This is a genomic window from Streptomyces humicola (assembly GCF_024436035.1).
Classification (GTDB): Bacteria; Actinomycetota; Actinomycetes; order Streptomycetales; family Streptomycetaceae; genus Streptantibioticus_B; species Streptantibioticus_B humicola.
Window position 1 is genome coordinate 1 of the sequence record NZ_JANFNG010000008.1, and the last position, 57531, is coordinate 57531.

The following is a 57531-nucleotide window of genomic DNA, read 5'->3' on the forward strand; positions in this document are numbered from 1 at the left end:
CGCAGATCCATGCACCCATCCTGCACCGGGGTGGGGGGGGCGGGGGGGGGCCCCCCCACCCCTCATCGCTTCAGATCTCGCCGCGAAGCTTGGCGAGCGCCTCGGCAAGGATCGCTTCGCCGTCCGCGTCGCTGCGCCGCTCCCGCACATACGCCAGGTGCGTCTTGTACGGCTCGGTGCGCGGCGGGTCCGGCGGGTTGTTCTCGTCCTGCCCGGCCGGGAAGCCGCAGCGCGGACAGTCCCAGGTGTCCGGGATCTGCGCGTCACTGGCGAAACTCGGCTGGGTCTCGTGCCCGTTCGAGCACCAGAAGGAGATGCGAAGGCGCGGTGCGGACTCGCCCCGCTCTGCCTCCCCCATCGGCCCCGCTCCGACCCGACTGCCACGGATCGCGTTGCCACTTGCCACGGTCGTAACTCCCTGCGTGATGGTGCTGCGAGGTCGTCCATTTTACGAGGACCTTACGCCTCGTCCGGTGACAGGCCAATGGCCCGCCTCCCAAGGGCGACGTTCCATCATAGTGACACCGGCCGACTGCGTCGGCAGGCCGCGGGGGAGACGGGCCGTCAGTTGCGCCTGGACCAGCGAGTATCAGGCGAGCGGGCTCAGCCCTTGAACTTCAGCAGCAGCCCGAGCACGATAATGCAGGCAAACCACAACAGACCAAGAACAATGGTGATCCGGTCAAGGTTGCGCTCAGCCACCGACGAACCACCGACCGACGACTGCATGCCGCCGCCGAACATGTCGGACAGGCCGCCGCCCTTCCCCTTGTGCATCAGCACCAGCAGCATCAGGAGCAGGCTGAGGATGATGAGGGCGATGGAGAACCCGATGACCACGGCTGGACCAACTCTCTGAGTGACCTGGGACGACGCGAGGGCCGGAGGCTGGCGTCGCCGCTCCGGCCCTCGCAAGGGTACTTCGGATCGACGACCTCAGCCTACTGCCTGGTCGCGGAAGCGGACGATCTTGACGAACTCGTCCGCGTCCAGCGAGGCCCCGCCGACCAGGGCGCCGTCCACATCGGGCTGGGCCATGATCGACGCGACGTTCCCGGACTTCACCGAGCCGCCGTACTGGATGCGGACCGCGTCGGCCAGCTCCTGGCTGTAGAGCTCGGCGAGCCGGCCGCGGATCGCCGCGCAGACCTCCTGGGCGTCCTCGGGCGTCGCCACCTCGCCGGTGCCGATCGCCCAAACGGGCTCGTAGGCGATCACAATTGACTGGGCCTGCTCGGCCGGGATGTCCTTGAGCGCGCCGTCGAGCTGGGACAGGGTGTACGGGACCTGGCGGCCCTCCTTGCGGATCTCCAGAGCCTCGCCGACGCACAGGATCGGGGTGAGGCCGTGCCGGTAGGCGGCCTTGATCTTGTGGTTGACGAGCTCGTCCGTCTCCGCGTGGTACTGGCGCCGCTCGCTGTGCCCGATCACGACGAACGTGCACTTCAGCTTGGCCAGCATCGGCCCGGAGATATCACCGGTGTAGGCACCGGAATCGAAGGGCGAGATGTCCTGGGCACCGTACTTGATCTTCAGCTTGTCGCCGTCGACCAGGGTCTGCACCGAGCGCAGGTCGGTGAAGGGCGGCAGGACGGCGACCTCGACGGCCTCGTAGTCCTTGTCGGCGAGGGCGAAGGAGAGCTTCTGGACGTGGGCGATGGCCTCGAGGTGGTTGAGGTTCATCTTCCAGTTACCCGCCATGAGCGGGGTGCGCGAACTCATGCCGCTGCCTCCTTGTTCTCTTCTCCGCCCTCGCGGCGCAGAGGTGCCGGCATCATCGTCGTCTGCAGCCCGGCGGCCATGGGGTTTCCCAAGCCGCAGGCCAGGGGCGCGTCGCTCACGTCAGTCAGTCCTCCAGTGCGGCGAGGCCGGGCAGCGTCTTGCCTTCGAGGTATTCCAGGCTGGCGCCGCCGCCGGTCGAGATGTGGCCGAAGGCGTTCTCGTCGAAGCCGAGGATGCGCACGGCCGCGGCCGAGTCGCCGCCGCCGACCACGGTGAAGGCGGGGGTGTCGACGAGCGCCTGGGCGACCGCGCGGGTGCCCTCGGCGTAGTCGGGGTGCTCGAAGACGCCCATCGGGCCGTTCCAGAAGACGGTCGCGGCGTCGGCGAGCTTCGACGCGAAGAGCTTGCGGGTCTCCGGGCCGATGTCGAGCCCCTCCAGGTCGGCCGGAATGGCGTCCGCGGCGACGGTGACCGGATGGGCCGGGGCCTTTGTCTTCAGGTCGGGGAACTCGGTGGCCGCGACGACGTCGACGGGCAGCACGAACTCCACGCCCTTGGCCTCGGCGCGGGCCAGGTACTCCGTGACCGCCGGGATCTGGTCCTCCTGCAGCAGGCTCTTGCCGACCTCGTGGCCCATGGCCTTGAGGAAGGTGTAGGCCATGCCGCCGCCGATGAGGATCCGGTCGGCCTTCTCCAGCAGGTGGTCGATCACACCGAGCTTGTCGGAGACCTTGGCGCCGCCGAGCACCACCGCGTACGGACGCTTCACGTTCTCGGTGAGCTTCTTGAGCACCTCGACCTCAGCGGCGATCAGGCCGCCCGCGGCGTGCGGCAGCCGGGCCGGCAGGTCGTAGACGGAGGCGTGCTTGCGGTGCACGGCACCGAAACCGTCGCCCACGTACGCGTCGGCGAGCGAGGCCAGCTCGGCCGCGAACGCACCGCGTTCGGCGTCGTCCTTGGCCGTCTCGCCGGCGTTGAAGCGCAGGTTCTCCAGCAGCGTGACCTCGCCGTCGCCGAGAGCCGCGACGGTGGCCTTCGCGCTGTCGCCCACGGTGTCGGTCGCGAACGCAACCGGCCTGCCGAGCAGTTCACCGAGCCGCTTGGCGACCGGTGCCAGCGAGAACTTCGGGTCCGGCGCACCCTTGGGGCGGCCGAGGTGGGAGGCGACGATCACCTTGGCGCCGCGCTCGGCGAGCGTGGTGATCGTCGGCACGGCGGCGCGGATCCGGCCGTCGTCGGTGATGACGTCCCCGTCGAGCGGGACGTTGAGGTCGGCGCGGACGAACACCCGCTTGCCCGCGACCTCCAGGTCGTCGATGGTCTTCATGGGGAGGGGCTCCTCGTGGACTTCTGTTCAGCTCACGGAACAGGGTCCGTACGACTGCTGTGTCGTGCGGACCCTGTCCCTGCGCATCACGGTGCTGGTGTGAGCGGGGTCGTCAGAGCTGGCCACCGATGAAGGTGGTCAGGTCCACCAGGCGGTTGGAGTAGCCCCACTCGTTGTCGTACCAGCCGACGACCTTGACGCTCTTGCCCTGAACCATCGTCAGCGACGAGTCGAAGGTGCAGGAGGCCGGCCAGTTCACGATGTCGGAGGAGACGATCGGGTCCTCGGTGTAGTCGAGGATGCCCTTCAGCTGACCCTCGGCGGCCTTCTGGAACGCGGCGTTGACCTCGTCCTTGGTGACCTCGCGCTCGAGCTCGATGACCAGGTCGGTAACGGAGCCGGTGGGGACCGGGACGCGCATGGCGATGCCGTCCAGCTTGCCCTTGAGCTCCGGGAGGACCAGGGCGGTGGCCTTCGCCGCACCCGTGGTCGTCGGGATGATGTTCTCGGCGGCGGCGCGGGCGCGGCGCAGGTCCTTGTGCGGGAAGTCAAGGATGCGCTGGTCGTTGGTGTAGGCGTGCACCGTGGTCATCAGGCCCTTGGTGATGCCGAAGTTCTCCAGCAGGACCTTGGCCATCGGCGCCACACAGTTGGTGGTGCAGGAGGCGTTGGAGATGACGTGGTGCTTGGCGGCGTCGTACTTGTCGTTGTTGACGCCCATGACGATCGTGATGTCCTCGTCCTTGGCCGGGGCCGAGATGAGGACCTTCTTCGCGCCCGCCGCGAGGTGCTTGGCCGCGTCCTCGCGCTTGGTGAAGATGCCGGTGGACTCGATGACGATGTCGGCGCCGAGCTCGGCCCAGGGAAGGTTGGCCGGGTCGCGCTCGGCCATGGTCTTGAAGGTCTGGCCACCGACGGTGATGGTGTCGTCGGTGTGGGTGACCTCCTGCTTGAGGCGGCCCAGGATGGTGTCGTACTTGAGCAGGTGCACCAGGGTTGCGTTGTCGGTCAGGTCGTTGACACCGACGATCTCGAAGTCCGCACCCTGCTCAAGCGCGGCGCGGAAGAAGTTACGACCGATGCGGCCAAAGCCGTTGATGCCTACGCGGATCGTCACGAACCGATCTCCTCGTTGATGTGCCGGAATCGCTCCGGCTGCGCCGTATGGGATGTCCCCGACCACCCACGACCCTACCTCGCCCGGATGTCCCCGGTGACATCGAGCGCTCCCCCGCGGCGGGCCGCGCGCCCCTCAGCCGACCATCTCCTCCGTCAGATTCGACTCGGTGCCGGGAATGCCCAGGTCGGCGGCGCGTTTGTCGGCCATGGCCAGCAGGCGCCTGATGCGGCCGGCCACCGCGTCCTTGGTGAGCGGCGGGTCGGCGAGCGAGCCCAGCTCCTCCAGCGAGGCCTGCTTGTGGTCCATGCGCAGCCGGCCGGCGGCGGCCAGGTGCTCGGGCACCTCGTCACCGAGGATCTCCAGGGCGCGCTGGACCCGGGCGCCCGCGGCGACTGCGGCGCGCGCCGAGCGCCGCAGATTGGCGTCGTCGAAGTTGGCGAGGCGGTTGGCGGTGGCCCGCACCTCGCGGCGCATCCGGCGCTCCTCCCAGGCGAGCACGGACTCGTGCGCCCCGAGCCGGGTCAGCAGCGCGCCGATGGCGTCGCCGTCGCGTACCACGACACGGTCCACGCCGCGCACCTCGCGGGCCTTGGACGGGATGCCGAGCCTGCGGGCAGCGCCGACCAGCGCGAGCGCGGCCTCGGGCCCTGGGCAGGTGACCTCCAGGGACGAGGAGCGGCCCGGCTCGGTGAGCGAGCCGTGGGCGAGGAAGGCGCCGCGCCAGGCGGCCTCGGCGTCGCAGGTCGCCCCCGAGACGACCTGCGGCGGCAGGCCGCGGATGGGGCGGCCGCGGCCGTCGACGAGCCCGGTCTGCCGGGCCAGCTGGTCGCCGCCGCCCACCACGCGCACGACGTACCGGCTGCCCCTGCGCAGCCCGCCTGGAGCCATCACCACCAGGTCGGAGGGGTGGCCGAAGATCTCCAGGATGTCCTTGCGCAGCCGCCGGGCCGCGATGCCGGTGTCCAGCTCCGCCTCGATCACGATGCGGCCGCTGACGAGGTGCAGGCCGCCCGCGAACCGCAGGATCGATGACACCTCCGCCTTGCGGCAGCAGGTCCGGGTGACGGGGAGCCGGGAGATCTCGTCCTTCACCGCTGCCGTCATCGCCATGGGCCGATCCTTCCATGCATCCGAAAAATCCGGTCGTACGCGGCGGCCAGCAGCTCCGGGTCGTGCCGCGGCCCGTCGGGGGCGGCGACCTTGGCGAGCTCGACAGACGCCCCCAGCCGCTCGGCGGCCTCGTCGAGGCTCACACGATCGGGCACGGCGGCTTCGTCGGCCAGCACCACGTCGATGGTGAGTTTAGGGGCGTGTCGGGCCAAAACCTCCAAGTGACGCTGCGGAGAAAAACCCTCGGTCTCTCCCGGTTGCGGGGCGAGGTTGAGGGTGAGCACGCGCCGGGCGCGGGTCTCGGTCAGCGCCTCGGCCAGCTCCGGGACGAGCAGGTGCGGGATGACGGAGGAGAACCAGGAGCCCGGACCGAGAACGACCCAGTCGGCGTCGAGGACGGCCTGGACGGCCTCGGGCACCGCGGGCGGGTCGTGCGGCAGCAGCCGGACTTCCTGCACTTCGCCGGGGGTCAGGGCGACGGTGGCCTGGCCACGGACCGTGTCCGTCTCGTCGGGGCGCGCCGGGTCGTGGCCGCGTACCGTCGCCTCCAGCTCCAGCGGCACCGCCGACATCGGCAGCACCCGGCCGTGCGCGCCGAGCAGCCTGCCGACCCACTCCAGCGCGGCGACCGGGTCGCCCAGCTGTTCCCAGAGCGCGACGATCAGCAGATTGCCGACGGCGTGCCCGTGCATCTCACCCTTACTGGTGAACCGGTGCTGGATCACACGTGACCACGTCTGGCCCCACTCGTCGTCCCCGCACAGCGCCGCAAGCGCCTTGCGCAGATCACCGGGCGGCAGCACCCCGAGCTCGCTGCGCAGACGTCCGCTGGAGCCGCCGTCGTCGGCGACGGTCACCACCGCCGTCAGGTCCTGGGTGATCCGGCGCAGCGCCGCGAGCGAGGCGGACAGGCCGTGGCCGCCGCCGAGCGCCACCACCTTGGGCGTCGAGCCGGATCCGCTGGAGCGGCGCAGCCGCCGTACCGTCCTCGTCCTGATCACTCGCGCCCCATGTCGCGGTGGACGACGACGGTCTCCACACCGTCGGAGGAGAGCCGGCGGGCCAGCCGCTCCGACATCGCGACGCTGCGGTGCTTGCCGCCGGTGCAGCCGACCGCGATCGTCACATAGCGCTTGCCCTCGCGCCGGTAGCCGGCGGCGATGATGTGCAGGATCTCGGCGTAGCGGTCGAGGAACTCCTTGGCGCCGGGCTGGTTGAAGACGTAGGTGGCGACCTCGTCGTTGAGCCCGGTGTACGGACGCAGTTCGGGCACCCAGTGGGGGTTGGGCAGGAAGCGGCAGTCGACGACGAGGTCGGCGTCGACGGGCAGCCCGTACTTGTAGCCGAACGACATCACGGTGGCCCGCAGCTCGGGCTCCTCCTCGCCGGCGAACTGGGCGTCCATCTTGGCGCGCAGTTCGTGCACGTTCAGGCCGGAGGTGTCGATCACGAGGTCGGCGTTGCCGCGCAGCTCGCGCAGCAGATCGCGCTCCAGGGCGATGCCGTCGACGATGCGGCCGTCGTCCTGCAGCGGGTGCGGCCGGCGCACGGACTCGAAGCGGCGCACCAGCGCGTCGTCCGAGGCCTCGAGGAAGAGCACGCGCCGCTGGACGCCCTTCGCGTCCAGGTCGGCAAGGGACTCGCGCAGGTTGTCGAAGAAGCGGCGGCCACGCACGTCGACGACGACGGCGATGCGGGCGACATTCCCCTGCGAGCGGGCGCCGAGGTCGACCATGGTGGGAATCAGCGCGGGGGGCAGGTTGTCCACGACGAACCAGCCGAGATCTTCGAGACACTTGGCCGCGGTGCTGCGGCCGGCCCCGGACATGCCCGAGATGATCACCAGTTCGGGGATGGCTTCCGCCGGTTCACCCGTTCCGCCCGTACTCACCTGTGCTCCGTCTCCATCGGTCTCGCTCATGATCATCATCCCCGTTCCTGTGCCGCCGTCTCTTCTTCCTCAATGATCTCCCCAGTCGCGGTGTTCACCGCGGGAACGGCGGGTGAAGCCTGCGCGAGCGCGGCGGCCACCGCTTCGGCCGTCCTGCGACCCACCCCAGGCACCTCGCAGATCTGTTCGACGGTAGCCGAGCGCAGTCGTTTGACGGAGCCGAAGTGCTTGAGCAGCGCCTGCTTGCGCGTCTCGCCGAGCCCGGGCACGACGTCCAGCGCCCCGGCCCTCATCGATTTCGAGCGCTTGCTGCGCTGGTAGGAGATGGCGAAGCGGTGCGCCTCGTCCCGTACCCGCTGCAGCATGTACAGGCCCTCGCTGGTGCGCGGCAGGATCACGGGATCGTCCGCCTTCGGAAGCCATACCTCCTCCAAGCGCTTGGCGAGTCCGCAGACCGCCACGTCCTCGATGCCGAGCTCCTCAAGCGCCCGCTGGGCGGCGGCGACCTGCGGCTGGCCGCCGTCGACCACGACGAGCTGCGGCGGGTAGGCGAACTTGCGGGGGCGTCCGGTCTCGGGGTCGATCGGGCCATTCGTCGGTTCACCGGCATCCGCAGATTCCGCTTCTTCCCACTCACCGGTCTTCTGCTTCTCCTGCAGATAGCGCCGGAACCGCCGGGAGACCACCTCGTGCATGGAACGGACATCGTCCTGCCCCGCGAAGCCTTTGACCTGGAACCGCCGGTATTCACTCTTGCGGGCCAGGCCGTCCTCGAAGACGACCATGGAGGCCACTACGTCCTCGCCATGCAGGTGCGAGATGTCGAAGCACTCGATGCGCAGCGGCGCGGAATCGAGGTCCAGCGCCTCGGCGATCTCTTCCAGGGCGCGGGAGCGGGTGGTCAGGTCGGAGGCGCGCTTGGTCTTGTGCAGCGCGAGCGCCTGCTGCGCGTTGCGCTGCACCGTCGCCATCAGGTCCTTCTTGTCGCCGCGCTGCGGCACCCGCAGGCTGACGTTCGCGCCGCGGCGCTGCCCGAGCCAAGCGGCTATCGGCTCGACCGGATCCGGGAGTGCCGCCACGAGCACTTCCTTCGGCACGGCGTCGCCGCGCTCCTCCCCGTACAGCTGCTGCAGCGCGTGCTCGACGAGGCCCGCGGTGTCGACCGCCTCGACCTTGTCGGTGACCCAGCCGCGCTGGCCGCGCACCCGTCCGCCGCGCACGTGGAAGATCTGGACCGCCGCTTCCAGTTCGTCCTCGGCGACCGCGATCAGGTCGGCGTCGGTGGCGTCGGCGAGGACGACGGCGTTCTTCTCCATCGCCCGCTTGAGCGCCTCGATGTCGTCGCGCAGCCTCGCGGCCCGCTCGTACTCCATCTCCGACGCCGCGTCCTGCATCTGCTTCTCCAGGCGGCGCAGATAGGTGCCCGTGCGCCCGGCCATGAAGTCGCAGAACTCCTCGGCGAGTTCGCGGTGCTCCTCGGCGGTGACGCGGCCGACGCACGGCGCGGAGCACTTGCCGATGTACCCGAGCAGGCAGGGCCGGCCGATCTGGTGGGAGCGCTTGAACACGCCCGCGGAGCAGGTGCGTACGGGGAAGACGCGCAGCAGCAGATCGACGGTCTCGCGGATCGCCCACGCGTGGGCGTAGGGCCCGAAGTAGCGCACGCCCTTGCGCTTCGGGCCGCGCATCACCTGCACCCGTGGGAACTCCTCGTTCATGGTGACGGCGAGCGACGGATAGCTCTTGTCGTCGCGGTACTTGACGTTGAAGCGCGGATCGAACTCCTTGATCCAGGAGTACTCCAGCTGCAGCGCCTCGACCTCGGTGGTCACCACCGTCCATTCGACGGAGGCGGCCGTGGTGACCATCGTGCGGGTGCGCGGGTGCAGATGGGCCAGGTCCTGGAAGTACGAGGACAGCCGCTGCCGCAGGCTCTTGGCCTTGCCGACGTAGATCACGCGGCCGTGCTCGTCCCGGAACCTGTACACCCCGGGGGAGTCGGGGATCTGTCCCGGCTTCGGACGGTAGCTGGACGGGTCGGCCATGGCTTCACCCTACTGGCGGTGACCGACAAACCGGCCCGACGGCGCGTGGGTCGCCGTCGGGCCGGGTGGGGGGAGGCGCCGGCGGTCAGCCGCGGCGGCGGGCGCGCGCCGCGAGGAGGGCCGCCGCGCCCGCAGCCGCGGCTGCCGCGCCGCCCCCGATCTCCACGGCCGTCCGGGCGCTGCCGGCGGTGGTCCCGGGCGCCGAAGCCGCTACCGCGGCCGGTCGCGGCGCGGCCTGGCCGTCGTAGCCGCCGCCCTCGCCCGACGTGTCGTAGGCCGAGCCGGGCAGCTTGTCCCCGTACCGGCGGTGGACGAGCCGCTGGTAGGCGGCGAGTGCGACCCCTCCGGCGCCGACCTCGTGCCGCGCGTCGGCGTTGAGCGGCAGCACGCGCCCGCCGCGCAGCACGTACCAGCCGTCGGTCTGCGGTTCGTGGAAGACGGTGCCGTCGCCGTGCGCCGCGGCCGCCTCGGTCGTCTCGTCGGCACCGGACGCGATGTTCACAACCTTCCAGCCGCCGCCCGTCCACGCCGTCCAGACCGATGCGGCCCGGCCGTCAGCGCAGACCGCGGCGGTGGCGAGGAACTGCGGGTCGGCGACGGGGGCGTCGGCCCGTCCCGCGACGAAGCCGGGGTCGAGGCTGAAGACGGTCACGGTCGGCCCGCTCAGGCGAGGTGCGGCCGTCGTCGCCGCCGTCCCGCCCTCGTGGGCGAAGAAACGGGAGAGGACGGCGAGCGTCGCGGGCGCGCCGGCGGCGTCGCGCGCCCGGGCGGTCTGGGAGGCGGTGAAGGGGACAGGGGTGGGATGCGGCGCGTCGGCGAGGGCGGGGGACGCGGCGCCGGCGGCCAGGGCCGTGGCGGTGAGCAGGGCCGCTGCGGTGAAGCGGAACACGGTCATGGCGGTCACGCTCCGATCCCGTAGAGCGAATGGGTCCATGTGAACGTGTCGTTGCTCACGTACCAGGAGTAATCGCCCCAGTTGTAGCGGTCGTTGGACGGCCACGGATCTCCCCAGTACACCCAGTTGTCGCTGGTGTCGTAGCCGTACAGGACGTGCATGTGGCCGCCGCCGGAGCTCCACTGGATGCGGGTCTCGACGGGCCGGCCGGCGTTGATCTCGTTCTGCACGGTCCCGTAGCGCAGATTGCCGGAGACATATGTGCCGGGATCGATGCCGGCCCAGTCGAACGCGGTCTGCACATCGGCGAGCGAGGCCTGCCAGTTGCCGCATGCGGTGCCCTGGGGCTCGTTGAACGCGGCGTCGCAGAACTGGTTCTGGGTGTACTCGCGGCCGAACCAGGAGGCAATGGTGTTGCCGCTCGCGGCCCAGCACCAGTTGCTGTTCTGCTGCGCCTGCATGGTGATGTTCAGTTGCTTCGAGCTGCCGTCTGCGCGGGCCGCGGTGGCGGTGGCCGTGGAGGCTCCGAGTACGGCGAGTACGGCGAGGAGCGCGGACGCGAGGCGTCTGCTGCCGCGGGGTGGGGGGACGGGGATTCGGTGCATGGGTGCGTTCCTCCCTGGAGTGGGGGTGGGAAGGAGCGCGTCCGGACGCTGCGTGAGCAGCATCGAGCCACCCGCCCGGCCGGGTCAACGCGCCTCGGCGCGCGGCTGGCGGCGGTGTGAACGGCGGCCGTACGGTGTGAACGCCATGGTCCGTACCAACTCGCGGGCGGTGGTGCAGGATCCGGCCACGGCCCGGGCGGAGTGAATGTTCACGTCAGCGGGGAGCAGCGTGGATCGAAGAGAACGCAACCCATCCGGTGACCGGGCCGACGGGCTCGCCGAAGCGTTGCGCACGGGGCCCTTCTCCGCGGCGCTGCGGGCCGCACTGGCCGCCCGCGGCCTGGCCCTGCACCGCGTGCAGCACCGGCTGGCGCAACGCGGCATAAGCGTCGGCGTGACGAGCCTCAGCTACTGGCAGCGCGGGCTGCGCCGCCCCGACCGGCCGGAGTCGCTGCGGGCCGTCACGGCGCTCGAAGAAGTGCTCGACCTGCCGCCGCATGCGCTGACCCGGCTCCTCGGGCCCCGCACCGCCGCCGACCAGCCGGTGGCACGGCCGTACCGCACCGTGCTCGAACCGGCGGCGGCGCTGGAGGCGTTGCTGGCCGGTCTCGAGGCGCCGGCGGACGGCGGGCTGCACACCCTGCTCCACTGCGAGCAGGTGCGCATCGGCGCCCGTCGCCAGCTGGTGGCCAGGAAGTCACGGCATGTGGTGCAGGCACACCGTGACGGCGTGGACCGCTACCTCGCGATTCACCAGGGCGATCCAGGATGCCAGGCAGAGGGGGTGCGGGTGCGCGCGACGGGCAACTGCCGGGTGGGGCGGGTACGCCGCCACCCGGGCACGGGCATGGTCGTCGCCGAGCTGCTCTTCGACGGGCGGATGCGCTCCGGGGAGACGGCGGTGCTCGGCTACCGGTTCGAGGACGGGACGGCCGGGGTGAGCTCGGAGTACGTGCGGGGCTTCACCTATGGCGGCGGCGCGTACGTCCTGGAGATCGCCTTCGACCGGTCGACGCTGCCGGTGCGCTGCCGCCGCTTCTCGCGGCCGTCGGCGAACGCGCCCCGGCAGGACGTGGCCGAGCTGACCCTCAATGGACACGGAACCGTGCACCTGGTGGAGCAGGAGGTGTGCCCGGGGGTGCTCGGCATCACATGGGAGTGGACGTAGTGCCGCTTCGGGCCGGCTCCGGGCCGGGGTCAGGAAACGGCGTTACGGGTTGGCGATCAGCTTGTCGCCCTGCACCTGCAGGCCGACGGGGTTCAGCGGCTCGGTCGCCGGGCCGTGGATGACCGCGCCGGTGGTCGCGTTGAACTGGCTGCCGTGGCAGGGGCAGGAGATGACGCCGTTCTGCACCTGGTCGACGATGCAGCCGGCGTGCGTGCACACCGCGCTGAAGGCCTTGAAGGTGCCCTTCGTCGGCTGTGCCACGACCACCTGGTCGTCGCGGAACAGCTTCGCCCCGCCGAGCGGAACCTGAGCCGTCGAGCCCAGGTCGGAGCGGCCGGTGGGCCCGGATGAGGCGGACGTGCCGCCGCCACCCGCCGAGCACGCGGTGAGCCCGAGTCCGGCAGCGCCCGCGAGCGCGGCTCCCTGCAGCACGGTTCGGCGGGCGGTGGGCTGATCGGTCATAGCTGTGCACTCCGGGCTCGGTAAGACGACGTTCGGTCGGCAGCGTACGCACCTTACGTCCCGTTCCTTTGCACCGGCCGGGCACCCCGGCCGCCTGGCCCTGTCAGCCCTTGCCGGCGGCCCGCTTCCGCGGCGCGGCGCTCTTCTTCGGCGGCGCCTTCCGGGCATTCGCGCCGTTCGCGGAGCTCTTCGAGGAGCCCGGGGCCTTCCTCGGGGACGGCACGGCGGCATCGCTGACCCGGTCCCCCAGGATCTCGCGCAGGAACTTGCCCGTGTGGCTCGCCGGCACGGCGGCCACCTCCTCCGGCGTGCCCTCGGCAACCACCAGGCCGCCGCCGTGACCGCCCTCGGGCCCCATGTCGACGACCCAGTCCGCGGTCTTGATCACATCGAGGTTGTGCTCGATGACGATCACCGTGTTGCCCTTGTCGACCAGCCCGGAGAGCACCGTGATCAGCTTGCTGATGTCCTCGAAGTGCAGACCGGTGGTCGGCTCGTCGAGCACATAGACGGTCCGCCCGCTGGATCGCTTCTGCAGCTCGCTCGCAAGCTTGACGCGCTGCGCCTCGCCTCCGGAGAGCGTCGGCGCGCTCTGCCCGAGCCGCACGTACCCGAGGCCCACGTCGTGGAGGGTGCGCAGGTGGCGGGCGATCGCCGGCACCGCCTCGAAGAACTCCAGCGCCTCCTCGATGGGCATGTCCAGCACCTCGGAGATCGACTTCCCCTTGTAGTGCACCTCCAGCGTCTCGCGGTTGTAACGAGCACCGTGGCAGACCTCGCACGGGACGTAGACGTCCGGCAGGAAGTTCATCTCGATCTTGATGGTGCCGTCGCCCGAGCAGTTCTCGCAGCGCCCGCCCTTGACGTTGAAGGAGAAGCGGCCCGGCAGATAGCCGCGCACCTTTGCCTCCATCGTCTCGGCGAACAGCCTGCGGATGTGGTCGAAGACACCCGTGTACGTCGCCGGGTTGGAACGGGGGGTGCGGCCGATGGGCGACTGGTCGACGTGGACGACCTTGTCGACGAGGTGATCGCCGTCCACGCGGGTGTGCCGCCCGGGCACGGCCCGCGCACCGTTCAGCTCCCGCGCCAGATGGGTGTAGAGGATGTCGTTGACGAGCGTGGACTTGCCCGACCCCGACACCCCCGTCACCGCGGTGAAGACCCCGAGCGGGAACGACACCGAGATGTCCTGCAGATTGTGCTCGCGCGCGCCGTGCACCGTCAGCTGCCGTTCCGGCTCGACCGGACGCCGTACCAGCGGGGTCGGGATCTCCCGCTTGCCGGAGAGATACTGCCCGGTCAGCGACTGCTTGTTGGCGAGCAGCTTGTCGAGCGACCCGGAGTGCACGACCTTGCCGCCGTGCTCGCCCGCACCCGGCCCGATGTCGACCACCCAGTCGGAGGTGCGGATGGTGTCCTCGTCGTGCTCGACGACGATCAGGGTGTTGCCCAGGTCGCGCAGGCGCACGAGGGTCTCGATCAACCGGTGGTTGTCGCGCTGGTGCAGGCCGATGGAGGGCTCGTCCAGCACGTACAGCACGCCGACGAGGCCGGAGCCGATCTGGGTGGCGAGCCGGATGCGCTGTGCCTCGCCGCCGGAGAGAGTGCCGGCCGCTCGGTTGAGCGAGAGATAGTCGAGACCGACGTCGACGAGAAACCGCAGCCGCTCGTTGACCTCCTTCAACACCCGCTCAGCAATGGTCTTCTCACGAGGTGTCAGCTTCAGCGACCGCAGGAACTCCGCGCAGTCGCTGATGGACATCGCCGAGACCTCGGCGATGGACTTCTCCGCGATGGTGACCGCGAGCACGATCGGCTTGAGCCGGGTGCCTTCGCAGGTCGGGCACGGCACCTCGCGCATGTACCCCTCGAAGCGCTCCCGGCTGGAGTCCGTCTCGGCCTCCGAGTGGCGCCGCCGGACGAAGGGGATCGCGCCCTCGAAGGAGGTGGTGTACGAGCGCTCGCGCCCGAACCGGTTCCGGTAGCGGACCTCGACCTGCGTCCGGTGCCCGTGCAGCAGGGCCTTCTTGGCCCGCTGCGGAAGACCGGCCCAGGGGATGTCGGTGCGGAAGCCGAGCTCTCCGGCGAGCGCGTCGACAAGACGTGCGAAGTAGTCGCGGGTGTGGCCGAGCGACCAGGGCGCGATCGCCCCGTCGTCCAGAGACTTCTCCGGATCCGGGATGACCAGCTCGGGGTCGACCTCCATGCGGGTGCCGATGCCGGTGCACTCCGGGCAGGCTCCGAAGGGCGAGTTGAAGGAGAACGAGCGCGGTTCGAGCTCCTCGAAGGACAGATCGTCGTAGGGGCAGTAGAGGTGCTCGGAGAACATCCTCTCGCGCTGCGGGTCGTCCTCGGGGAGGTCGACGAAGTCGAGGATCACCATGCCGCCGGAGAGGCCGAGGGCCGTCTCGATCGAGTCGGTGAGGCGCCGCTTGGCGCTCTCCTTGACGGTGAGGCGGTCGACGACCACCTCGATGGTGTGCTTCTCCTGCTTCTTCAGCTTCGGCGGATCGGAGAGCTGGATCGTCACCCCGTCGACCCGGGCCCTGCTGTACCCCTTGGTCTGCAGGTCCGAGAAGAGGTCGACGTATTCGCCCTTGCGCTCGCGCACCAGCGGCGAGAGCACCTGGAAGCGGCTGCCCTCCTCCAGCTCGAGTACCCGGTCGACGATGGCCTGCGGCGACTGGCGCGAGATCGGGCGGCCGCACTCGGGGCAGTGCGGCTTGCCGATGCGGGCGAAGAGCAGCCGCAGGTAGTCGTAGACCTCGGTGATGGTGCCGACGGTCGAGCGCGGGTTGCGCGAGGTCGACTTCTGGTCGATGGACACCGCAGGGGAGAGCCCCTCGATGAAGTCGACGTCGGGCTTGTCCATCTGGCCCAGGAACTGCCGTGCGTAGGAGGAGAGCGACTCTACGTAGCGGCGCTGCCCTTCGGCGAAGATCGTGTCGAACGCCAGCGACGACTTGCCGGACCCCGAGAGCCCGGTGAAGACGATGAGCGAGTCGCGCGGGAGGTCCAGCGAGACGTTCTTGAGGTTGTGCTCACGAGCGCCGCGGACGGTGAGTCGATCGGCCACGCCGGTTCCGTACCTTTCGTAGAAACGGAGGGGCAGCACCCCCCGTTCAGCGTAGCCGGGGCGCCTTCCGCTCTTCTTGCCGAATTGTCGAGTTCTCGCTTCTGGTCTGCTCCGATGAGCCTATAGCACGTGTATTCGATTTTGCGGCGGATACCGCCATGTTCACTCGACCGAGTGAGCCGCGCTAGCGTCGGAGGTGACCAGTGAGCCCGTCGCAACAGCGTCGGCAGCGGCTGATGTCATGGCGGAGCGACCGCGACCGGTGCGAGGAGAGCAGGGAGGCCCCGTGTCCGTCCAACGACCCGACCCCGTAAGCGATGCGGCTGCCGCACGTGCGGCCACCGAACGGCTGACCGAGGCCGTCTCGGGGCTCGACCCGGCCGCGGTGACCGAGCCCTCGCTGCTGCCAGGCTGGACGCGGGGGCATGTGCTCACCCACCTCGCGCGCAACGCCGACGCCCTCGTCAACCTGCTCACCTGGGCCAGGACCGGCGAAGAGATCCCCATGTACCCGAGCGACGAGGCCCGCGACAAGGACATCGAGGAGGGTGCCGGGCGCCCGCTCGACGAACAGCTCGACGACCTGCGCCTCACGGCGGAACGGTTCGCGCTGGCCGTCGAGGAGATGCCGCCGCAGGCGTGGGCCTCCCAGGTGCGCACCCGGCACGGCGGCGTGTACCCGGCGGCAGTGCTTCCCGCCAAACGGCTCACGGAGGTGCTCCTGCACCACGTGGACCTCGGTATCGACTACACCTGCGACGACCTGCCGCCGGACTTCGTCGAGCGCGAGCTGGCCTGGCTTATCGACGGGCTCAGCGGCCACGAGGGCATCGCCGCGGTACGGCTGCGCGACACCGGAAGCGGCGAGGAGTGGCTGATCGGCGCCTCCGCCGAGCCCGAGCTCACCGTCGCCGGCTCCGCCCGACAGCTGCTCGCCTGGGTCACCGGACGCAGCAAGGGCGAGAAGCTGACCCGCGAACCCGATCTGCCGCTCCCCGTGCTCCCGCCGCTAGGGTGACGCCATGTCGTACACCGGAGCAGTGAAGGTCGGCGGACCGCCGGACGTGCACGAACTCACCGACCTGATGATCACCAAGGTCGCGGTCGGCCCGATGGACAACAACGCGTACCTGCTGCGCTGCCGCGCCACGGGCGAGCAGCTGCTGATCGACGCGGCCAATGACGCCCACACTCTCATCGAACTCATCGGCCCGGACGGCCTGGCCTCCGTGGTCACCACGCACCGGCACGGGGACCACTGGCAGGCGCTGCGCCCCGTGGTCGACGAGACCGGGGCGTGCACCTACGCCGGCCGCTACGACGCCGAGGGCATCCCGGTGCGGACCGACGTCCTCCTCGAAGACGGCGACACCGTACGTGTCGGGCGCGTCGAGCTCACCGCCCGCCACCTCGTGGGCCACACCCCGGGCAGCATCGCGCTCATCTACGACGACCCGCACGGGCACGCGCACGTCTTCACCGGCGACTGCCTCTTCCCGGGCGGGATCGGCAACACCCACAACGACCCCAAGGCATTCGAGTCGCTGCTGGGTGATGTGCAGGCCAAGCTCTTCGACCGGCTCCCGGACGAGACGTGGGTCTACCCGGGCCACGGCAAGGACACCACGCTCGGCGCCGAGCGCCCTCACCTGAAGGAGTGGCGCGAGCGAGGCTGGTGAACGTCGCCGAGGACGGCGCTCAGCCCTGGCGCTGCTGGTTCCTGCGCACCCGGTCGGCGACCTCGCCGCCCTCGGTCTCCCACCACGGCCGCACCATCTCGGGTGCGGCCGCGGCGGTGCGGGACGCCGGGGCGTCAGCCGCGGGACGCGCGGCCACCGGCACCAGCTCGCGGTCGAGGCGGGCGTCGAGCTCGGCGGTCTTCGCCCGCTCGGTGCGCCACCACTCCACGAAGACGGCCATCATGAACGGCAGGCCGACGAGCTCGGCGAGCGTGAACATCAGCCCGCCCGCGATCTGCTGGTCATGCTGGAGCGTCGGCCCCCAGCTGCGCGGGTGCGCCGCATACCAGTGGCCGGCCACCAGCGTGTTGCTCAGCAGGATGACGACACCGGGAATCGAGTCGAACAGACCGTCGATGAAGACCAGGAACGCCCGCACCGGGTGCGTGCACCACCGCGGCAGCATCTCCTGGCCGGTGAGCAAGGGCAGAACGAAGAGCAGACCCGTCACGAGCAGTTGCAGGTGCATCAGCTGCTTGACGGCCTCGTTGCCGAGTGCCGTCTGGAAGTACGGCGTGAAGTAGATCGACATCTCGGAGACGAGGACAGCGACGGAGCTCACCAGCGGAAACGTCAGGAACCTCACGACACGGCTGCCGACGACGGCGTCCAGCCGGGCGGCCGACCGCTCCGGCAGTGTGCGGCGGGCCAGCGCGAGGGGGTCGCCGATCGCGAGACCGAGCGGTGCGAGGAGGTCGAGAATGATGTTCTGCGTCGTGGCGGGCCAGAAAAGGACCTCGCTGTAGACGGACAGTGCGGACATCGTCGAGAACACGACGATGCCGAGGCCCATCAGGGCGAAGGCCACGGTGCGCGGCACCGACCAGTGCTCGCCGCGGCGACGCAGCCGCACCACCCCCGCCGCGTACAGCGCGCCTGCGGCCACGACGAATGCGAGCGCGAAGGGATCGAGCTCCCAGGACCGCAGAAACGTCGCGACCGTCAGCTCCGGCAGGTTCGTCACCGCCAGCATGCTCACCGGTATCCACCCGCCCTCGCCGTCATGTCAGCCACGGGCACCTACGGTAGACGCCCGGAGCGGGCGGCCGTGGCTCAGGGGGTGTCCTGCGAGCCACGCGTCCCGGATGCCGTCAGACTCGTGACCGTCGTCACCGCGAGGACGACGAGGATGACACCGAGGGAGACGGGGACGGAGATCTCGGGGGCGGGGACACCGGATTCATGGAGCGCGTGCAGCACGAGCTTCACGCCGATGAAGCCGAGGATGACCGACAGGCCGTAGGAGAGGTGGACCAGCCGCTTCAGCAGGCCGCCGAGGAGGAAGTACAGCTGGCGCAGGCCCATCAGGGCGAAGGCGTTGGCCGTGAAGACGATGTACGGGCTCTGGGTGAGGCCGTAGATCGCGGGGATCGAGTCGAGCGCGAACAGCACGTCCGTGGTGCCGAGCGCCAGGACGACGACGAACATCGGGGTCATCAGGCGCTTGCCGTTCTCGACGACGGACATCCGTGTCCCGTGGTAGGCGCCGGTCGACGGGATCCTGCGCTCGACGAGCTTGAGGAGCTTGTTCTCCTCGTACGCCTCCTGCTCGCCCTCCCGCTGCTCCGTGCGCGCCTCCTCGACGAGCTTCCATGCGGTCCAGATCAGGAATGCGCCGAAGATGTAGAAGATCCAGGAGAAGGCGGAGATCATGGCGGCGCCGGCCGCGATGAAGGCGGCGCGCAGGACGAGCGCGATGAGCACGCCGAGCAGCAGGACGCGCTGCTGGTACACGCTCGGCACCGCGAACTTCGCCATGATCAGAACGAAGACGAAGAGGTTGTCGACGCTCAGCGACTTCTCCGTGATGAAGCCCGCGAAGAACTCCCCAGCCGGCTGCCCGCCTTGGAAGAGCAGCAGGCCGAGGCCGAAGAGGGCGGCGAGCACGATCCAGACGACCGTCCAGATGCCGGCTTCTTTGATCGACACCTCGTGCGGCCGGCGGCCGCCGACGAAGAAGTCGACGGCAATGAGGGCGCAGAGCGCGACGATCGTCAACACCCAGAGGCTGAGGGATCCATCCACCGCACGAACGGTACAGGAACCTTCATGTATAGGTAAAAGGACAACCAAATGACCCGATCATGCTGGCGGGCACCTCCCTGTCGCCTCCCTGTCAGGCCATACCGGCCTCCCGCATCTGCCGCAGCTCCTTCTTCAGCTCCCCCACCTCGTCGCGGAGCCTGGCCGCCACCTCGAACTGCAGATCGGCCGCTGCGGCATGCATCTGGTCGGTCAACTCGCCGATCAGCTCGACCAGTTCCTCCGCAGGGACGCTCTTGGCGGCGGCCCGCTTCTCGCCCGCCTTGCCAGCCAGCCCGGGCACGGGGGACTTGCCGCGCGACCGCTGGCGCCCGGAGCCCAGCAGCTCCTCGGTGTCGGCGTCCTCACGGGCGAAGGAGTCCAGGATCCCGGCGATCTTCTTGCGCAGCGGCTGCGGATCGATCCCGTGCTCCCGGTTGTAGGCGATCTGCTTCTCACGGCGCCGGTTGGTCTCGTCGATGGCGCGCTGCATGCCAGGCGTCACCTTGTCCGCGTACATGTGCACCTGGCCGGACACGTTGCGCGCGGCACGGCCGATCGTCTGGATCAGCGAGGTGCCCGACCTCAGGAACCCCTCCTTGTCCGCGTCGAGGATCGCGACCAGCGAGACCTCGGGCAGGTCGAGACCCTCGCGGAGCAGGTTGATGCCGACGAGGACGTCGAACTCGCCGGCGCGCAGGTCGCGCAGCAGCTCGACGCGGCGCAGGGTGTCGATGTCGCTGTGCAAGTAGCGCACCTGGAGGCCGAGTTCGAGCATGTAGTCGGTGAGGTCCTCGGCCATCTTCTTGGTGAGGGTGGTGACCAGGACCCGCTCGTCCTTCTCCGCGCGCACCCGGATCTCGTGCACCAGGTCGTCGATCTGCCCCTGCGTCGGCTTCACGATGACCTCGGGGTCGACCAGACCGGTGGGGCGGATGATCTGCTCGACAACGCCGTCGCCGCGGGAGAGCTCGTACGGCCCGGGGGTGGCGGACAGATAGACGGTCTGCCCGATCCGCTCCAGGAACTCCTCCCACTTCAGCGGCCGGTTGTCCAGGGCGGACGGCAGCCGGAAGCCGTGCTCGATGAGGGTGCGCTTGCGCGACGCGTCGCCCTCGTACATCGCGCCGATCTGCGGGACGGTGACATGCGACTCGTCGATGACGAGGAGCAAGTCCTCGGGGAAGTAGTCGAGCAGGGTGTTGGGCGCGGAGCCCGCCTCGCGGCCGTCGATGTGGCGTGAGTAGTTCTCGATGCCGGCGCAGCTACCGACCTGGCGCATCATCTCGATGTCGTAGGTGGTGCGCATGCGCAGCCGCTGGGCCTCGAGGAGCTTGCCCTGCTTCTCCAGCTTCCCGAGCGTCTCCTCCAGCTCCTCCTCGATGCCCTTGATCGCCCGCTCCATGCGCTCGGGACCGGCGACGTAGTGGCTGGCGGGGAAGACGTACAGCTCCTGGTCGTCGGTGACGACCTCGCCGGTGAGCGGGTGGAGGGTGGACAGCGCCTCGATCTCGTCGCCGAACATCTCGATGCGGACGGCGAGCTCCTCGTAGACCGGGAAGATCTCGATGGTGTCGCCTCGCACCCGGAAGGTGCCGCGGGTGAAGGCCATGTCGTTGCGGGCGTACTGGATGTCCACGAAGCGGCGCAGCAGCTGGTCGCGCTCGATCTCGTCCCCGACCCGCAGCCGGACCATGCGGTCGACGTACTCCTGCGGCGTGCCCAGGCCGTAGATGCACGAGACGGAGGCGACCACGACCACGTCGCGCCGGGTGAGCAGCGAGTTGGTCGCGGAGTGGCGCAGCCGCTCGACCTCCTCGTTGATCGAGGAGTCCTTCTCGATGTAGGTGTCCGTCTGCGGGACGTACGCCTCCGGCTGGTAGTAGTCGTAGTACGACACGAAGTACTCGACGGCGTTGTTCGGCAGCAGCTCGCGGAACTCGTTGGCGAGCTGGGCGGCCAGCGTTTTGTTGGGCGCCATGACGAGGGTCGGTCGCTGCAGGCGCTCGATCATCCAGGCGGTGGTCGCCGACTTGCCGGTGCCGGTGGCGCCGAGCAGCACGACGTCCTTCTCCCCCACCGTGATGCGCCGTTCCAGCTCGGCGATGGCCGCCGGCTGGTCGCCGCTGGGCTTGTAGGGGCTGACGACCTCGAAGGGCGCCACCTTGCGTTCGATCTCTGTTACGGGCCGCATGAAAACACCGTACGACCCGGCACTGACAATGGCGGAAGTTCCAGGTCGGAGGGGGTTGTCGGTGCCCGGCCCTACTCTGGCACCGTGACCGACCTCCACTGGACCGTACGGGACACCCCGATCGGCCCGCTGCTCCTCGCCGTGACGGAGCGCGGGCTGGTCAGCGTCGTCTTCCGTGCCGACGAGCGCACGACACGCACCGCCCTGAACCGCCTGTCGGAGCGGCTGGCCGCCGAGCCGATACCCGTCGGTGCGGCCGGGATCCCGCACCTGCCGGCGGCGGTCCGGGAGCTCGATGCGTACTTCGCCGGTGAGCTGCGCGAATTCACCGTCCCCCTGGACTGGACGCTGAGCTCGGGTTTCACCCGCGACGTCCTGCGCGAGCTCGCCACCGGTGTCCCGTACGGCACCGTCGTCGGCTACCAGGACCTGGCCGATCGCGTCGGCGATCCGGGCGCGGCCCGTGCGGTGGGCGTGGCGATGGGCTCCAATCCACTCCCCGTGGTCGTCCCGTGCCATCGTGTGATCGAAAGCGGCGGCGGGATAGGCGGCTTCGGCGGCGGACTCGAGATCAAACGCAAGCTGCTGGCGATCGAGGGCGTGCTGCCCGAGCCGCTCTTCTGAGCCGCTCTCGTACCCGCCGTCGTCAGGCGCCGTCGTCAGGCGCCGTCGTCAGGCGCCGTCGTCAGGCGCCGTCGTCAGGCGCCGTCGTCGAAGCCGGCGGCTGCGACGTACTCCGGCTTGGGGTCGAGCGCGGCGGCGAGGCGGAAGTGACGGCGGGCCTCGTCGTTGCGGCTTGCGCGCTGCAGGGTGCGGGCCAGTGCGAAGTGGGCGAAGGCGTTGTCCGGTTCGCGCTCCAGGACGATCTGGAACTCCAGCTCGGCCGGCCGCAGTTGGGCGGCGGCGAAGAAGGCCCGGGCGCGCAGCAGACGGGCGGCGGTGTTCTCCGGATGGACGGCGATGACGGAGTCGAGCAGCTTGACGGCGCCGCGCGGGTCACGGGCGGCGAGCAGCCGTTCCGCGGCGCGGTAGTCGATGAGGTTGGTCTCCGGGCTGCGCTCGGGCACTTCCGTCTCCTCACGTGGTGCATCGTCGTGCGTCCAGGGCACGGGTGCGCGCTCCCCATCGCGATCAACATCGCATCGCGGCAACCGCATTCCCGTCGGCCGTTGCTCAATAGGCTCCCCGCCTCGCGTCACGCCCACTCCGCGGTCCGTCTTTTCGTCCTGCGGGAGACCGGATGGACGGAGCGTAGCCGGACGGCGGCATACCGTGAGGACATGGCCGAGCCCCCACGAAGCTCACCGCGTCGGCCCGGCCGCAGACCACGGTCAGCGGCGCCAGCGCCGAGGGCAGCGTCCCGTCCCGCGAGCGCCCTCACCTCGCGGTCATGAGGCCGATGGCTGGTTCTGCGGCTCCTCGCCGCCCGGGCCGCGGTCGGCCCCGCCCCTGGCGCGGCGTGTGATGAGCGCCGCCGCGACGACGGCGACGCACGGGTAGGCGAGCGCCGCCACCCAGGGCCGGTCGAGCCGGTGTCCGGTCAAATGGTCGAGCGAGAGACGGCCCGGCCCGGTCAGGCCGAGGCCCACCGCGACGGACCCCGCCAGCACGGGGAGCTCAAAGCCTCCGTTGCTCGCGAAAGGGCCATTGGGGGCGTGGAACGCCGTGGCGCCGGCCATGACTCCGGCGGCGGCCGCTCCCCCGGCCGGGGTCGCAAGGCCGAGGGCGAGGAGCGTTCCGCCGCAGGTCTCGCCCAGACCGGCGGCCACCGCACTCGGCACACCGGGCTTGTAGCCCATCTGCTCCATCGCCGCCCCCGTGCCCTGCGGGCCTGCGCCGCCGAACCAGCCGAAAAGCTTCTGCGTGCCGTGCGCGAACAGCAGACTGCCCGCCGCCAGCCGCAGTGCGAGCAGCCCGACGTCCCTCCCGCACGTGGTGGCGGGGGTCTTCGTACGCCGCGCGCGGCACGGCTTCCTGCACAGGGACGGCATGGCCTGGTCCTCTCCTCGCGATCCCCTCGCGGATCCGGGCAGGGGGCACTCGCCTCCAGTCTCCGACAGCATGCGGCAGGCGACCGCCCCGCGTACGCCGTCCGGTACAGCCCGTGCCGGAACCCGGGCTCAGAGGCCGGGGTCGGGCGCGGGCATGTGGTTCCACGCGGTGATCACGGGCCGGCCGTGCTCGGTGCCCAGGGTGCTCAGCGTGCCGGTGTCGAGGCGGAACAGGGCACCCGCGGAAGGCGGCAGACCCAGGCGGCGCGCGGTGAGCACGCGCAGGAAGTGGGCGTGGGCGACGAGCACGACGTCGCCCCCGTCGGGTGCGCGCAACGAGTCCTCGATCCGCGCGAGCACTCGGTCGGCGCGCGCCCCCACCTCGTCAGGCGCTTCACCCGGATGGCCGGATCCGCCGGGAGCGACGCCGTCCGTCCACAGGTTCCAGTCCGGCCGAGTGCGGTGGATCTCCGCCGTGGTGGTGCCCTCGTAGCCTCCGTAGTCCCATTCGTGCAGAGCGGCCTCGATGGTCACCGGGTCGAGTCCGGCGAGCTTGGCGGTGTGCACGGCCCGGCCCATCGGGCTGGCCAGGGCGAGAGCGATCCTGCGCTCGGCCAGCAGTGGCCGCAGGGCGCGCGCCTGGTCCTCGCCGCGGGCGGTGAGGGGCAGGTCGGTGTAGCTGGTGTGCCGCCCCGAAGCGCTCCACTCGGTTTCGCCGTGCCGGACCAGGATGAGCTCGCCCATACGGTTCATCATCTCTTCTCTGCACGCTGTCCGGCGAACCCGGCCGGTCCTCCGTCCCATGACCGCCCCATGACTGTTCCATGACCGCTCCATGAGCACTGAGGCTGTTCCGGCCGCACTCGCCGCGGGTTCTCGTATGCAGAGCATCTCATCCGCCCCCGCGCGCCAGTTCGGCGCGGCATAGCTACCCTCGACTCACAAGGGACGCAACCACTTCGGCACGGATTCACTCACTCGTGTGTGAGAGCCACGGAACACTCACTCGTGTGTGAGGGCCACGGAACGGAGCGGACCAATGGCCAGGCCTGACTGGAACCGACGGCATTTCCTCGGCACGGCGGCCGGGGTCGGAGCGGGAGCGTTCGTCGCGGGCTGCGGCACGCACCCCGACGGCGCCGCATCGGTCCAGGCGATCGCATCGCCGGCCTCGAGCGCAGCCGTCACCGCCGAGAACCAACTGCCCGGCGACGCCGACTGGCGCCTGCACCACCGAGGCTCGGACCGCGCCGTCGAAGGCTATGCGGACAAGGCCAGCGTCCTGCCCGGCGAATCGTTCCGCCTGCATGTCTCCACCACATCGACGGGATTCCGGGCCGACGCCTACCGGATGGGCTGGTACGGCGGTGCCCAGGCGCGCAGGGTCTGGTCGTCGCAGCGCGTGGCATCGAGAGCGCAGCGCGTCCCCGCGCCGGCGGGCTCGACCCGTACGGTGGCGGCCGGCTGGCAGCCGAGCACCGAGATATCGACGCGGGGCTGGCCCGAGGGGTCCTATCTGATACGCCTGACCGCTGATTCGGGCGAGCAGCGCTATGTGCCGGTCACCGTGCGCTCCCGCTCCACTGAGGGCCGCCTGGTGATCGTCAACTCGGTCGCCACCTGGCAGGCGTACAACACCTGGGGCGGGCACAGCCTCTATCAGGGGCCGGGCGGCTCGTCCGACTATGCCAACCGTTCCCTGGCGGTCAGTTGCGACCGCCCGTTCGACGACAATGGCGCACTGCTGTTCACCACCTACGAGCAGCCGGCGATAGCTCTCGCCGAACAGCTCGGGCTGCCGCTCGCCTATGTGACGAGCATGGACATCGACCATGATCCCAGCCTGCTGCACGGCGCCCGCGCGGTGGTCTCGCTCGGCCACGACGAGTACTGGACGCCCGCGATGCGCCAGCGGGTGACGGCGGCCCGCGACGCCGGCACCAACCTGGCGTTCCTGGGCGCGAACGCGTGCTTCCGCCGCATCCGCCTGGAGCCGACCTCCGCGGGCGACCGCCGCCTCGTCGTCTGCTACAAGACCGACTGGATGAAGGACCCGATGTACGGCAAGGACGACGCCGCCGTCACCACCGACTGGCGTGAGCCGCCCGGCGCGCATCCCGAGAACTCGATGACAGGCACGCTGTACGAGTCCAATCCGACCTCCGCCGACTATGTGGTCGCCGAACCCGGCCACTGGCTGTTCGAAGGCACCGGCGTCAAGGCCGGAACCAGCTTCCCCAACCTCGTCGGCACCGAGTACGACCGGGTCAACTCCGGCGGGAACACGCCGCGTCCGATCGAGATCATCGCCCACTCCAAGCTGGTCTGCCGCGGGGTGCGCACCTTCTCGGACTCGGCGTACTACACCACCCGCGGCGGGGCCGGGGTCTTCAACACCGGAACCATGCGCTGGGTCGAGTCGCTCAAGGGCGACGGCAGCCACCGCATCCCTCCGCACACCGCGGACTTCACCCGCCGGGTGACATCCAATCTCTTCCTTGCCTTCGCCGTCGGCCCGGCGGGACGCGCGCACCCGGCCAAGGACAACCTGGACGCCTATCACCCCTACGACGGCGATCCCACCTGGGCGAAGCAGAACCTGTGGTGACCACCACCAAACATCAGATGTATTAAGCCGATATCCAGTTCTGCGCAGCATCTTGACACCCCACCAAGCCCTCCCGAGTATCAGTCATCGGATGACTGCATCCGTACAGGAGGGCACATGCAGGATTTGCCAAGACGCCAGGTGCTCGGAACGGCCCTGGGCGCGGCTGTCGCCACGACCCTCGCGACCGGCGGGAGCGCACTGGCTGCGCCCGCTGCGACCGACGCGCGCATGACACAGACCACCGATGACCCGGGCGCGGGAACCGCATGGGGCTCCGTGCCTCCGGCCGTACCCGTACCTCTGGACAGCTACTTCAACAACAACGCGATCGACACCGCGACCACCCACGACGGCAACTTCGACGGATCGGGATACGCCTTCCCCGGCGAGCAACTTCCCTCCGGCACCACCGCGATCGGCGGCGTGCCGTTCGCCTTCTCCTCCTCGGCGACGTCGGACAACAACGTCGTGGCGCTGGGCCAGCACATCGCGCTGCCGGCTCCGGGCACCTATCTGTCCGCCCAGTTCCTGCTCGCGGGCAGCTACGGGGACGCCTCCGGCACCGTCACCGTGAGCTACGCCGACGGTTCCACCTCGCAGGCGGATCTTACGGCCCCCGACTGGTACTCCAGCGGCGGCTCCGGGGCCGTCAACGCGACGTTCCGATACACCCCCACCGGCACCGACCAGCACCCGGTCTCCATCTCCACCGCCGAGTTGTGGATCGACCCCAGCCGCAAGGCCGTCGCGGTCACCCTGCCCACCACGGCCCAGCCGGCGGCGAACACCACGTCGATGCACATCTTTGCGCTCACCCTGCAACCAACAGCCCAGGGACGGGCGTTGATGCTGCGCACCGCGGCATCCACCAACTCCCTGCTCGATCCACGCACCCAGAGCGTCGAAGCGACGGTCGTCAACGCGGGCAGCGTATGGATCGACGCCTCCGACCAGGTGCAGGCGGCTGTCACCGTCGACGGCGCGAGGACCGTGACCCCGGCCTCCATCACCACCCTCGCCCCCGGCGAGGAGGCGCGGGTGCGGATCGGCATACGCAGCACCCCGGGCACGGCGCCGGGCACCGCCCGGACCGGCACGGTGGCGGTCACCGGCCGCGGCGCACAGGCCGCGGCCCTGCAGACCGGGCTGACCCTCGGCACCCCCGACTACCAGCCCACCGACGTCTCGTTGGAGACCCATCAGGCGCCGTACTGGTTCGACGACGCCAAGTTCGGGATCTTCATCCACTGGGGCGTCTACTCGGTGCCCGCATGGGGGCCGGTCGGCAAGGAGTACGCCGAGTGGTACTGGGACCACATGCAGGACCCGAACGACCCCACGTACGCCTACCACAAGCAGACCTACGGCGAGGATTTCGCGTACGACCAGTTCATCCCTCGCTTCACCGCACAGCGCTTCGACCCGCGCAGCTGGGTGGAGCTCTTCCGCGACGCGGGCGCCCAGTACTTCGTGCTCACCTCCAAGCACCATGAGGGCTTCGCGCTGTGGGACACCAAGGTCACCGACCGCAACGCGGTCAAGCTCGGTCCCCACCGCGACCTGGTCAGGGAGCTGTTCGACGCGTCGCGCACCTACACCCCGCAGTTGCACAACGGGCTGTACTACTCACTGCCCGAGTGGTTCAACCCGGCCAATCCCTGGATGGGCCATGCGCCGCGCAACCCCTACACCCTGCAGCCGGTCCCGTACACGGGCTACATCCCGGTCAACGACTACGTCGCGGACTACCAGACGCCCCAGGTACTCGAACTGATCAACGGCTACGACCCGGACATCATCTGGTTCGACATCGGCGGCGTCAACGACAGCCTCCACACCATGGCGGACTACCTCAACCACGCCAAGAACCGCCCGATGCCCAAGGACGTGACGTACGACAACCGCGGCGGCATCGCAGCACACGACTTCACCACCCCCGAATACACGACGTACAAGAACACGGTGGTGGCGAAATGGGAGGCGAGCCGCGGCCTCGACCCGTTCTCGTACGGGTACAACAGCGCCACGCCCGACAGCGACTACATGACCGCCGAGCAGGTGGTGCAGACGCTCGTCGACATCGTCAGCAAGAACGGCAACTTCCTCCTCGACATCGGCCCGAAGGCCGATGGGACGATCCCCGACATCATGCGGACACGGCTGCGCCAGACCGGCCAATGGCTCGCGATCAACGGTGAGTCGGTCTACGGGACGACGTACTGGTCGAAGATGGCCCAGCTGGGGAACCTGCGCTTCACCATCAGGCAGGGCCCACGGAACCCGGCGTTCTACATCAGCTCGCTCGGGGACCCCGGCTCCACTCTCGTCGTCCAGGCTCCCGTGCCGGTCCGCAAGGGCGACAAGGTGACCATGCTCGGCTACAACCAGCCGCTCGACTGGGAGTTCGACGGGGAGACGCTGACCGTGCAGGTCCCGGCGGCGGCCCGGATGGCCGGGCAGTACGCGTGGGTGTTCAAGATCGCCTGGAGCGGCGGCTGACATCGGCGCCGCGCTCGCGCAGTTGCTCCCAGACCTTCCTCACCTGCGGTTCGAGCGCATCCAGTGGCCCGTCGTTGTCGATCACGAGGTCGGCGACGGCGAGCCGCTGCTCACGCGTGGCCTGTGCGGCCATCCGGGAGCGGGCCTCGTCGGTGTCCATGCCGCGCAGCCGCACGAGCCGGTCCAGTTGCGTCTGCGGCGCGGCGTCGACCACCACCACGACGTCGTACAGCGGTGCGAGGCCGTTCTCGGCGAGGAGCGGGACGTCGTGGATCACCACGTCGTCCGGACCCGCCTGCGCCTCCAGCTCGGCGGAGCGCCGGCCGACGAGCGGGTGCACGATGGCGTTGAGCGCCTGGAGCCGGGCCCGGTCACCGAAGACGATCGCGCCGAGCTTCGGGCGGTCGAGGGTGCCGTCGGCGCGCAGCACGTCGTCGCCGAACTCGGCGACCACTGCGGCGAGTCCGGGCGTGCCGAACTCGACGACCTCGCGTGCGATCCGGTCGGCGTCGATGACCAACGCTCCGTACGACGCGAACAGTTCGGACACCGTGCTCTTGCCCGACCCGATCCCGCCCGTCAGACCCACCGACAGCATGGTCACGCCTCCGCTCACCCCGGAACGCCACCCACGCTATCCGATCACCGCGGCCGCGGCTCAGCCGCCGTCTCCCTCCCGTTCCGTCCGCTCCGCGAGGAAGCGTTCGAACTCGGCTCCCAGGTCGTCGGCGGTCGGCAGGTCGACAGGCTCGGCCATCAAGCTCTCGCGGCCCGTCGCTCCCGCCAGCGCGTCGTACTGGGTCTCCAGGCCGCGCACCACGGTGACCAGTTCGGCGTCCCCCTCGGTGATCTGCCGGTCGACCTCGGCGCGTATCCGGTGTGCCTCGGCGCGCAGCGCATGGGCCGCCCAGGGCAGCACCAGCCCTGTGGCCGCCGTCACCGCCTCCAGAATGGCCAGCGAGGCGTCCGGGTACGGTGAGCGTGCCAGGTAGTGCGGCACATGCGCGGCGACCCCCAGCACATCGTGTCCGGCCTCGGACAGCCGCAGCTCGATCAGCGACTCCGCACTCCCGGGCACCTCGGCCTCGTCGAACCACCCACGGTGGCCGGGCATCAGGTCCGTCCGGTTGCCGTGCGGGGTCAGACCCACCGGCCGGGTGTGCGGCACGCCCATCGGTATGCCATGGAAGTTGATCGTCATCCGCACGCCGAGCCGCTCGACGAGACCACGCACCGCCCCCGCGAACCGCTCCCACTCCACGTCCGGCTCCGGCCCGCAGAGCACCAGGAAGGGTGTGCCGGTGGCATCGTGCACCAGGTGCAGGGCGAGTTCGGGCCTGTCGTAGGAGATCCAGCGGTCGCGCCGGAAGGTCATCAGCGGACGGCGTGCGCGATAGTCGACAAGCCGGTCCACATCGAAACGGGCGACCGTACGGCGCTCCCCGCCGTCACCGCCTCCATCGCCGAGGAGCTGGGCTATCAGCTGCTCCCCCGCGTCCCCCGCGTCGATGAAGCCCTCAAGATGGTACAGAAGCACCAGCCCTCCGGCGGCCGCGGCCTCCACCGCAGCCAGACCCTCCGGCTCGAACTCGTACAACTCCCGTGGATCCTGCACCGTTATCGCCCCTCCGTGCTGTTCCCTTCACTAACGTACGCCCCGGCACTGACATTCCCTGAGCCGCGCGACACCCCGCGATCTGACATCGATGTCATCACCGAGGGGCGTGAGGCATTGACGCATGGTAAGAGAGTGAGATCATTTCGTCATCGCCTCCGGGCTCCCGTAGTCGCCGCATCTGCGGCTTTCTTTATGTGCGGCACTGTCGTGCTGCCCGGTACGGCGCCGGCGGCGGAGGTGGATCCGACGGCCAGTCACCTGACCGGCCTCGTGGACCCGTTCATCGGAACCCAGGACCAGGGCAACACCTTTCCCGGCGCCACCGTTCCGTTCGGGATGGTGCAGATGTCTCCGGACACCGGCGCCACCAGCGGATACGACTACAACCAGTCGAGCATTCGCGGGTTCAGCGCGGTGCATCTGTCCGGTGTCGGCTGCGGAGCAGGCGGCGACCTGCCCGTCCTGCCCACCACCGGCGCCGTTGACTCGACCGACAACGCCCGCTACGCGCTGGCGTATTCGCACTCGGACGAACAGGCATCACCCGGCTACTACCGAGTGCGTCTGGCGGGAGGCATCACCGCCGAGTTGACCGCGACCGCCCGCACCGGCTGGCAGCGCTACACGTTCCCCGCCACACGCACGGCCAACGTAATGATCGACACCGGGCAGGCGCTGCACACCGTCGTCTCCAGCACCGTGACCGTCCTCGACGACCAGACCGTGGCCGCCTCCATCACCGGGCGCGGCTTCTGCCAGGACACCCGTCCGTACACCGTCTACACCGTCACCCGCTTCAGCCGTCCGTTTGCCGACCACGGCACGTGGAGCGGTGACGCGCTCGCCGACGGATCGTCCCGCTCCAGCGGAGGCGGGCTGCGCGGCGCGTACGTCCGGTTCGACACCAGAAACGACCCGGTGGTCACCGCCACGACCGCGCTCTCCTACGTCAGCGTCGACGGGGCCCGCCGCAATCTCGCCGCCGAGGGCCACGGCTCGTTCGACAGCATCCGCGCCGCGGCCCGGCAGGCGTGGGAGCAGCGACTGGAACGAGTCAGAGTGCAGGGCGGCACGGATGGCCGGCTGCGCGCCTTCTACTCGGCGCTCTACCGCTCGCTCCTCGCGCCCAACACCGGCAGCGACGTCGACGGCTCGTACACCGGTTACGACGACAGGGTGCACCGCGCCCGTGGCTTCACCTACTTCCAGAACTGGTCGCTGTGGGACACCTACCGCACCCAGGCGCAGCTGCTGTCGCTCCTCGCGCCGGCCGAGATGCACGACATGGCCCTTTCCCTCCTCCATGTGAACGAGGACGGCGGCTGGCTGCCCAAATGGGGGCTGGCCACGGCGGAGACCAACACCATGACCGGTGACCCGGTGACACCGTTCCTCGTCAACGCCTACAACCAGGGGCTGCTGAGCGGGCACGAGGAGGAGGCGTACCAGGCACTGCGGAAGAACGCCGACGGCGTTCCCCCTGCCGCGTCCCCCTTCGAGGGACGCGGCGGCAATCCGGCCTACCTGCGCAACGGATATGTGCCGCTCGACGCGAGCGCCCCGCACAAACCGGGTGACTTCGATTACGGCCACGGCCCGTCGGTGACGCTCGAATACGCGCTCGCGGACGCCGCGCTCGGCACCATGGCCCGCAGTCTCGGCCATGATTCCGACGCGGACCGCTACTTCGCCCGCGGCCGGGAGTACCGGAACGTCTTCGACGACAACACCGGCTGGTTCCGGGCCAGGAATGCCGAAGGAAACTTCGTGGGCCCCTCCGACCCCAAGGACAGCTCCGGCTTCCACGAGGGCACGGCCTGGCAGTACATGTGGCTCGTCCCGCAGGACATGCCCGGCATGATGCGGCTGATCGGCGGTAAGCGTGCGGCCGACGACCGCCTGGACTCCTTCTTCGCCTACGACCGCCTGGTGCGCGATCCGGCGGGCACCGCGCGGAGCGTCTGGGTCAACGATCCGACCTCGTACTACGGCGAGGACACCTACAACCCGGAGAATGAACCGGACATCGACGCCCCCTATGCCTACCTGTCGTCCGGTCAGCCGTGGAAGACCAACGACGTGGTGCACGCGGCGCTCACCCTCTACACCGACCGGCCGGACGGCACGCCCGGCAACGACGACCTCGGGACCATGGCGTCCTGGGCCGTGCTCTCCTCGCTCGGGCTGTACCCGGTCACGCCCGGTGCGCCCGTCTGGGGGCTGACCACGCCGGCCTTCCCGCGCATCGACATCACGCTCGACCCGGCGTACTACCCGAGCGGACATCTGACGATCACGGCTCCTGGCACCTCGGACACCAGGCGGTATGTGCAGTCGGTGCGGGTCGGCGGCAAGGGGCGCTCCGCCACCTACGTGACCAGCGCCGACCTGCGGTCGGCCGGCACGCTCGGCTACACCGTCGGCGACCGGCCGTCGCACTGGGGCACGGGGCCGGGCGACGCCCCGCCCGCCATCGACCAGGGCGGATGAGCGCCCAGCAGCCCGGGCAAGCCGCACGGGCCGCACGGGCCGGACAGCAGCGATGAGGCCCGCCCCCCGTTCGGGGGGCGGGCCTCATGCATTCCGTTGCTCAGGCGTCAACCGTGCGTCAGCTCTGGCCGCCGGCGAGCTTCTCACGCAGCGCGGCGAGCGCCTCGTCCGACGCCAGGGCGCCGGAGGTGTCGTTCGACTCCGAGGAGTACGAACCGCCACCGGCACCGCCCTGCGGGGCAGCGGCGGCGCCGCCCGCCTCGGCCGCAGCCTCGGCGTCGGCCTCGCGGGACTTGATGACCTGCGCCTGGTGCGCCTCGAAGCGCTGCTGCGCCTCGGCGTACTGGCGCTCCCACTCCTCGCGCTGCTTCTCGAAGCCGGGCAGCCAGTCGTTGGCCTCCGGGTCGAAGCCCTCGGGGTAGATGTAGTTGCCCTGGTCGTCGTAGGACGCGGCCATGCCGTACAGGGTCGGGTCGAACTCGACGGCGGTCGGCTCGGGGCCGAAGGCCTCGTTGGCCTGCTTCAGCGACAGGCTGATGCGGCGGCGCTCCAGGTCGATGTCGATGACCTTGACGAAGATCTCGTCGTTGACCTGGACGACCTGCTCCGGGATCTCCACGTGGCGCTCGGCCAGCTCGGAGATGTGGACCAGGCCCTCGATGCCCTCGTCCACACGTACGAACGCACCGAACGGCACGAGCTTGGTGACCTTGCCCGGGACGACCTGGCCGATCTGGTGGGTGCGGGCGAACTGCTGCCACGGGTCTTCCTGGGTCGCCTTCAGCGACAGGGAGACGCGCTCGCGGTCCATGTCGACGTCCAGGACCTCGACCGTGACCTCCTGGCCGACCTCGACGACCTCGGACGGGTGGTCGATGTGCTTCCAGGACAGCTCGGAGACGTGCACCAGACCGTCGACACCGCCGAGGTCGACGAACGCACCGAAGTTGACGATCGAGGAGACGACGCCGGAGCGGACCTGGCCCTTCTGCAGGGTGGTGAGGAAAGTCTGGCGGACCTCGCTCTGGGTCTGCTCGAGCCAGGCGCGGCGGGACAGGACCACGTTGTTGCGGTTCTTGTCCAGCTCGATGATCTTCGCCTCGAGCTCCTTGCCGACGTACGGCTGCAGGTCGCGGACGCGACGCATCTCCACCAGGGAGGCGGGGAGGAAGCCGCGCAGGCCGATGTCGAGGATGAGACCGCCCTTGACGACCTCGATGACGGTACCGGTGACGATGCCGTCCTCTTCCTTGATCTTCTCGATCGTGCCCCAGGCACGCTCGTACTGAGCGCGCTTCTTGGACAGGATCAGGCGCCCTTCCTTGTCCTCCTTCTGGAGAACCAGGGCCTCGATCTCGTCACCCACGGCGACGACCTCGTTCGGGTCGACGTCGTGCTTGATCGAAAGCTCGCGGGAGGGGATGACGCCCTCGGTCTTGTAACCGATGTCGAGCAGGACCTCGTCCCGGTCGACCTTCACGATGACGCCGTCGACGATGTCGCCGTCGTTGAAGTACTTGATCGTCTCGTCGATCGCGGCGAGGAAGGCATCCTCGGAACCGATGTCGTTGACCGCCACCTGCGGGGTGGTACGGGGGGCCTCGGTGCTGCTCGTCATTAGGGAAAGGACTCCGGTACGGACAAAAGTCGTAGGTACTGCTACGCCGGGAGCCCGTATCGCTTCTGCCGATTCCGGACAGCTTCAAGGCGAGAATCCGAGATATGGAATCTTCGGCGTCGCCTCAACAACCGAGGGGTCTGCAACAGATGCGAGCGCAGCCTGCTCCGTCCGAGGTGCGCAGGCCCGCAGCGCAACTTGTAGCATACGGGGGCAGCCGGGCATGGTCAATGCGCGAAGAGCACACCTGGGACGCACCGGCCCATACCCGGCACAGCCACCGGCCACAGGTCCGACGAAGAGAGTACGACGACTGCCGCGATGATCCAAGATGCCATGTCGGACGGGTTCCGCGAGGAACGTTCCACCGGACCGGAGCCTGAACCCGAGGCGACGCGGCGCGGCGCGGGCACCACGGAGAGCAGCCGCGCCAGCCGCGGCTGGTGGGACCGCAACGCGGACGAGTACCAGGCCGAGCACGGGGCGTTCCTCGGCGACGACCGCTTCGTGTGGGGCCCGGAGGGGCTGGACGAGCAGGACGCGGCCCTGCTGGGGCCGGCCGTGCGGCTCGCGGGCCGCACAGTGCTCGAAATCGGCGCGGGGGCGGCGCAGTGCTCGCGCTGGCTGGCGGCGCAGGGCGCACGGCCGGTCGCGCTCGACCTGTCGCACCGGCAGCTGCTCCATGCACGGCGGATCGGTGCGGGCTTTCCGTTGGTGCAGGCCGACGCCGGCGCTCTGCCGTTCGCCGACGGCTCCTTCGACCTGGCGTGCTCGGCGTACGGCGGGGTGCCGTTCGTGGCCGATTCCGCGCGGGTGATGCGGGAGGTCCACCGGGTGCTGCGGCGGGGCGGGCGCTGGGTGTTCTCGGTGACGCACCCGGTGCGGTGGGCGTTCCCGGACGAGCCGGGGCCGGAGGGGCTGACGGCGGTCTCCTCGTACTTCGACCGGACGCCGTACGTGGAGCAGGACGAGGCCGGCCGCGCGGTCTACGTGGAGCACCACCGCACCCTGGGCGACCGGGTGCGGGAGATCGCGGCCGCCGGGTTCCGGCTGGTGGATCTGGTCGAGCCGGAGTGGCCGCAGTGGAACGATCAGGAGTGGGGTGGCTGGTCGCCGCTGCGCGGGGCGCTGCTGCCCGGTACCGCGATCTTCGTCTGCGACCGCGACTGACGGGTGGCGCGGCTGACGGGCCCCGGGGCTGACGGGCCGCGGTGTTGCGGGGCGGGTCAGACCGGCACCGGCTGCGGGCCGGGGGCGGCCGCCGGGTCGTCCCCCTCCACAGCGCCGCCCGGTCGCCTGCCGCGGGCTTCGAGGACGAGGGCGAGGACGAGCAGGGCGCCGCCGAGGCCGGCGAAGCCCCAGGGGAGGTAGCTGGTGAGCAACAGCACCAACTGGCGCTCACTCTTGACCAGTTTGACGGTGGCGTCGACGAAGTCGGGGCGCATCTTGACGTCGCCGGAGAAGGCGATGAGCGGCTTGCGGTCCGGCTGGCCGGTGTAGCGCATCTCCTCTGTGTGGATCTCCTCGCCGTTCACCGGCGCGCCGGTCGTCGGATCGACCCAGAACATCCGCTTGGTGGTGTACCAGCGCTCCATGCCGGCGGCCTGGACGACGGCGGGGGTGACGCCGAGCGGCATCTTCTTCGGTACCGGGACGCGCGTCCACGGGATGGTCTGCTCGAAGTAGTACACCTTCAGGCCGCGGAAGGTCTGGGTTCCCTTGTAGTGGATCGGCGCCGAGGTGCGGGTCTGGGCGTCGAAGTAGTAGTAGTCACGCTTCTGGGTGAGGAAGGGCCACTTGTACTCGATCCCCTGGCGGCGCACCGGATCACCGTCCACGCTCTCGCCGCCGGCGTGGACCGGGGCCTGCGAGTGGGCATCGAAGACATAGCGCTCGGGGATCTCGGAGACCATGTTGCCCTGCGGGTCGGCGACGTACGACAGCGCGTCCCACACCACGACGTCACGCCCGGTCTGCTGCTTGACCTTCTTCGCCTCCTGGACGTTGCCGCGCAGCGTCTCCACGATATTGACCTGGGAGACCTTCTGCGGGGTCATGGTCGTGTAGTTGAGGAGCGTGGCGTTCTTCGCCTGCAGGACGATGACTTCGTACTGGTTGGCCGGGATCCTGGCCAGGCGCGGGAAGGCGTACCAGCGGATCAGCGGCGACAGTGCGGTGAAGAAGACGGCGAGCCCGAGGAGGATCAGGCTGGCTCTGCGTCGCATGGGTCGCGTCCCCTTCCTGGTCAGGGGTGTTCACGGGTGCTGCGGGACGGTGGTCATCAGCGGCTTCGGTGACGTCTTTCCTGTCGGGACGCCGATCGCGGTGATCGTGAGGACCAGGGCGAGGGCTGCGGCGAGTCCGATGGCCGCGGCGATCAGGGCGCGCATGGTCGGCCTCCCGGTGTCCGGCTACGGTTTCGGCTTCGGGTGCGGGGCGCGGGCACCGTAGCAATCCGGGTGCAAAATGAGAACACGTTTCACTGACGGGTCGTCACAGATGTTGGGCTCAGACGAAGTGGCGGGCCGTACCCACGCCGGGGTTGCGGCCCGCCTGATGCCTCGTCGCGCTGCGTCAGCCGGTGGCGGACGGCGAGGGGCTCGCGCTCGGGCCGGGACTGCCGCTCGCCGAAGGGGACGGCGACGGTGAGGTCGTGGAGCCGCACGGCGACGGCGAGGGGCTTCCCGAAGGCGACGGCGACGGCGTGGGCGACGGGCTCGTGCTCCCCGACGGCGAGGGGGACGGCGAGACCGGGCAAGTCGGCGAGGGACTGGGGCTCGGGCTGCCGCTGCCCGACGGGGACGGCGACGACGCAGACGGGGAGGGCTGGGACGGTGAACCGGAGGGCGAGCCACCGGGCAGCGGCCCGATGGAGCCGCTCGCCGAGGCGGTCGGCTGCGGCGACTGCGAGGGGCGCCCGGAGCCGGACCTGCCGCCCGCCGGGGCGGACGCCGACGGAGAAGGGCCTGCGGTGGGCGTGGCACCGGCGGCTTCCGGAGCTCCGGCACCACTGCCATCGGGAACCACCGGAGCACCGCCCAGGAAGTACCGGTACCAGGCGAGGACGGTCTTCAGATACTGCTGGGAATCGTTGTATCCGAGGATCGCGGAGTCCACGTTGTCCGCGACCGACAGGTCCCCGCCTGCTGCGCACAGGTAGCCGCCCGCGGCGAGCGCCGCATCGAAGACGTTGTTCGGGTCCTTGATGCCGTCGCCGTTGCCGTCGGCGCCCCAGACCGCCCACGTCGAGGGTATGAACTGCATGGGGCCGACCGCCCGCGCGTAGGCGGAACCGCCGTCGCCGTAAGGGACAGGCGTGGCCGGTATCTTCGCGTAGCCGTGGCTGCCGTCCAGGACCGGCCCGAGGATCGGGCTGAGCGTGGTGCCCTTGGCGTCGACATTGCCGCCGTCCGCCTGGCCGGACTCCACCTGCCCGATCGCGGCGAGCAGCTGCCACTGCAGATGGCACTGCGGCCGCGTGCCGCGGAGCGCCGCCTCGGCCTTCTGGTAGGCGGCGAGTACGGTCGCGGGGATGCCCGCTCCGCCGACGACCGTGCCCTGCCCCTGCCCGCCGCCGTGCTGCGCGCCCGGACCGCCGGGCGCGGACGGGGGGTTGGCCGGGGGAAGCCTGGTATTGAACGGAGAGCCGCCGTCGATCGGCCGGCCCGGCGGCGGCTTCACCGCCAGGGGCCGGCCGACGAGACCGGGCGCCTGCGAGGCGGACAGCGCCGCCATCGCCGCCGCCGCAACGGCCGTTCCCGCGACGCCTTTACGCAACCGTCGTCCGATCCGCACCGCCATACGCGAATTCCCTCCCCAAATGCGCGATGTGCACTCCCTCGTGCGACAACGCGTCGGACCCTACGGCAACTTACGCACCGTATCTACCGTTCGCCGACTACGCACAGGCGAATTCGCCCCGAACACGATCACTACGGACCATTGGGAGACCGGATGCCGTTCACCTTCAGCCATCCGGCCGCGGTGCTGCCCGCGCTGCGCACGGACGCCGAAGGAGCTCTGCGCGCGCGAGGCCGACTGGTCGCCGCCGGGCTGATCGCCGGATCGATCGCCCCCGACATCCCGTTCTTCGCGGAATCCATCGTCCCAGGGGTCTACGGGCACGGCCGCATCGCGCACGCGGCGGCCGGCGTCGCCGTACTCGACCCGCTCCTCGCCGCCGGCCTCGTCACCGGATGGGCGCTCGTGCGCGAGCCCGTCGTCGCGCTGCTGCCCCCGTCCGCGCAAAGCCGAGCGGCAACGCTGCTCGCCATCGGCTCCACCTGTGACGGCCACCGCCCGGCCGCCACGGCCCGTTCCGCCGGATGGTTCTGGGTCTCGGCCGTCGCGGGAGCGGCGAGCCACGTGGGTGTGGACGCCTTCACCCACGCGGGGCGCTGGGGGACGCGCCACCTGCCACTGCTGCAACGAGCCGTGCACGGCGCGCCCCTGTACGACTGGGCACAGTGCGCGACATCAGCCGCAGGCCTCGCCGCGCTCGCCGTCCACGGCACGCGAGCGGTATGCGACACCCCGCACACCGCGCCGCCACCGCGCCTGCCCCGGTTGACACGCCGCGCAAGACGAACCGGAGCGGCCGTCCTCGCGTCGACCGCCCTCGCCGGAGCCGCCCTGCGGCACCGGCAGGACCGCCCAAGGACGGCGGCGTCCCTGATCGCCTCCCTCACCTTCGGCGCAGGCACCGGCCTCGCCCTGGGCGCCGCCTCCGTCGCCGCCGCCGTCCGCGCGGGAGAACGCCGCAACCGCTAGTGCGCCGCGGACTCCCAGTCCGCACCGACGCCCACCGACACATCCAACGCAGCACTCAGCGGATACGCACCGGCCATCTCACGCCGCACGATCTCCTCGACCGGCCCACGCTCACCCGGCGCGATCTCCAACACGATTTCATCGTGCACCTGCAGCAACGTGCGCGAACGCAGCCCCTCCTTCGACAGCGCCCCATCGACCCGCAGCATCGCCACCTTGACGATGTCGGCCGCCGAACCCTGGATCGGAGCGTTCAACGCCATCCGCTCGGCCATCTCACGCCGCTGACGATTGTCACTGGTCAGATCCGGCAGATAACGGCGCCGACCCAGCAGCGTCTCCGTGTAGCCCGTCACCCGGGCCTCCTCCACGACCCGGTGCAGATAGTCCCGCACCCCGCCGAACCGCTCGAAATACGTGTCCATCAACCCGCGCGCCTCGTCGGGGGTGATGCCGAGCTGCTGCGACAGGCCGAACGCCGACAGCCCATACGCCAGCCCGTACGACATCGCCTTGATGCGGCGGCGCATCTCCGCATCCACCGCCTCCCTGGCCACACCGAAGACCTGCGAGGCAACCGTGTCATGCAGATCCTCACCCGAGGCGAACGCAGCGATCAGCCCCTCGTCCTCCGACAGATGAGCCATCACCCGAAGCTCGATCTGGCTGTAGTCGGCGGTCATCAGCGACTCGAATCCCTCACCGACCACGAAACCACGGCGGATCGCCCGGCCCTCGTCCGTACGCACCGGGATGTTCTGCAGGTTGGGATCAGTCGACGACAACCGGCCCGTCGCCGCCACCGTCTGCTGGAACGTGGTGTGGATCCGCCCGTCCGGCGCAATCGTCTTGATCAGACCCTCCACCGTCGAACGCAGCCGGGCCTGCTCACGATGGCGCAACATGATCACCGGAAGCTCGTGATCGGTCTGCGCGGCGAGCCATGCCAAGGCATCGGCGTCCGTCGTGTAGCCCGTCTTCGTCCGCTTCGTCTTCGGCAGCCCCAACTCGCCGAACAGCACCTCCTGCAGCTGCTTCGGCGACCCCAGATTGAACTCGTGGCCCACCGCGCGGTGCGCCTCCGACACCGCCTGCTGCACCGCGCCCGCGAACTGCTGCTCCAGACGCTGCAGCCACTCGCGGTCCGCCGCAATCCCGTGCCGCTCCATCCGCGCCAGCAGCGCCGACGTCGGCAGCTCCACATCGCGCAGCAGCCCCAGCGCACCATCCTGCTCCAGACGCGCGGCGAACACCTCACCCAGATCGAACACCGTGCGCGCCTGCAGCATCAGGGCATCCGCCTCGGCCTGCTCATCCGTGCCGAACGCCAACTGGCCGTCCTCACCACCGGCCGGGGCCAGCTCACGCCCGAGATACTCCACCGACAACGCGTCCAACGCGAACGAACGCCGACCAGGCTTGATCAAATACGCCGCCAGCGCCGTGTCCATCGACACCCCGTCCACCGACCAGCCGTGCTCGGCGAACACCCGCATCACGCCCTTGGCGTTGTGCAGCACCTTCAAACGCCCCGCATCGGCAATCCACGCCGCGAACGCCTTCTCGTCCTCCTCGCCCAGCTCCGCCGGATCGAACCAGACCGCCGGACCCGCACCGCTCGCCAGCGCGATCTCGCTCACACTGCCCGTACCAAGACCCCACGCATCGACCGTGGCCACACCCAGCCCCGCCGCCGCATAGCGCTCCAGCCACCCCGGCAACTCACCCGCAGCCAGCAGCTGCCCGTCAACCAGCACACCCTCACCGGCCGCCGGCTCCTCCAGCCCGACCGCACCCGGATCCGCCGCATACAGCCGCTCCCGGAAATTCGGGTGCCGGAACTCCAGCGCATCGAGCACCACATCCAGCGCCGCCCGGTCGTACGGCTCACGCACGAGCCCCTCCGGCCCCGCCGGCAACTCCACGTCCCGCACCAGCTCCGTCAGCCGCCGGTTCAGCTTCACCGACTCCAGATGCTCCCGCAGATTCTGTCCCGCCTTCCCCTTGACCTCATCAGCCCGCTCCACCAGCTCCGCGAACGACCCGAACTGCAGGATCCACTTCGCCGCCGTCTTCTCCCCCACCCCCGGAATCCCCGGCAAATTGTCCGAAGGATCACCACGCAACGCCGCAAAGTCCGGATACTGGTCCGGCGTGAGCCCGTACTTCTCCTCGACCTTCTCCGGGGTGTAGCGGGTCAGCTCCGAGACCCCCTTCGTCGGATACAGCACCGTCACGTCATCCGACACCAACTGCAGGCAGTCGCGATCCCCCGTAACGATCAGCACCTCGAAACCGCCCGCCGCCGCCCGCGTCGCCAGCGTCGCAATGACATCGTCCGCCTCGTACCCGTCGATCGCGAAACGCCGCACCCGCATCGCGTCGAGCAGCTCACCGATCAGCTCCACCTGGCTGCGGAACTCATCCGGCGTCTTCGACCGCGTCCCCTTGTACTCCGGATACTCATCGAACCGCCACGTCTTGCGCGACACATCGAACGCCACCGCGAGATGCGTCGGCTGCTCGTCACGCAACGTATTCGCCAGCATGGACGCGAACCCGTAGATCGCATTCGTCGGCTGACCCGTCGCCGTATTGAAGTTCTCCACCGGCAGCGCATAGAACGCCCGGTACGCCAACGAATGCCCGTCCAGCAACAGCAGGCGTGGCCGGCCCCCCCTCGTCCCGTCGGAGCCGGTCACTGCGGTCGTCTTCGATGCCTTAACTGCCACGCCCCCGATCCTGCCACGGACCACCGACAACCACCGCCCGCCGCATCCGCGACGGCACAGCTGTCAGCACGACGTGGCAGGATCGGACAAGGTAGAGCGCCCCCACGGGCACGCGAGCGTCGAAGGGGACAGACGATGGCACGCAAGCCGCCCACATCAGACCCGATCCAGGACGCACCCGACGTCCACCCCCCGCAGCAGGCCGCCGCAGGGCTCCCGGCCATCGGACACACCCTCGGCATCGCGCAACAACAGATGGGCCTACGACGCACCGCCCTCACCCTGCTCAAGGTCAACCAGAAGGACGGCTTCGACTGCCCAGGCTGCGCCTGGCCCGAACCCGGCAAACGCCACCGCGCCGAATTCTGCGAAAACGGCGCCAAAGCCGTCGCCGAAGAAGCCACCCTGCGCCGCGTCACACCCGAGTTCTTCGACACCCACCCCGTCTCCGAGCTCGCCCGGCGCAGCGGCTACTGGCTCGGCCAGCAAGGCCGCCTCACCCAGCCGATGTACCTCGCCGAAGGCGCCGACCACTACGTCCCCGTCCCATGGGAACAGGCCTTCAACATCATCGCCGAAGAACTCACCTCACTCGCCTCCCCCGACGAAGCCGTCTTCTACACCTCCGGCCGCACCAGCAACGAAGCCGCCTTCGTCTACCAGCTCTTCGCCCGCGAATTCGGCACCAACAACCTGCCCGACTGCTCCAACATGTGCCACGAGTCCTCCGGCTCCGCACTCAGCGAAACCATCGGCATCGGCAAGGGCAGCGTCCTGCTCGAAGACCTCTACCACGCCGACCTGATCATCGTCGCAGGCCAGAACCCCGGCACCAACCACCCCCGCATGCTCAGCGCCCTCGAAAAGGCCAAGAGCCACGGCGCGAAGATCGTCAGCATCAATCCACTCCCCGAAGCCGGCCTGCAACGCTTCAAAAACCCCCAGACCGCCCGCGGACTCGCCACCGGCACCCCGCTCGCCGACGCCTTCCTCCAAATCCGCATCGGCGGCGACCAGGCGCTCTTCCGCGCTCTGAACCAGCTGCTCCTCGAAGCAGAAGACGCATCACCCGGCAGCGCACTCGACCGTACATTCATCGACCAACACACCCACGGCTTCGACGAATTCGCAGCCACCGCACGCACCACCGACTGGAACGACGTCCTGCACGCCACCGGCCTGGCCCGCCATGACATCGAAAAACTCCTCGGCATGACGCTGCGCGCCAAAAACATCATCGTCTGCTGGGCCATGGGCCTCACCCAGCACAAACACGCCGTCCCCACCATCAAGGAAGTCGTCAACTACCTGCTGCTGCGCGGCAACATCGGACGACCTGGCGCCGGCGTATGCCCCGTACGCGGACACAGCAACGTCCAGGGCGACCGCACCATGGGCATCTTCGAACGCCCCGCACCCGCCTTCCTCGACGCACTCGAAAAAGAATTCGGCTTCGCCCCGCCCCGCGAACACGGCCTCGACGTCGTCCGCTCCATCCGCGCACTCCGCGACGGACGAGCCAAAGTCTTCTTCGCCGTCGGCGGCAACTTCGTCGCCGCCACCCCCGACACCCACGTCACCGAAGACGCAATGCGCCGCGCCCGGCTCACCGTGCACGTCTCCACGAAACTCAACCGCTCCCACGTCGTCACCGGAGCACGCGCCCTCATCCTCCCCACCCTCGGCCGCACCGAAAAAGACATCCAGGCCACCGGCGAACAATTCGTCACCGTCGAGGACTCCATGGGAATGGTCCACGCATCCCGCGGCACCCTCGAACCCGCCGACACCCAGCTCCTCTCCGAAACCGCCATCATCTGCCGCCTCGCCCGCGCCGTACTCGGACCCGACAGCGTCATCCCCTGGCACGAATTCGAAACCGACTACGACCTCATCCGCGACCGCATCTCCCGCGTCGTCCCCGGCTTCGGCGACTTCAACACCAAAGCCCGCCGCCCCGCAGGCTTCACCCTCCCCCACGCACCCCGCGACGAGCGCCGCTTCCCCACCTCCACCGGCAAAGCAAACTTCACCGCCGCGGCCCTCGAATACCCCCACGTCCCCGAAGGCCGGCTCCTCCTGCAGACCCTCCGGTCCCACGACCAGTTCAACACCACCATCTACGGTCTCGACGACCGCTACCGCGGCATCAAAGGCGGCCGCCGCGTCGTCCTCGTCCACCCCGACGACGCCGCCGCCGCAGGACTCGCCGACGGCACCTACGCCGACCTCATCAGCGAATGGACCGACGGCACCGAACGCCGCGCCGAGGCATTCCGCGTCGTCCACTACCCCACGCCACGCGGCTGCGCAGCCGCGTACTACCCCGAGACCAACGTCCTCGTCCCCCTCGACCACACCGCCGACACCAGCAACACCCCCGCCACCAAATCGATCATCATCCGCCTCGAACCCGCACATGAGTCCGCACGTGATCAGGAACACCCGGTCACGGCACCCGTCACCACCTGAACACCTGATAGGACGGTGCACGTCCACAACCGACCGACCGACGACGACCGGAGCCGACCCATGGGTGAACACCACGCCACCACATTCCCGCCGGAGATCATCGAGAAGTGGTCCGGGCTCGGCCTCGACCTGCCCGCCCTCTTCTCCGCAGGCCATCTCGGCTCCCGCATGGGCATCCAGGTCACCGAAGCCTCACCCGAACGTGTCGTCGGCACCATGCCCGTCGAGGGCAACACCCAGCCCTACGGCCTCCTGCACGGCGGAGCCTCCGCCGTACTCGCCGAAACCCTCGGCTCCGTCGGCGCGATGATGCACTGCGGCCCCCACAAGATCGCCGTCGGCGTCGACCTCAACGCCACACACCACCGCGGCATCCGCTCCGGACTCGTCACCGGCGTCGCCACCCCCGTCCACCGCGGCCGTTCCAGCGCCACGTACGAGATCGTCATCACCGACGAACAGGACCGCCGCATCTGCTCCGCACGGCTCACCTGCATGCTCCGGCCGGCCTCCCCCAACGGCGCCACGGCACCCGGCGGTTCGCCGACAGAAGCGGGCTGATCAGGACACCCCAGAACAATCCAGGGCATCCCAGGACGCCTCAGGCGGTCGTCGACTCCGGACCCACCTCATCGATGACCGCCTGCGCCACCTGCTGCATCGACATCCGCCGGTCCATCGACGTCTTCTGAATCCACCGGAACGCCGCCGGCTCGGTCAGCCCGTACTTCGTCTGCAGCACGCTCTTCGCCCGGTCCACCAGCTTGCGCGTCTCCAGCCGCTGCGACAGGTCGGCGATCTCCGACTCCAACGCCCGCAACTCGGCGTAGCGCGAGACGGCCATCTCAATCGCCGGAACGAGATCGCTCTTGCTGAACGGCTTGACCAGGTACGCCATCGCGCCCGCATCTCGCGCCCGCTCGACGAGATCGCGCTGCGAGAACGCGGTGAGCATCAGCACCGGCGCGATGTGCTGCTTGGCAATCCGCTCGGCAGCCGAGATCCCGTCCAGCACGGGCATCTTCACGTCCAGGATCACCAGGTCGGGCTTGTGCTCCTCGGCGAGCTCCACGGCCCGCTCCCCGTCCCCGGCCTCCCCGACGACGGAGTACCCCTCCTCCTCGAGCATCTCCTTGAGGTCGAGCCGGATCAGCGCCTCATCCTCGGCGATGACGACGCGGGTGGTCTGCGGGGGTACGTGCGACTGCTCTCCGAGGGGGACAGCGGACTCGTCGGGGGCGCTCACGGTGCTCCTCGCGGGTTGGGCGGGCTTGCATGCACGAGCCTACCGATGTCGTGTAAGTTTGAGTCACGGAGGGGATCCACGATCCTTCGAATCACAGGTCCCGGTAGCCCAACCGGCAGGAGGCAATGCCCTCAAAAGGCATACAGTGTGGGTTCGAATCCCACCCGGGACACTTTACCTTCGATTCCAAGGTTACCAACCGATCGGCGATCTTCATCATCCAGGGTGCAGCCCCTTCGAATGCGCCCTGCATCCCGCCGTTTCCGCCGAAGCTCGACCGTATGTACGATCTGGAAACGCGGACGCGCGCATTGGCCCCAGTTGCGCAAGGGCGCAGCCTCAACTCCGTGAGCAAGCAGACCGGCATCTCGCGCTTCGCCATCCGGTCATGGCAAGTGCGGATCAACCCACACAAAGCAACCACTACTTGCAAGCGGTGCGACCCCAGCCCTTCGCTCCCGCAGTCAACTGCCGACTACGTATACCTGCTCGAAGTCTCTACCTCGGCGACGGTTGCATCAGCCCGGGTACACGCAGTGGCTACTACCTGCGAATCGCCTGCGCTGATGCCTGGCCCGGTCTGAGCGGACGGTCGGCGGGACGCGCAAGCGCTACGAGTACCCGCGGTACTTCCTCACCAACAAGTCGGAGGACATCCGGCATCTGTACACGGATACGCTCGACCGCCTCGGCGTGGCATGGAAACAGACCAACGCTTGCAAGATATCCGTCGCGCGCCGCGCATCCGTCTCGCTCATGGACCTGCACGTCGGGCCGAAGTACTGCACCGGCCCGCCGGCCTACTTCGGTGAGTCGTCCTCGCCGATGTGGTGGACGCGGACCATGTTCGTCGTGCCGGGGACGCCGGGCGGGGAGCCCGCCGTGATCACGACGACGTCGCCCTTCTTGCAGCGGCCGATCTTCAGCATCTGCTCGTCGACCTGGTCGACCATCTCGTCCGTCGTCTCGACCATCGGGCCGAGGAAGGTCTCCACCCCCCACGTGAGGCTGAGCTGGGAGCGGGTGGCCTGCTCCGGCGTGAAGGCGAGGACGGGGATGGGTGAGCGGTAGCGGGAGAGGCGGCGGGCGGTGTCACCGCTCTGGGTGAAGGCGACGAGGAACTTGGCTCCGAGGAAGTCGCCCATTTCCGCGGCGGCACGGGCGACTGCGCCGCCCTGGGTGCGGGGCTTGTTCCGTTCGGTGAGCGGCGCGAGGCCGACCGCGAGCATGTCTTCCTCGGCCGCGGCGACGATGCGGCTCATGGTCTTGACGGTCTCGATCGGGTATTTGCCCACGCTGGTCTCGCCGGAGAGCATGACCGCGTCGGCGCCGTCCATGACGGCGTTGGCGACGTCGGAGGCTTCGGCGCGGGTGGGGCGGGATGCGTCGACCATGGAGTCGAGCATCTGGGTGGCGACGATGGCGGGTTTGGCGTTGCGCTTGGCGAGTTTGACGGCGCGTTTCTGGACGAGGGGGACGGCTTCGAGCGGCATTTCGACGCCGAGGTCGCCGCGGGCGACCATGATGCCGTCGAAGGCGTCGACGATTTCGTCGAGTTTCGCGACGGCCTGCGGCTTTTCGATCTTGGCGATGACGGGGATGCGGCGGCCTTCCTCGTCCATGATGCGGTGGACGTCCTCGGCGTCGCGGCCGCTGCGGACGAAGGAGAGGGCGATGATGTCGGCGCCGGTGCGCAGGGCCCAGCGCAGGTCGTCGACGTCCTTGCGGGAGAGGGTGGGGACGCTGACGGCGACGCCGGGGAGGTTGAGGCCTTTGTGGTCGGAGACGATGCCGCCTTCGATGACCATGGTGTGGACGCGGGGGCCTTCGACGTCGGTCACTTCGAGGGTGACGCGGCCGTCGTCGACGAGGATGCGTTCGCCGTGGCTGACGTCGGCGGCGAGGCCCTTGTAGGTGGTGCCGCAGCAGCGGCGGTCGCCGGGGACTTCGTCGACGGTGATGGTGAATTCGTCGCCGCGTTCAAGGAGTACGGGGCCTTCGGTGAAGGTGCCGAGGCGGATCTTCGGGCCTTGAAGGTCCGCGAGGATACCGACGCTGCGTCCGGTTTCGTCGGAAGCCTTGCGCACACGCCGGTAGCGGTCTTCGTGTTCGGCGTGGGTGCCGTGGCTGAGGTTGAAGCGGGCGACGTCCATTCCGGCTTCGACCAGGGCTTTGATCTGGTCGTACGAGTCGGTGGCGGGGCCCAGTGTGCAGACGATTTTTGCTCGGCGCATATGGACGAGACTATGCCTTACTGGCTGGTAGGGAGCCGTGTCACGGCGAAGGTCGAACGGCCGTGGCGTTAAGGGTTGTTGACGGCACGGGTACGGGGTGGTGGCGGCGTGCTGGCGAGGGCCCGGTTACTGACCGAGGTCGGGCGGTGTCATGGTGAAGTGGGCCGTGACGTGCGTCTGGACGAGTTGGGGTTGGGGTTCGAGGTCGAGGGCGGGGGTGGTTTCGGGTTCGGCTCCTCGTGGGGCGCCGGCGATGGCGGTGCCGTAGCGGGGGCCGTGGACGAGTGTGGTGGTGGTGTCGAGGCCTTCGTCGGCGAGTTCGGTGAGAGCGACGAGGCGGGCGCCGAGTGCTGTGGCGTACTGCTGGGCGCGTCGGACGGCGTCGTGGACGGCTTGGGTGCGGGCGGTGGCGTGGGCGGTGGAGTCGGTACGCAGTGACCACCAGGGGCCGTCGATACGAGTGAGGTCGAGGTCGGCGAGGCGGGTGGTGAGTTCGCCGAGTGCGGTGAAGTCGGTGAGGGTGGCTTCGATGCGGACGTGGCCGTGGTGGGCGCGGATGCGTTCGCCGCGTCCTTTGCCGAGTTCGGGGGTGATGACGAGGGCGCCCGTGTGGAGTTTGTCGATGGCGTGCTCGTGGCTCTTGATGAGGTCGAGGGCGGCGGTGTTGCGGCGGGTGAGGTCGTCGAGGGTGGCTCGTCGATTGCTGCCGCGTGCGGTGACGGTGACGGCGATGCGGGCGAGTTCGGGTGGGACTTCGATGCGTGCTTCACCGCGTACGGCGATGTGGGGGGCGTCCGGTGTTCCGTAGGGGGTGGGGGACGTGGGTGGGGTGGTCATGTGTCCAACTGTGGCAGGGGGTGGGTCGTCCCGGTGGTCATCCGCGGTCATCCGCGTGGCAGGGGGACTGTGTTGGTATGGGGGGTGTGGGGGTTGTGTGGTGTGCGGCGGGTGGTGGGGGTGTCGAGGCCGAAGGTGGTGAAGGCGGTGCGTTCGGGGAGGGGGTAGGTGGTTTTGCCGGTGATGGAGTTGAGGATGACGGCGGAGCGCCAGGCGCCGAGTCCGAGGTCGGGGGTGCCGACTCCGTGGGTGTGGAGTTCGGCGTTCTGGACGTGGATGGCTCCGTGGATGGAGGGGTCGAGGACGAGGCGGTGCTGGTCGTCGACGCGGGGGCGTCCTGCGGAGTCGCGGCGCAGGTAGGGGTCGAGGGGGGCGAGGAGGGGTTCGATGGGTCGTTCGCGGTAGCCGGTGGCGAGGACGACGGCGTCGGTGGTGAGGCGGGACTGGGTGCCTTGTTGGGTGTGTTCGAGGTGGAGTTCGACGCGGTTGGTTCCCATGCGTCCTGCGGTGCGGACGGAGACGCCGGGGGTGAGGGTGACGTCGGGCCAGCGTGGTTCGTCAGTGTCGGTGGCCAGGGTGCGTTGGTAGAGCTCTGCGTGGATGGCGTTGATGGTGTCGTGGTCGATGCCTTTGTAGAGCTGCCACTGCTGGGGGAGAAGGCGGTCGCGTACGGGTTCGGGTAGTGCGTGGAAGTAGCGGGTGTAGTCGGGGGTGAAGTGTTCGAGGCCGAGTTTGCTGTATTCCATGGGGGCGAAGGCTGCGGTGCGGGCGATCCAGGTGAGGCCTTCGTGTCCTGGGGGGCGTCGGCGCAGGAGGTCGAGGAAGATCTCGGCGCCTGATTGGCCGGCTCCGACGATGGTGATGTGGCCTGCGGCGAGAAGTCGTTCGCGCTGGTCGAGGTAGTCGGCGGAGTGGAGTACGGGGACGGCGGGTGCGTCGGCGAGGGGGCGCAGGGCCTCGGGCACGTAGGGGGCGGTGCCGATGCCGATGGCGATGTTGCGGGCGTGGGCGCGGCCGAGGGCTTCTGCTTGGCCGCGGTGGTCGAGTTGCGTGAAGTCGACTTCGAACTGGGCGCGTTCGGGGTTCCAGCGGACGGCGTCGATTTGGTGGTTGAAGTGGCAGTGGGGCAGGGATGCGGCGACCCAGCGGCAGTAGGCGTCGTATTCGGTGCGGGGGATGTGGAAGCGTTCGGCGAAGTAGAAGGGAAAGAGGCGGTTGCGGTTTTTGAGGTAGGAGAGGAAGGACCAGGGGCTGGTGGGGTCGACGAGGGTGACGAGGTCGGCGAGGAAGGGGACTTGGAGGGTGGTGCCTTCGATGAGGAGTCCTGGGTGCCAGTGGAATGCGGGGCGTTGGTCGTAGAAGGCGGTGTGCAGGTGGGGGGTGGTGTCGGCGAGGGCGGCGAGGGAGAGGTTGAAGGGTCCGATGCCGATGCCGAGGAGGTCGAGGGATTGGCCTGAGGTTTCGGTGGTGGGGGGGTTGGTCATCGGGGGGTGGTTCCTTCCGGTTGGGGTGCGGTGGCTGTTTCGGCGACGACTTTGAGGAGGGAGGTGAGGTCGTCGTGGTGGGTGGCGGGGTTGAGGAGGGTGGCTTTGAGCCAGAGTCGGCCGTGGGTGTGGGCGCGTCCGAGTACGGCGGTGCCGTTGGTGATGAGGGTGCGGCGGATGGCCGCGACGTGGGCGTCGGTTGCGTGCGTGGGGCGGAAGAGGACGGTGCTGATGGTGGGGCGTGCGTGGAGGGTGAGGTGGGGGTGTTGGTCGATGAGGTCGGCGAGGTACTGGGCGTTGCGGCAGATGCGGTCGATGAGGTCGCCGAGTCCTTGTCGGCCGAGGGCGCGGAGTGTGACGGCGATCTTGAGGATGTCGGGGCGCCGTGTGGTGCGGAGGGAGCGGCCGAGGAGGTCGGGGATTCCGGCGTCGGTGTCGTCGTGGGCGTTGAGGTAGTCGGCGTGGGTGTGCAGGGGGCGCAGGGCGGTGGTGTCGGGGACGGCGAGCAGGCCGGCGGCGATGGGTTGCCAGCCGAGTTTGTGCAGGTCGAGGGTGACGGTTGTGGCGTTTTGGATGCCGTCGAGCAGGTGGCGGTGGTGGTTGCTGAGGAGCAGTGGGCCGCCGTATGAGGCGTCGATGTGGAGTTCGGCGGCGTGGGCGGTAGTGACGTCGGCGATGCGGGGCAGGGGGTCGATGGCTCCGGTGTCGGTGGTGCCGGCGGTGGCGACGACGGTGACGGGGCCGTGGAGTTGGCTGAGTGCGGTGTCGAGTGCGGCGGGGTCGAGGGTTCCGTCGGGGGCGGGGAGGATGACGGGTTCGGGGAGTCCGAGGAGCCAAGCGGCGCGGTGGATGCTGTGGTGGGTGGTGGTGGCGCAGACGATCCGGGTGGCGGGGGCTCCGGTGGCTCGGGCTCGTTCCCTGGCGAGGAGGAGGGCGAGGTGGTTGGAGTCGGTGCCGCCGGTGGTGACGAGGGCGTCGGGTGTGGAGTGGCCGGGGTAGACGAGGGCGGCGAGGGCGGTGGCGGTGTCGGTTTCGAGGGCGGAGGCGGCGGGGGCCTGGTCCCAGGAGTCCATGGAGGGGTTGAGGGCGCAGGCGGCGAGGTCCGCGGCGACGGCGAGGGCGAGCGGGGGGCAGTGGAGGTGGCCGGCGCAGTGGGGTTCTGCGGGGTCGGCGGAGCCTTCGGCGAGCGCGCGGACGAGGGTGTGGAGGGCTTCTTCGGCTCCGGTGCCGGTTTCGGGGAGCACGGGGGTCGCGGCGTGGCGCAGGCGTGAGGTGACGTGCTGGGGTCCGCCGGGTGGGATGGGGCCGCGGCGGGCGGTGGCTCCTTCGGTGAGGGCGTCGAGGACGGTGTCGAGGAGGGGGCGCAGCTGGTCGGGGCCTGTTGTGCCTCCGGCCAGGGCGGGGTGTTCGCCCCCTGCCTGCGGCGGGAGGTGCCCCCGGACCGCGGGGGTTCGGGTGGGGTCCGGGGTCGGCATGGTCGGGGTGCCTCTCGGTGGTGCGGTGTGGTGGTTTCGGGGGTCGTGGGGACACGTGACCGTGCCTCCACCGTGTGTGGTGATGCGGTGGAGGCGCGATCAAGTGTTGTGGTTGTGCGGCGAATGCACCCGGGGGCTGGGTGATGTCGACCCGAAAGTGGTACTGCGGCGGGCGTGTTCAGTGGGCGGCGCGTACGGTGATGGCGCGCCGCAGGTCGTCGAGCCGGTCGGTGAGCCAGCGCCGGAAGGCGGGTTGCAGGTCGTCGTAGGTGAGGCATGCTTCGCCGGCGCGGAGGACGGGTTCTTCGGCGGCGTGCTGGGGGAAGCCGTGGCGTACGAGGGCGGCGGCGATGGCGTTGCCGCGGCGGGCGGCGGCGTGGACCCCGGCCCGCGGTAGGTCGATGCGTACCGGGCGGTGGGCCTCGGCGCCGCCGGCCGAGCACACGGTGCCGCTGACGCGGATGCCGGTGCCGGACGCGTCGTGCACCAGCGCCCATCCGCCGAGCGCGGCGGCGAAGGCGAGCATGAGGCCGGCGGCGGCGTTGATGCGCCGCTGTGCGAAGCGCTGGGGGATCGGGTCACGCAGGCGCCTCGGGGAGGGAGGGTACGAGGTGGCCAGATGCACCGGCGTGCTGTTCACGCTACGCACGGCGCCGTGGCCGGGCCTCGCCCGTACGGCCACCGGGCATCGGCCGAAAATACGGTTCCGGCGTGCGTCCGCCCTGCCGCGGCAGGGCAGGCTTGAGCCATGATTGCGACGCTGCAGTGCACGGTCATCGACTGCCCCGACCCGGCCGCGCTCGCCCGGTTCTACGGCGAGATCCTCGGCTGGCCGACCCGTCAGCGCCATCCGGGGTGGGCGGATCTGAAGGCCCCCGACGGCAGTGCCACGATCTCCTTCCAGCTCGCCCCGGACCTGAAGCCGCCGCGCTGGCCGGACCCGCAGTTCCCGCAGCAGTTCCACCTCGACTTCGACGTGGAGGACGTCGAGGCGGCTCATGAGCAGGTCGTGGCGCTGGGGGCGCGTTTCCTGCACGATGCGAAGGACGCCGTCGGCGGGTTCCGTGTCTTCGCCGACCCTGCAGGGCACCCGTTCTGCCTCTGCTACGGCCAGGATCAGGATTAGGCTGCGGCCGTGGAGACCTCGACGCTCACTTCCCACACCGGTCCGGTGCGCGAACTCGGCCGCCGCTGGCTTCCGTCCGTGGCCGCGGACCCGGGTGTCCGGGCGGCGGGCGGGGATTTCGCGTGCTCGCCGACGGGGCTGTGGCTCGCCCTGGCGGCCGTGGCGGCGGGGGCCCGCGGTGCGACGGCCGAGGAGTTGCGGGCACTGCTCGGGGTGGCCGGGGACGAGGCGGCCCGGGCCGTCACCGATGCGGCGCGGGGACTGGCGCGCACCGACGCCCTTGCCGTGGCGACCGGGGTGTGGGCGCGCGTCCCGGTGCACGAGCGGCTGCGCGCCGCGCTGCCGGATGTCGGTTTCGGAACACTGGGCGTGTCGGGCACGCCCGATGCGGCGCCGTCGCCTCCCGTCGACGCGTGGGTGCGCGAGGCCACCGGCGGACTGATCGGCGGGCTGCCGGTGCACCTCTCCCCCGGTATCGCCCTGCTGCTGGTCAACGCCCTTGCCTTGAAGGCACGTTGGGCCGATCCGTTCGACGCGTCGGAGACCAGGGACCGGCCGTTCACGGACGCGTCGGGGGCGGTGCACCCGGTGCCGACCATGCACAAGCAGCTTCCGCCGTCCGCCGCGTGGCACGTGGGAGACGTGCGCGTGGTCGAGCTGCGCTGCGAGACGCGAGGGGATGCGCCGCCCGCGCTCGTACGGTTCGTGATCGGCTCCCCCGGACGCCCCGCGCCCGAGGTGCTGCCTGCCGGGTGGGCCCCCGCGCGGCTGCGCGCACCGGTCGATGCGGACAAGGTGGGCGTCGCCCTGCCCCGGCTGTCGCTGCGTACTCATCTCGACGTCACCGGGCACGGGCATGCGCAGGCGCTCGGCCTGGCGCGGTGCACCGGCGGCGACGCCGATTTCTCGGGCCTTTCGCCGGAGCCGCTCGCGGTGAGCGAGGTGGTGCAGGAGGCATTGGTGCGGGTCGCCGAGAAGGGGGTGGAGGCGGCCGCGGTGACGGCGGCGACGATGCGGGCGCTGGCATTCGTGCAGGCCCGGGTGGAGCGGATCGCGTTCGACCGGCCCTTCGGGGTGGTGGTGCTCGACGCGTCCGGCGAGGTGCCGCTCTTCGTGGCCTGGCAGGCCACGACACCGCTATCACCGTGAGCGACGCACGCGAGCAGGCGGAGGGGGTCCCCCGCGAAGCAGGGGGAGGCCGGCCGAGGAACGAGGCCGGTCGCGGAGCCTGGGAGCGGCGGAGAAGCGAGCAAAGAGTCCGGGGAGCCGGTGCCGGCGAGGGATGGACCGTACCCTCGTAAGCGAGGAGGGAGGCGCCGTGTCCCGTCAGGCCCCGTCCGCAGGGCGTCCCGTGGAGCGGGGCTTCCCGCACCTGGAGACGATCCACGCCTCACTCACCGCCCTGTACAAGCGCCTGTCGTACGACACGATCAGCACCTTCGCGGTGAGCGTCATGCCCGACGAGGTGCGCATACCGCCGGAGACCGACATCTACCTCGGCACCCAGCAGGTGGCCCACACGATCGTTCAGCACATGCACCTGCCGGACGCACGCGTGATCGTCGCGTTCCGCGACATGGTGCACGCCGCAAATGTGGAGCTGGCCGCGGGGCCCGAGTACTTCGTGGAGCTCAACGAGCGCTTCAAGTACGACCGCAGGGACATCGGTGCGGCCCTCGCGCACGAGATCATGCATGTGTATCTGCACCGGCTCGGCCTCGGCTTCCCCGGCACCCGCGACAACGAGATCCTCACCGACACCGCCGCCGCCTACCTCGGCACCGGCTGGCTGCTGCTCGACGCCTACCGTGAGGAGAGCAACGTACGCGGCGACCGGCTGGTGCGCTCGGCGTTCAAGCTCGGCTATCTCACCCCGGAGGAGTTCGGCTACGTCCTCGCCAAGCGGGCGCTCGTGTGGGGCGACGACATCGAGCCGTGGTTCACCAGCCCCGAGGCACGCGACTCCTACCGCACGGGGCTGCGGCGGGCCCATGAGGACCTGCGCCGGCCGCCACTGCTGCGGTCGGGCTGGGCGAGCCGCCGGCGCTATGTCGCAGACCGCCGCTTCGTGCAGTTGCAGCAGCGCACCGGAGCCGGGATGCCGCCCGAGGTGCACTCCGGTGGCTATGCCTTCGAGGGCAACTCCCAGCTACGGGTGTCGTTTCCGTGCCCCACCTGCCACCAGCGCATCCGGGTACCGGTGCGGGGGAGGCTGACGGCGCGCTGCACGTTGTGCCGCACCGAGTTGGAGTGCGACACGTAACGCGACGGCGCCTGCCCCCGGTCGGGGATGGGCAGACGCCGTCCATCCGTTCCGTACGTCTTTGTACGGCGGAGCACTTGATCGGCCGTCAGACCGCCAGGGCCCGGTCGGTCGGCCGGATCGGGGCGGGCAGAGCGCTTGCGCCCGTCAGGTAGCGGTCCACGGCGCGCGCCGCCGAGCGGCCCTCGGCGATCGCCCAGACGATGAGCGACTGACCGCGGCCCGCGTCACCGGCTACGAAGACGCCGTCGACGTTGGTGGTGAAGTCGGCGTCGCGGGCGACGTTTCCGCGTGCGTCGAGTTCCAGGCCGAGCTGGGCGACCAGGCCGTTGTCCTGGTCGGTGCCGGTGAAGCCCATGGCGAGCGTCACCAGCTGGGCCGGGATCTTCCGCTCGGTGCCGGGCTTCGGCTCGAACTTCCCGTCCTTGAACTCGACCTCGACCAGGTGCAGGAACTGGACGTTCCCGTCCTCGTCGCCCTCGAAGCGGGTGGTGTTGACCGCGTAGACGCGCTCGCCGCCCTCTTCGTGCGCGGAGGAGACCTTGTACGTCATCGGGTACGTCGGCCACGGCTGGTGGCCGGGCCGTTCGTCGGACGGCCGCGGCATGATCTCCAGCTGGGTGACGGAGGCCGCCCCCTGGCGGTGGGCGGTGCCCACGCAGTCCGCGCCGGTGTCGCCGCCGCCGATGACCACAACATGCTTGCCCTCAGCCGAAATCGGGGAGGCGACGTAGTCGCCCTCCTGGACCTTGTTGGCCAGCGGTAGGTACTCCATCGCCTGGTGGATGCCGTTCAGCTCGCGGCCCGGCACGGGCAGGTCGCGGGCGGTGGTGGCACCGGCGGCGATGACGACGGCGTCGTAGCGCTTGCGTAGCTTCGCACCGTCGATGTCCCGGCCGATCTCGACGCCGGTGCGGAACTTGGTGCCCTCCGCGCGCATCTGCTCGATGCGGCGGTTGATGTGCCGCTTCTCCATCTTGAACTCGGGGATGCCGTAGCGCAGCAGCCCGCCGATGCGGTCGGCACGCTCGTAGACGGCGACGGTGTGGCCGGCGCGCGTCAGCTGCTGGGCGGCGGCGAGCCCGGCCGGGCCGGAGCCGATCACGGCGACGGTCTTGCCCGAGAGCCGCTCGGGCGGCTGCGGGGTCACATCACCGGACTCCCACGCCTTGTCGACGATGGTGACCTCGACGTTCTTGATGGTCACCGGCGGCTGGTTGATGCCGAGCACGCAGGCCGCCTCACACGGAGCCGGGCACAACCGCCCGGTGAACTCCGGGAAGTTGTTGGTGGCGTGCAGCCGCTCGCTCGCCGCCTTCCAGTCGTCGCGGTAGGCGTAGTCGTTCCACTCGGGGATCAGGTTCCCCAGCGGACAGCCGTTGTGGCAGAAGGGGATGCCGCAGTCCATGCAGCGCCCCGCCTGCTTGCTGATGATCGGCAGCAGGGAGCCGGGAACGTAGACCTCGTTCCAGTCCTTGACCCGCTCCTCGACGGGCCGGGACGTGGCGACCTCACGCCCGGTGGTCAGGAAGCCCTTCGGGTCAGCCATGTGCCGCCTCCATCATCTTCTGAGTGGTCTCGGACTCCGAGAGTCCGGCTCGCTCGGCGGCGTCCTTGGCGGCGAGCACTGCCTTGTAGTCGCTCGGCATGATCTTGCCGAAGCGGTCGACGTTCGTGTCCCAGCGGGCGAGGAGCGCCTCGGCGACGGTGGACCCGGTCTCCTCGTGGTGGCGGCGCACCACGTCGTGCAGCCACCGCTTGTCGCTCTCCTCGAGCTCCTCGACGCCGACCATGCCGGTGTTGACGTTGTCCGGGTCGAGGTCGAGGACGTAGGCGATGCCGCCGGACATGCCGGCCGCGAAGTTGCGCCCGGTCTCGCCGAGCACCACCGCGCGTCCGCCGGTCATGTACTCGCAGCCGTGGTCGCCGACGCCCTCGGCCACCACCGTGGCACCGGAGTTGCGGACGCAGAAACGCTCGCCGACCCGGCCGCGCAGGAACATCTCACCGCCGGTGGCGCCGTACGCGAGGGTGTTGCCCGCGATGGTCGAGTACTCGGCGAGGTGATCCGCGCCGCGGTCCGGGCGGACGATGACGCGGCCGCCCGACAGGCCCTTGCCGACGTAGTCGTTGGCGTCGCCCTCCAGGCGCAGCGTGACGCCCTTGGGCACGAACGCGCCGAACGACTGGCCGGCGGAGCCGGTGAACGTGATGTCGATGGTGTCGTCGGGCAGGCCCGCGCCGCCGTACCGCTTGGTCACCTCGTGGCCGAGCATCGTTCCGACCGTGCGGTTGATGTTGCGGATCGGCAGCTGGGCGCGGACCGGCGCGCCGGTTTCCAGCGCGTCGGCGGCGAGCTTGATCAGCTCCTTGTCGAGCGCCTTCTCCAGGCCGTGGTCCTGGATGGTGACCTGGTGGCGGACGGCGCCCTCCGGCAGGTCCGGGACGTGCAGCAGCGGGGCGAGGTCGAGGCCCTGCGCCTTCCAGTGCTGCACGGCGCGGCTGGTGTCGATGAGCTCGGCGTGGCCGACGGCCTCCTCGATGGAGCGGAAGCCGAGCTCGGCGAGGAGCTCGCGGACCTCCTGCGCGATGAACTCGAAGAAGTTGACGACGAATTCGGCCTTGCCGTTGAAGCGCTCGCGCAGCACCGGGTTCTGGGTGGCGATGCCGACCGGGCAGGTGTCCA

The 57531-nt window shown here is 69.8% G+C and carries 50 protein-coding genes, 1 tRNA gene and 1 pseudogene (1 of these 52 only partly in view); 16 read left to right on the top strand and 36 right to left on the bottom strand.

What is annotated here, in order from left to right; translation table 11 throughout:
• Positions 1-70: 70 nt before the first annotated feature.
• The 13 genes from NGB36_RS12730 to NGB36_RS12790 all read right to left on the bottom strand — a co-directional run bounded on the left by NGB36_RS12730 (position 71) and on the right by NGB36_RS12790 (position 10928).
• On the bottom strand, positions 71-406 hold the full coding sequence (locus NGB36_RS12730; protein WP_109450932.1) for an RNA polymerase-binding protein RbpA: 336 nt from the start codon (positions 404-406) through the stop codon (positions 71-73).
• Between the two features lie 197 nt (positions 407-603).
• Positions 604-840 (bottom strand): preprotein translocase subunit SecG, encoded by a 237-nt coding sequence (gene secG / locus NGB36_RS12735; RefSeq protein ID WP_255920335.1) that lies wholly within the window; start codon positions 838-840, stop codon positions 604-606.
• 96 nt (positions 841-936) lie between these two features.
• Positions 937-1722 (bottom strand): triose-phosphate isomerase, encoded by a 786-nt coding sequence (gene tpiA / locus NGB36_RS12740; RefSeq protein ID WP_255920336.1) that lies wholly within the window; start codon positions 1720-1722, stop codon positions 937-939.
• On the bottom strand, positions 1719-1841 hold the full coding sequence (locus NGB36_RS12745; protein WP_255920337.1) for a hypothetical protein: 123 nt from the start codon (positions 1839-1841) through the stop codon (positions 1719-1721). The genes tpiA and NGB36_RS12745 overlap by 4 nt, the downstream gene beginning before the upstream one ends.
• A gap of 5 nt (positions 1842-1846) precedes the next feature.
• Positions 1847-3049 carry a phosphoglycerate kinase gene (locus NGB36_RS12750; protein WP_255920338.1) on the bottom strand — a complete coding sequence of 401 codons (1203 nt, stop codon included), beginning with the start codon at positions 3047-3049 and terminating at the stop codon, positions 1847-1849.
• A 112-nt stretch (positions 3050-3161) separates the two neighbouring features.
• Positions 3162-4166: a type I glyceraldehyde-3-phosphate dehydrogenase gene (gene gap, locus NGB36_RS12755; protein ID WP_255920339.1), complete on the bottom strand. Its 1005-nt coding sequence runs from the start codon at positions 4164-4166 to the stop codon at positions 3162-3164.
• 135 nt (positions 4167-4301) lie between these two features.
• Positions 4302-5279 (bottom strand): DNA-binding protein WhiA, encoded by a 978-nt coding sequence (gene whiA, locus NGB36_RS12760; protein ID WP_255920340.1) that lies wholly within the window; start codon positions 5277-5279, stop codon positions 4302-4304.
• On the bottom strand, positions 5270-6280 hold the full coding sequence (locus tag NGB36_RS12765; RefSeq protein WP_255920341.1) for a gluconeogenesis factor YvcK family protein: 1011 nt from the start codon (positions 6278-6280) through the stop codon (positions 5270-5272). Before NGB36_RS12765 ends, whiA begins: the two co-directional genes overlap by 10 nt.
• Positions 6277-7200 (bottom strand): RNase adapter RapZ, encoded by a 924-nt coding sequence (gene rapZ, locus NGB36_RS12770; protein ID WP_255920342.1) that lies wholly within the window; start codon positions 7198-7200, stop codon positions 6277-6279. The genes NGB36_RS12765 and rapZ overlap by 4 nt, the downstream gene beginning before the upstream one ends.
• Positions 7201-7205: 5 nt before the next feature.
• Positions 7206-9215: an excinuclease ABC subunit UvrC gene (gene uvrC, locus NGB36_RS12775; RefSeq protein ID WP_255920343.1), complete on the bottom strand. Its 2010-nt coding sequence runs from the start codon at positions 9213-9215 to the stop codon at positions 7206-7208.
• Between the two features lie 85 nt (positions 9216-9300).
• Positions 9301-10110, bottom strand: a complete 810-nt coding sequence (locus tag NGB36_RS12780; protein ID WP_255920531.1) for a hypothetical protein — start codon at positions 10108-10110, stop codon at positions 9301-9303.
• Between the two features lie 5 nt (positions 10111-10115).
• Entirely contained in the window at positions 10116-10715 is a 600-nt protein-coding gene (locus NGB36_RS12785; protein WP_255920344.1) for a papain-like cysteine protease family protein, read from the bottom strand.
• Between the two features lie 84 nt (positions 10716-10799).
• Positions 10800-10928, bottom strand: coding sequence for a hypothetical protein (locus tag NGB36_RS12790; RefSeq protein WP_255920345.1), 129 nt, complete (start codon positions 10926-10928; stop codon positions 10800-10802).
• 16 nt (positions 10929-10944) lie between these two features.
• Here NGB36_RS12790 and NGB36_RS12795 point away from each other — a divergent pair, with 16 nt between their 5' ends.
• Positions 10945-11883 (top strand): hypothetical protein, encoded by a 939-nt coding sequence (locus NGB36_RS12795; RefSeq protein ID WP_255920346.1) that lies wholly within the window; start codon positions 10945-10947, stop codon positions 11881-11883.
• Between the two features lie 42 nt (positions 11884-11925).
• Here NGB36_RS12795 and NGB36_RS12800 read toward each other — a convergent pair whose 3' ends face one another.
• Together NGB36_RS12800 and uvrA are read right to left on the bottom strand one after the other, a co-directional pair.
• Complete coding sequence (locus NGB36_RS12800) at positions 11926-12345, bottom strand: Rieske (2Fe-2S) protein (protein WP_255920347.1); 420 nt, start codon at positions 12343-12345, stop codon at positions 11926-11928.
• A gap of 103 nt (positions 12346-12448) precedes the next feature.
• Positions 12449-15424 (bottom strand): excinuclease ABC subunit UvrA, encoded by a 2976-nt coding sequence (uvrA, locus tag NGB36_RS12805; protein ID WP_255920348.1) that lies wholly within the window; start codon positions 15422-15424, stop codon positions 12449-12451.
• A 286-nt stretch (positions 15425-15710) separates the two neighbouring features.
• Between uvrA and NGB36_RS12810 the strand changes: the two genes are divergently transcribed.
• Together NGB36_RS12810 and NGB36_RS12815 are read left to right on the top strand one after the other, a co-directional pair.
• Positions 15711-16442, top strand: coding sequence for a maleylpyruvate isomerase family mycothiol-dependent enzyme (locus NGB36_RS12810; protein ID WP_255920349.1), 732 nt, complete (start codon positions 15711-15713; stop codon positions 16440-16442).
• 4 nt (positions 16443-16446) lie between these two features.
• A complete protein-coding gene (locus NGB36_RS12815) occupies positions 16447-17103 on the top strand; it encodes an MBL fold metallo-hydrolase (RefSeq protein ID WP_255920350.1) in 657 nt (218 codons plus the stop codon).
• Between the two features lie 19 nt (positions 17104-17122).
• Here the strand turns inward: NGB36_RS12815 and NGB36_RS12820 are convergent, their stop codons facing one another.
• The 3 genes from NGB36_RS12820 to uvrB all read right to left on the bottom strand — a co-directional run bounded on the left by NGB36_RS12820 (position 17123) and on the right by uvrB (position 21379).
• Complete coding sequence (locus tag NGB36_RS12820; protein ID WP_255920351.1) at positions 17123-18136, bottom strand: cytochrome c oxidase assembly protein; 1014 nt, start codon at positions 18134-18136, stop codon at positions 17123-17125.
• A gap of 80 nt (positions 18137-18216) precedes the next feature.
• Complete coding sequence (locus tag NGB36_RS12825; protein ID WP_255920352.1) at positions 18217-19188, bottom strand: TerC family protein; 972 nt, start codon at positions 19186-19188, stop codon at positions 18217-18219.
• 91 nt (positions 19189-19279) lie between these two features.
• The gene (uvrB, locus tag NGB36_RS12830) at positions 19280-21379 is read right to left on the bottom strand and encodes an excinuclease ABC subunit UvrB (RefSeq protein ID WP_255920353.1); all 2100 of its coding nucleotides are present in this window, start codon (positions 21377-21379) and stop codon (positions 19280-19282) included.
• A gap of 84 nt (positions 21380-21463) precedes the next feature.
• Here uvrB and NGB36_RS12835 point away from each other — a divergent pair, with 84 nt between their 5' ends.
• Positions 21464-22003: a methylated-DNA--[protein]-cysteine S-methyltransferase gene (locus NGB36_RS12835; RefSeq protein ID WP_255920354.1), complete on the top strand. Its 540-nt coding sequence runs from the start codon at positions 21464-21466 to the stop codon at positions 22001-22003.
• Between the two features lie 74 nt (positions 22004-22077).
• Here NGB36_RS12835 and NGB36_RS12840 read toward each other — a convergent pair whose 3' ends face one another.
• The 3 genes from NGB36_RS12840 to NGB36_RS12850 form a co-directional block, all read right to left on the bottom strand.
• Entirely contained in the window at positions 22078-22446 is a 369-nt protein-coding gene (locus NGB36_RS12840) for a tetratricopeptide repeat protein (protein WP_255920355.1), read from the bottom strand.
• Positions 22447-22767: 321 nt separating this feature from the next.
• On the bottom strand, positions 22768-23370 hold the full coding sequence (locus tag NGB36_RS12845; RefSeq protein WP_255920356.1) for a DoxX family protein: 603 nt from the start codon (positions 23368-23370) through the stop codon (positions 22768-22770).
• Between the two features lie 129 nt (positions 23371-23499).
• The gene (locus NGB36_RS12850) at positions 23500-24114 is read right to left on the bottom strand and encodes a histidine phosphatase family protein (protein WP_255920357.1); all 615 of its coding nucleotides are present in this window, start codon (positions 24112-24114) and stop codon (positions 23500-23502) included.
• Between the two features lie 295 nt (positions 24115-24409).
• Here NGB36_RS12850 and NGB36_RS12855 point away from each other — a divergent pair, with 295 nt between their 5' ends.
• Together NGB36_RS12855 and NGB36_RS12860 are read left to right on the top strand one after the other, a co-directional pair.
• The gene (locus NGB36_RS12855) at positions 24410-25978 is read left to right on the top strand and encodes a N,N-dimethylformamidase beta subunit family domain-containing protein (RefSeq protein WP_255920358.1); all 1569 of its coding nucleotides are present in this window, start codon (positions 24410-24412) and stop codon (positions 25976-25978) included.
• A 117-nt stretch (positions 25979-26095) separates the two neighbouring features.
• Positions 26096-28480, top strand: a complete 2385-nt coding sequence (locus NGB36_RS12860; RefSeq protein ID WP_255920359.1) for an alpha-L-fucosidase — start codon at positions 26096-26098, stop codon at positions 28478-28480.
• On the opposite strand, the gene coaE is transcribed toward NGB36_RS12860, so the two are convergent.
• Together coaE and NGB36_RS12870 are read right to left on the bottom strand one after the other, a co-directional pair.
• Positions 28455-29078, bottom strand: coding sequence for a dephospho-CoA kinase (coaE, locus tag NGB36_RS12865; RefSeq protein WP_255920532.1), 624 nt, complete (start codon positions 29076-29078; stop codon positions 28455-28457). The genes NGB36_RS12860 and coaE overlap by 26 nt on opposite strands.
• Before the next feature lie 60 nt (positions 29079-29138).
• Positions 29139-30095 carry a PAC2 family protein gene (locus tag NGB36_RS12870; protein WP_255920360.1) on the bottom strand — a complete coding sequence of 319 codons (957 nt, stop codon included), beginning with the start codon at positions 30093-30095 and terminating at the stop codon, positions 29139-29141.
• A 195-nt stretch (positions 30096-30290) separates the two neighbouring features.
• Between NGB36_RS12870 and NGB36_RS12875 the strand changes: the two genes are divergently transcribed.
• Positions 30291-32588 (top strand): GH92 family glycosyl hydrolase, encoded by a 2298-nt coding sequence (locus NGB36_RS12875; RefSeq protein WP_255920361.1) that lies wholly within the window; start codon positions 30291-30293, stop codon positions 32586-32588.
• A 118-nt stretch (positions 32589-32706) separates the two neighbouring features.
• On the opposite strand, the gene rpsA is transcribed toward NGB36_RS12875, so the two are convergent.
• Entirely contained in the window at positions 32707-34206 is a 1500-nt protein-coding gene (rpsA, locus tag NGB36_RS12880; protein ID WP_255920362.1) for a 30S ribosomal protein S1, read from the bottom strand.
• 336 nt (positions 34207-34542) lie between these two features.
• Between rpsA and NGB36_RS12885 the strand changes: the two genes are divergently transcribed.
• On the top strand, positions 34543-35376 hold the full coding sequence (locus NGB36_RS12885) for a class I SAM-dependent methyltransferase (protein WP_372509430.1): 834 nt from the start codon (positions 34543-34545) through the stop codon (positions 35374-35376).
• Positions 35377-35432: 56 nt separating this feature from the next.
• Here the strand turns inward: NGB36_RS12885 and pgfA are convergent, their stop codons facing one another.
• The 3 genes from pgfA to NGB36_RS12900 all read right to left on the bottom strand — a co-directional run bounded on the left by pgfA (position 35433) and on the right by NGB36_RS12900 (position 38007).
• Entirely contained in the window at positions 35433-36431 is a 999-nt protein-coding gene (gene pgfA / locus NGB36_RS12890) for a cell envelope lipid trafficking protein PgfA (RefSeq protein WP_255920364.1), read from the bottom strand.
• A gap of 30 nt (positions 36432-36461) precedes the next feature.
• Positions 36462-36596, bottom strand: a complete 135-nt coding sequence (locus tag NGB36_RS12895; RefSeq protein WP_255920365.1) for an SPW_0924 family protein — start codon at positions 36594-36596, stop codon at positions 36462-36464.
• 184 nt (positions 36597-36780) lie between these two features.
• Positions 36781-38007 (bottom strand): lytic transglycosylase domain-containing protein, encoded by a 1227-nt coding sequence (locus tag NGB36_RS12900; RefSeq protein ID WP_255920366.1) that lies wholly within the window; start codon positions 38005-38007, stop codon positions 36781-36783.
• A 153-nt stretch (positions 38008-38160) separates the two neighbouring features.
• On the opposite strand from NGB36_RS12900, the gene NGB36_RS12905 reads away from it, so the two are divergent.
• The gene (locus NGB36_RS12905) at positions 38161-38976 is read left to right on the top strand and encodes a DUF4184 family protein (RefSeq protein ID WP_255920367.1); all 816 of its coding nucleotides are present in this window, start codon (positions 38161-38163) and stop codon (positions 38974-38976) included.
• Here the strand turns inward: NGB36_RS12905 and polA are convergent.
• The gene (polA, locus tag NGB36_RS12910) at positions 38973-41708 is read right to left on the bottom strand and encodes a DNA polymerase I (RefSeq protein ID WP_255920533.1); all 2736 of its coding nucleotides are present in this window, start codon (positions 41706-41708) and stop codon (positions 38973-38975) included. The two genes, NGB36_RS12905 and polA, sit on opposite strands and share 4 nt — an antisense overlap.
• Positions 41709-41843: 135 nt before the next feature.
• On the opposite strand from polA, the gene NGB36_RS12915 reads away from it, so the two are divergent.
• Positions 41844-44180 (top strand): FdhF/YdeP family oxidoreductase, encoded by a 2337-nt coding sequence (locus NGB36_RS12915; RefSeq protein ID WP_255920368.1) that lies wholly within the window; start codon positions 41844-41846, stop codon positions 44178-44180.
• A gap of 60 nt (positions 44181-44240) precedes the next feature.
• Entirely contained in the window at positions 44241-44741 is a 501-nt protein-coding gene (locus tag NGB36_RS12920) for a PaaI family thioesterase (RefSeq protein WP_255920369.1), read from the top strand.
• Between the two features lie 40 nt (positions 44742-44781).
• On the opposite strand, the gene NGB36_RS12925 is transcribed toward NGB36_RS12920, so the two are convergent.
• Positions 44782-45426: an ANTAR domain-containing response regulator gene (locus NGB36_RS12925; RefSeq protein ID WP_255920370.1), complete on the bottom strand. Its 645-nt coding sequence runs from the start codon at positions 45424-45426 to the stop codon at positions 44782-44784.
• 97 nt (positions 45427-45523) lie between these two features.
• Here NGB36_RS12925 and NGB36_RS12930 point away from each other — a divergent pair.
• Positions 45524-45598 (top strand) — tRNA-Leu (locus tag NGB36_RS12930).
• Between the two features lie 109 nt (positions 45599-45707).
• Positions 45708-46209, top strand: a pseudogene (locus tag NGB36_RS12935) (hypothetical protein); the annotation flags it as partial.
• A gap of 17 nt (positions 46210-46226) precedes the next feature.
• Here the strand turns inward: NGB36_RS12935 and pyk are convergent.
• From pyk to NGB36_RS12960, 5 genes are all read right to left on the bottom strand, one after another.
• The gene (pyk, locus tag NGB36_RS12940) at positions 46227-47660 is read right to left on the bottom strand and encodes a pyruvate kinase (RefSeq protein ID WP_255920371.1); all 1434 of its coding nucleotides are present in this window, start codon (positions 47658-47660) and stop codon (positions 46227-46229) included.
• A 126-nt stretch (positions 47661-47786) separates the two neighbouring features.
• Positions 47787-48497: an SIMPL domain-containing protein gene (locus tag NGB36_RS12945; RefSeq protein WP_255920372.1), complete on the bottom strand. Its 711-nt coding sequence runs from the start codon at positions 48495-48497 to the stop codon at positions 47787-47789.
• A gap of 47 nt (positions 48498-48544) precedes the next feature.
• Positions 48545-49981: a lysine N(6)-hydroxylase/L-ornithine N(5)-oxygenase family protein gene (locus tag NGB36_RS12950; RefSeq protein WP_255920373.1), complete on the bottom strand. Its 1437-nt coding sequence runs from the start codon at positions 49979-49981 to the stop codon at positions 48545-48547.
• Positions 49978-51456: a pyridoxal phosphate-dependent decarboxylase family protein gene (locus tag NGB36_RS12955; protein WP_255920374.1), complete on the bottom strand. Its 1479-nt coding sequence runs from the start codon at positions 51454-51456 to the stop codon at positions 49978-49980. The genes NGB36_RS12950 and NGB36_RS12955 overlap by 4 nt, the downstream gene beginning before the upstream one ends.
• Before the next feature lie 178 nt (positions 51457-51634).
• A complete protein-coding gene (locus NGB36_RS12960) occupies positions 51635-52096 on the bottom strand; it encodes a hypothetical protein (RefSeq protein WP_255920375.1) in 462 nt (153 codons plus the stop codon).
• 108 nt (positions 52097-52204) lie between these two features.
• Here NGB36_RS12960 and NGB36_RS12965 point away from each other — a divergent pair, with 108 nt between their 5' ends.
• From NGB36_RS12965 to NGB36_RS12975, 3 genes are all read left to right on the top strand, one after another.
• Positions 52205-52582: a VOC family protein gene (locus NGB36_RS12965; protein ID WP_255920376.1), complete on the top strand. Its 378-nt coding sequence runs from the start codon at positions 52205-52207 to the stop codon at positions 52580-52582.
• 9 nt (positions 52583-52591) lie between these two features.
• Positions 52592-53731, top strand: a complete 1140-nt coding sequence (locus NGB36_RS12970; RefSeq protein WP_255920377.1) for a serpin family protein — start codon at positions 52592-52594, stop codon at positions 53729-53731.
• A gap of 169 nt (positions 53732-53900) precedes the next feature.
• Positions 53901-54845, top strand: a complete 945-nt coding sequence (locus tag NGB36_RS12975; RefSeq protein ID WP_255920378.1) for a hypothetical protein — start codon at positions 53901-53903, stop codon at positions 54843-54845.
• 88 nt (positions 54846-54933) lie between these two features.
• Here the strand turns inward: NGB36_RS12975 and NGB36_RS12980 are convergent, their stop codons facing one another.
• Positions 54934-56394: a glutamate synthase subunit beta gene (locus NGB36_RS12980; protein ID WP_255920379.1), complete on the bottom strand. Its 1461-nt coding sequence runs from the start codon at positions 56392-56394 to the stop codon at positions 54934-54936.
• Positions 56387-57531, bottom strand: the final stretch of a protein-coding gene (gltB, locus tag NGB36_RS12985) for a glutamate synthase large subunit (protein ID WP_255920380.1). It continues 3439 nt past the right edge of the window; only the last 1145 of its 4584 coding nucleotides appear in the window; its start codon lies off the right edge, out of view; its stop codon occupies positions 56387-56389. Before gltB ends, NGB36_RS12980 begins: the two co-directional genes overlap by 8 nt.

What these genes read in the sequence shown, in the direction of transcription:
- tpiA (WP_255920336.1), bottom strand. Translation starts at nt 1,722, where the DNA reads ATGAGTTCGCGCACCCCGCTCATGGCGGGTAACTGGAAGATGAACCTC.
- NGB36_RS12750 (WP_255920338.1), bottom strand. Translation starts at nt 3,049, where the DNA reads ATGAAGACCATCGACGACCTGGAGGTCGCGGGCAAGCGGGTGTTCGTC.
- whiA (WP_255920340.1), bottom strand. Translation starts at nt 5,279, where the DNA reads ATGGCGATGACGGCAGCGGTGAAGGACGAGATCTCCCGGCTCCCCGTC.
- rapZ (WP_255920342.1), bottom strand. Translation starts at nt 7,200, where the DNA reads ATGAGCGAGACCGATGGAGACGGAGCACAGGTGAGTACGGGCGGAACG.
- uvrC (WP_255920343.1), bottom strand. Translation starts at nt 9,215, where the DNA reads ATGGCCGACCCGTCCAGCTACCGTCCGAAGCCGGGACAGATCCCCGAC.
- NGB36_RS12780 (WP_255920531.1), bottom strand. Translation starts at nt 10,110, where the DNA reads ATGACCGTGTTCCGCTTCACCGCAGCGGCCCTGCTCACCGCCACGGCC.
- NGB36_RS12785 (WP_255920344.1), bottom strand. Translation starts at nt 10,715, where the DNA reads ATGCACCGAATCCCCGTCCCCCCACCCCGCGGCAGCAGACGCCTCGCG.
- NGB36_RS12800 (WP_255920347.1), bottom strand. Translation starts at nt 12,345, where the DNA reads ATGACCGATCAGCCCACCGCCCGCCGAACCGTGCTGCAGGGAGCCGCG.
- NGB36_RS12815 (WP_255920350.1), top strand. Translation starts at nt 16,447, where the DNA reads ATGTCGTACACCGGAGCAGTGAAGGTCGGCGGACCGCCGGACGTGCAC.
- NGB36_RS12820 (WP_255920351.1), bottom strand. Translation starts at nt 18,136, where the DNA reads ATGCTGGCGGTGACGAACCTGCCGGAGCTGACGGTCGCGACGTTTCTG.
- uvrB (WP_255920353.1), bottom strand. Translation starts at nt 21,379, where the DNA reads ATGCGGCCCGTAACAGAGATCGAACGCAAGGTGGCGCCCTTCGAGGTC.
- NGB36_RS12845 (WP_255920356.1), bottom strand. Translation starts at nt 23,370, where the DNA reads ATGCCGTCCCTGTGCAGGAAGCCGTGCCGCGCGCGGCGTACGAAGACC.
- NGB36_RS12850 (WP_255920357.1), bottom strand. Translation starts at nt 24,114, where the DNA reads ATGGGCGAGCTCATCCTGGTCCGGCACGGCGAAACCGAGTGGAGCGCT.
- NGB36_RS12855 (WP_255920358.1), top strand. Translation starts at nt 24,410, where the DNA reads ATGGCCAGGCCTGACTGGAACCGACGGCATTTCCTCGGCACGGCGGCC.
- NGB36_RS12860 (WP_255920359.1), top strand. Translation starts at nt 26,096, where the DNA reads ATGCAGGATTTGCCAAGACGCCAGGTGCTCGGAACGGCCCTGGGCGCG.
- coaE (WP_255920532.1), bottom strand. Translation starts at nt 29,078, where the DNA reads ATGCTGTCGGTGGGTCTGACGGGCGGGATCGGGTCGGGCAAGAGCACG.
- NGB36_RS12875 (WP_255920361.1), top strand. Translation starts at nt 30,291, where the DNA reads ATGTGCGGCACTGTCGTGCTGCCCGGTACGGCGCCGGCGGCGGAGGTG.
- rpsA (WP_255920362.1), bottom strand. Translation starts at nt 34,206, where the DNA reads ATGACGAGCAGCACCGAGGCCCCCCGTACCACCCCGCAGGTGGCGGTC.
- NGB36_RS12885 (WP_372509430.1), top strand. Translation starts at nt 34,543, where the DNA reads ATGTCGGACGGGTTCCGCGAGGAACGTTCCACCGGACCGGAGCCTGAA.
- pgfA (WP_255920364.1), bottom strand. Translation starts at nt 36,431, where the DNA reads ATGCGACGCAGAGCCAGCCTGATCCTCCTCGGGCTCGCCGTCTTCTTC.
- NGB36_RS12895 (WP_255920365.1), bottom strand. Translation starts at nt 36,596, where the DNA reads ATGCGCGCCCTGATCGCCGCGGCCATCGGACTCGCCGCAGCCCTCGCC.
- NGB36_RS12900 (WP_255920366.1), bottom strand. Translation starts at nt 38,007, where the DNA reads ATGGCGGTGCGGATCGGACGACGGTTGCGTAAAGGCGTCGCGGGAACG.
- NGB36_RS12905 (WP_255920367.1), top strand. Translation starts at nt 38,161, where the DNA reads ATGCCGTTCACCTTCAGCCATCCGGCCGCGGTGCTGCCCGCGCTGCGC.
- NGB36_RS12915 (WP_255920368.1), top strand. Translation starts at nt 41,844, where the DNA reads ATGGCACGCAAGCCGCCCACATCAGACCCGATCCAGGACGCACCCGAC.
- NGB36_RS12920 (WP_255920369.1), top strand. Translation starts at nt 44,241, where the DNA reads ATGGGTGAACACCACGCCACCACATTCCCGCCGGAGATCATCGAGAAG.
- pyk (WP_255920371.1), bottom strand. Translation starts at nt 47,660, where the DNA reads ATGCGCCGAGCAAAAATCGTCTGCACACTGGGCCCCGCCACCGACTCG.
- NGB36_RS12945 (WP_255920372.1), bottom strand. Translation starts at nt 48,497, where the DNA reads ATGACCACCCCACCCACGTCCCCCACCCCCTACGGAACACCGGACGCC.
- NGB36_RS12950 (WP_255920373.1), bottom strand. Translation starts at nt 49,981, where the DNA reads ATGACCAACCCCCCCACCACCGAAACCTCAGGCCAATCCCTCGACCTC.
- NGB36_RS12955 (WP_255920374.1), bottom strand. Translation starts at nt 51,456, where the DNA reads ATGCCGACCCCGGACCCCACCCGAACCCCCGCGGTCCGGGGGCACCTC.
- NGB36_RS12965 (WP_255920376.1), top strand. Translation starts at nt 52,205, where the DNA reads ATGATTGCGACGCTGCAGTGCACGGTCATCGACTGCCCCGACCCGGCC.
- NGB36_RS12980 (WP_255920379.1), bottom strand. Translation starts at nt 56,394, where the DNA reads ATGGCTGACCCGAAGGGCTTCCTGACCACCGGGCGTGAGGTCGCCACG.